Raw genomic sequence first — 46,863 nt, forward strand, 5'->3', positions numbered from 1 at the left:
GCCGCCAGGTCCACCAAGCCCACTCAACCCCCCTCTTCGCATTCCCCTCACAATGCTCCTCCCTCACCCCCGCGGGGTGGAGCAGCCCGGTAGCTCGTCAGGCTCATAACCTGAAGGTCACAGGTTCAAATCCTGTCCCCGCAACCAACTTTGTTATAACTCCCTCGATATCGAGGTCTGATCTCAAGCCCCGCCCCAAAACGGCGGGGTTTTCTGCGTTCTGCGGAACTCACAAATGGAAGGTTAAGCCGGCCTCGAGTACCGAGGCCAGCACAGGAGTAGCGCACGTCGCACCCCCGACCATGCCTTCACTGTCGGATGGGCGGGCCAGGCCGGTTGACGCCTTGACGGTAGGCGCTGCCCACTTCGCCATTCGAGGTCTGCCGCAGGAGACGCGCCATGACCACACGGCTCGGTGCGGACCGTTCCCTGCAATGCCTCTGAAGGCTGCTCGGTCCCCATTGCCGCCGTTCGGAGGCCGCCCGGGCTTCCCCGAAGCGGACGTCCCGGCCGCCGGGGCGAGCTCCCGAAAGGGGACCCTGGGGCAGGGGCCGGTCGGTCCCCTTTGCCGACATGCAGAGGCCGTCTAGGCTGCTCCCAACCGGACACTGCCTGGCGCTGCGGAGGCTCCCGGAAGCGGACTCCATGATGGAGGCCGCTCGGTCCCTTTGCCGACCTTCCTGGGGCTTCTGGGCTCCTCTAGAGCGGACACAAACTACTGCTACGAGCAGCGGTACTTCCGGCATCTGCCGGCGCGCAGATGCGGCCGTGCCGCGCTGTCTAAGTGTGCCGCGCGGTGGCTTGCAGTGAATTGAATCCAAGCTAGGAGATTCCCGCCTCCGGACCTTGCCCGTGCGTCAGGGCGATCCCCTCGAGCTGACGCTCGCGCCGGAGATTGGTCTCGAACTCGGCGAAGACCCCAAGCATGTCGAGGAACGCCTTGCCCGCGGCGTTGTGCGTGTCGATCGGCTGCTCTGTCGCCTTCAGCGTGACTCCGCGTTCCCGCAACTCGTGGACGATGTCCTGCAGGTCCCTGATGCTGCGCGCCAGGCGATCGACCCAGGTGACGACCAGCGTGTCGCCCGGTCGCAGGAAATCCAGCAGAAGCTGCAGCTCTGTCCGGCCGCCGCGGCGTGTGCCGCTGGCCTTCTCGGCGCGGATCACGTCACATCCGGCAGCGCGGAGCGCGTCCTCCTGGATGCCGAGATCCTGGTCGATCGTCGACACGCGCGCGTAGCCATAGATCGCCATCGGCACCGATCCGTCCCGTTGGGGTCTAGACCTTTGCCCAAGACCGCATCAGATGACGAGGACCGATGCTATTGAGGCGCCAGCCGTGTCTCACGGCAGCGCCTCGTTGGGGTGTACCCATCCGGTCATGTCGCTGTAGAAGATCGCGACTTCGGCGTCTCCCATCCGCAGTCGCTTTCGCTCTCTCGGCCTGATGCAGCTGGTGCAAGACCATCCCGACATTTCGGTAATCGTCGTGGGCGACCGCGAATATCCAGCACATATCATCGAGATCCTGTCCAGCGGCGCGCGGCTATATCCCGAGCACCATCGGCCTAGACGTCTTGATTGAAGCGCTGTCCCTCGCAATCGTCGGCGGGACCGACGAGACGTTTCCTTGGCCGCCTCGTTCTCTCTGAGATCCGTGCAAACCGTAGGCCGGCTGATCAAAAATGCCGCAGGCGGTGCTCCGGCCTTTCAAAGCCTCTTGGTTCTAGGTATCAGGAATTACCTCGAAACGCGAGGTAAGAGGATGATCCATGGCACCACGCGGACCCAATCCGAACTTCATGAACGGTGTGCCGGAGCTGCTGATTTTGCAGCTGATCGGCAGCCGGGAGATGTATGGCTATGAGCTGGTACAAGCGATCCGGGAGCAAACCGGGGACGCGATCTCGTTGGGCGAGGGCGTCGTCTACCCGGCGCTCCACGCGCTCGAGCGCGACGGCGCCCTGACCTCGCAGCGTCGCACGGTGAACGGCCGAAGCCGGATCTACTACGCGATCACGCCCAATGGACGGACGCGGCTGGCTGATCTGGCCGCGAGCTGGAGGCGGGTGACGCATGCAATTCAGAGCGCATTCGCAGGAGGAGAACATGCAGAAGCCGTTTGAGGAGCTGCGGGAGCGGCTGCTGTTCGCCGGCGTCGCGCCCCGACATGTCCATCGGTACATTGCCGAGCTTGAGGAGCATCTGGCGGACCTCATTGACAAGCTGATGGACTGGGATGCGGATACCCGGGCCGAAGCGGAGCAACTGGCTCTGGCCCGCATCGGCAGCACCGATGTGCTCGCAGAGGCGATGCTGGCGCGGCCGGAATTCCGCTCTTGGACCGCCCGCTTGCCCTGGCTTGCCTTTGCCCTGGTGCCGCCGCTCGTCCTGGCTGCCTGCCTGACAGTGACCGTGCTGCTGTTGATCCTGGCAACGCGCTCGCTCGGCTTCGCCGGCGATCCAAATGTCCATCCGGTTCCGCCTGCCTGGTTCGGGGTTCTGAGCCAGGCGGCCGCCGGGTTCAACACCTATGTCCTGCCTGTGCTCCTGGGCTGGGCGATCGCCATCGCCGCCGCGCGGCAGCGGGTAGCGCTGCTGTGGCCTATCATCGGCATGATCGCGATTGCCCTTGTCGGCAGCATCACGAGCCTCGAGGTCGTCCTGCCGGCATTGCCGGGCGCCGGTGGTCGGATCGCCGTGGGCGTCGATCCGCAGTCTTTAGTGTCACATGTCACGCCGATGCTCGAGCTGCTGGTAAGCCTCACACTGACACTGGTGCCCTATCTGGTCTGGTCAGCCGGCGCCACGAGAGCCTTGGATTTCTGAGCCGCGCCGCCGCGCTCGGATCGCCTTGGCACCCTCCCAACCGTGCCTCGCGAGGCACGGTTGGGAGCCGGGTGAGGGACGTCGACGTACCGGCCTCCTCACTCGATTGTGAGAGCCATCGCGCAGTGCCGCCCACTTTGGATGGAAATGCAATGCGAACCTCAATCCTCCTCGCCTCAACCCTTCTCGGCGGCCTGGCGGTTCTGTTCGTCGTGATCGGCGCCGCTCTTGCCGGCAGCGGGGCGGGACCGGAAAACTTCCTGTATACACGCGGCGGAGAGCTCGATGGGCTGCAGGGCATCCTCGAACGCCCTTCGAGATCAGGTTGAGAGCTATTCTCGCGAATGCTTCGCAACAAAAATGAAAACTCTCGAACATTGAAATCTCACCTCGCCGCCGAGTAGGCCACTTTCAACGGAATGTTGTTCAGCGCCCCCACTGCGAAGTCCATTGCAGCAAGGCTGACCGCTCTGCGTCCGTCATTCCTGTGGCATTGCCGGGCGGCATGCTGCCGCTGGCGACCATGAGGTTGATGCGATGGGCGTAATCAGCGAGCGTGTCGGAGGTGAAGACGATCCCCTTCGGCGGCGCCGTCATGTCCGGAAAGGAGGGCTGCACCGCATGGCACACGGCGCAGCGCTGGCCGATGATCTGCCCGACCTGGAGGTCGGTCGCTGGCCCGGCGGTGGGCCGCGCGTCCGCCTGCGTTCCCGGCCACCACAGAAGGGGTGAGATGGCACCCAGGGCGAGGAGCGAGCCCGCCCACACCCATCGGCGGGGCGTGACTCCGTGATTCCGATGCGTCTCTTCGAGGATCAACCGCCCCACCACGCTGGCGGCAAGCACCAGAAGGATCGTCAGGAACGGGTGTCCGTTGGCGACGACTCCGCCGAAATGGCTGGACAGCATGAAGAAGATGATCGCCGGCAGCAGCAACGTGTGCTTGTTGCGTCGGTCCCATCGGATCTTCTCCACCGGATCCGGCAACTGCCCGGCCTTGAGAGCCGCCGCGGCCCGCCTGGTCGCCGGCAGCAGATAGCCTAGGATGTTGGTGACCACGGTGACGCCGAGCATGGCGCCGATCTGGATCATCGCCCCGTGGGCGGAGAACAGGCTGGTGTACACCGCCACCCATCCGATCAGGTGAGCGACGCAGAGGCCGTCATAGAGACGCTCGTTCCGCAGATTGAGGCGGTTGACGAGCTCGTTCAGAAGCGGCGCCCCCACCAGCCCGCCGATCGACAGCGCGATGGCCTCGGCCGAGGACATCGGCCAGTCCGGGCCGACCAGATAGAGTTGCGGCTGCCGGTAGTAGATCACGGCGAACAGCAGCACGCCGGTGACGAACAGCCAGCGGATCTGCACGAATGACCATACCAGGCCGTTGATCTGCTCGGGCGTGGGCCGGGTAACCTTCTGGTTGCACCAGAAGCCCAGGCTATGGGTCTCCCACACCTCCAGTTCCGCCGGCTGGCCGATCAGGTGCTCCGAGCGCATCGCCAGACGCCGCAGCCAGAGCCCGAACCCCATCCAGGCGATGGCGGCCAGGACATGCAGCCAGCGGAGAATGGCACTGAGCAGATCGATGATCGTCGGATCGAAGATTCCCACGGGACTGTCCTTTCCGGTGAGGCCGCGATTGCGCTCGTCCTGTCGACCGCCACATCAATAAGCTGCCCACTGTCTCCGCGAGAGGTCGACGACGCGGGGCGGCACCCCGTCAAGGCCGGCCACCGGGCGGATAACGCGGCACGTCCTGGGGGCAGCTTCGAGTCCGCAATCAGCCGTGCAAAACAAGGCCAAATCGGGACGCTCGAGGCGACCAGGTCCCAAGCGTGAACCATCCGTGGGTCAGACGCTCTGATAAGATGAAGAGCGAGCGAGGGGCAAATATGTCCCCTCGCTCGCCAGCCGGCGCAGCTGTATGGGGTCAACCGCAGCGGCCAGACTGGTGCGTCAACGGCACGAACCGCACCAGCCGTCTCTCGGACCCAGAGTGATGGGCTCCAGTGCGGCCTTACAGCACGAAATCCGCCGCGGTCAGGGCGTGGTCGGAATACACGGTGATGATCGAGTCCGGGCTCTTGTCGCCGTCGACGTCGAGATAGACGCCCTGGCGGCCGTCGCCGAAATCAACCACCCGCACCTCTGCGCCAGCCCCGGTGAAGTTGCCGGTGCCGAAGGTGAAGGGGTTGTTGCCGTTGGCGGCATCGCCGTCGGCATCGATCGCGGACAGGTCGATCCGGTCGCCGGCCGCAAAGTCGGCGATCGCATCCTTGCCCGCGGCCGCCACGGTGCTGTCGGCGACGTTGGCGTAGACGAAGAAGTCGTTGCCGGCGCCACCCTTCAGGACATCGGCACCGGCACCGCCGGTGAGGACGTCGCCGCCGCCCGAGCCCCAGAGCGTGTTGTTGCCGGTATCGCCGGTCAGGACATCGGCCGCATTCGACCCGAACACCTGCTCGATCCCGGTCAGCGTGTCGCCCTCCGCGTCGCCGCCGGTGCCGGTGCCGGTCGCCAGGTCCACCGTCACCCCGGCCGGGCTGGCGCTGTAATAAGCCGTGTCGATGCCGGTGCTGCCGATGATGGCGTCGGCCCCAGCTGCGCCCTGGACGACATCGTTACCGTCGCCGCCGTCGATCTGATCGGCGCCGGCGCCGCCGAAAATATAGTCGTTCCCGGCATCTCCGGTGACGGTGTCGTTCTCGCTTCCGGCATCGATCGAATCGTTGCCGATGTTGCCATGGATCGTGTCGATCCCGGCGCCACCGACGAGCCGGTCGTTGCCATCGCCGCCGGTGAGGGTGTCGTCGCCGGCTTCGCCCGAGAGGGAGTCGTCCCCGCCATTTCCGGTGAGCGTGTCGTTGCCCAGCTCCCCGCCGATGATGTTGCGGGCGTTGTCGCCGATCAGGGTGTCGTTGTTGCTCGAACCATACAGATTCTCGATCTCTTGCAGCACGTCGCCCTGGGCGTCGCCGCCTGCGCCGGTGCCAGTCAACAGGCTGACGGTGACCGCTGCGGCGGACCCCTGGTAATTGGCGAAGTCAGAACCGCTGCCTCCGACGATCAAGTCTGCTCCCCCGCCGCCTCGAAGCGTGTCGCCGCCATCGCCGCCGCGCAGCGCGTTGTTGATCGTATCGCCGTAGAGACGGTCGGCCAGAGCCGAGCCGGTCAGGTACTCGACCCCGGTCAGCATGTCGCCCTGTGCGTCGCCGCCGACGCCGGTTCCGGCGGTCAGATCCACCGTGACCCCGGCGCTGGAGTCCGAATAGTCGGCAATATCGGCGATGCCGGCGCCACCAATGATCTGGTCCGACCCTGCGCCGCCGACGAGGAAGTCGTCGCCACCGCCGCCGTCGATCGTGTCTGCGCCGGCCAAACCCTGGAGGTTGTTTCCGACGGCGTTGCCGGTCAGCGTGTCATCATGGGCCGAGCCGATCAGGCCCTCGATGGCGGCAAAGGTGTCTCCCTGAGCATCGCCGCCGGAGGCCGTGCCGGCCAGCAGACTGACAGTCACCGCTGCCGCGGAATCCCGGTAACTGGCCCAGTCGAAGTTTTCGCGGCCGTCCAGGAAATCGGCTCCGCCGCGGCCTTGGAGAACGTCGTCTCCCACTCCGCCAGTCAGCGTGTTGGCTCCGGCATCGCCAGAGAGGATGTCGGCGAACGCAGTGCCGGTCAGCCATTCGAAGCCGGTGATCGTGTCGCCTTCCGCCCATCCGCCGCTACCGGTCCCGGCTGCCAGGTCGGCCGTGACCCCACTTGGCGCCGTGTTGTACCAGAGGTTATCGATGCCAGCCCCGCCGATCAGCGTATCGGCGCCAAGGCTGCCGTAGATGATGTCATTGCCGCCGCCGCCGTTGATGGTATTCGCGTTGGCATCCGAGGCAAGCTCGTCGTTAAAGTTCGTACCCGTGATGTTTTCGATGCTCGCAAACCCGTCGCCGGCCGCCGCGCCGGCGAAGAAGTTGGCCGCAATATTAATCGCAATGGCCGCGGTTTCCCCACTGTAGTCGGCCGTATCGCTGCCGGCGCCGCCAGTCAGCGAGTCGCCGCCCGCACCCCCAGATAGGATGTCGTCTCCGGCGCCGCCGGCCAGGACGTCGTTGCCGCCATTTCCCCGGATGACATTCGCGCCATCATCGCCGGTGAGCACGTCGTTGAAGCTGTTCGTGCCGCTCAGATTCTCGATGCCGGTCAGCGTGTCGCCAGCCGCTGAGCCGATCGAGGCTGTCCCGGCGCCGAGGTCGACTGCGACGCCGGTGCCGAGCGAGTTGTCCTGCGAGTAGTCCGCGGTGTCTATACCGGCGCCACCATTCAAGGCGTCGCCACCCAGGCCGCCTCTCAGGATGTCGTCCCCATCGCCGCCGTTCAGCGTGTCGTTCCCGGCGAGTCCAGCGAGAGTGTCAGAACCTCCGACGCCGTTGATGGTGTCGTCGGCCGCGGTTCCCGACAGATTGTCGTCGCCCGCGGTGCCATCGATAATCGCCATTTCCAATCCTTCAAGAAGCAAACAAGCCAGAAAACATGCCAGTAATTTCAGGTCATTTGCGAGTCAAATCCTGCTCTGACTCTGAAAATAGGAATTATGACAAACTTTTTATATTCCAAGCTTATGTCATGCAGCAGAGGAGATTTGCGCTTTGGTGCAATTTCGCAATAAAGACACCGCACGAGAGTTACATCATACTGCGATCAGTGGTCGTTTGTTATGTCAAGCTTGACACTTTCTGACTCAGGAGGTCGCAGGCTTCGACCCTCGACAGCCTGGATACGGCTCATCTCCGAGGGGCGACCCGGGCCTGCGCCTCCCTGGGGCGTGACATGGGCGGGACAGCTGCGGCCACGCCATCATCGAAGCCGCTGCCGGGGAAGAGGCGATCTCCGTGGCCACATCCGTTAACGGGGCGATGCTTCGGGCCGAAGATAGGCTGTGCAGCGGGCGGCCCAGCGCTGCTGAGACCTGCAGATACCGCCGTGTGAAGGCTGCGGCACGATCTCCGGCTTCAAAGTCGTCGACCAGGGACGTGGCCTCGCACTGATGGCGCATTTCGGCACCATGCCGAACAACCGGAGAATCTGCCAGAACTCCGTGCCAACGGCACCGCTCCGTTCACTTGCAGATATCGTGAGCAGAAATCCGCTTTGTTTGCGAGCATGACCTCTCATGATTGCGAGCGCCTGCACATAGTCTTGCTGGCGGGCCTCGCTTCACATGCTTGCAAAAGAAGGGCTGTATGGGTCGTCGAATGACAAGACACTCTATCTCTGCAAAGATCACGAGTAGGTTTGTGCCGCACCAGCCAAGCTAGTCGCAGGTACAGAGTATTTTTGGTCAATTCCAAAAAAATTTTACTGGATGTTGTTCATTGCTCTCAGAATTTATTTGCCTCTGCGTAGGAATGTCTTGACAGTCCTGTGCTGCAGAGGGCTGGATCAACTGATCCGCACTCGCGGCGAGCGATTCTTCGGCCTTTGCATCTGACGTTACTTCGAGTCCGCTACGGTGACCAGTCATGCTCCGTCGTCTATCCATTCGCTCGAAATTGCTCGCCATGCTGCTTGTGAGCGGCATCGCGTGCATCGCCGTCACTGGTCTTGTCGCCGATCGCAGTGGATCTCAGTCGCTCAGGATGTCGATCTTCGATCATCTGACGACTCTGAGAGAAAGCAAGGGATCCGAAGTTGAACGCTATTTCGCGGAACTCGAGCGCCAATTTGTCGCCCTGGCACGAGTCCCGGCGACAATTGATGCAATGGTCGCCTTCACCGACGGATACGAAGCGCTCGAAGGAGAGCAAAGTCCGCCGCCAGAGCTTCTGTCCTTTTTTGAGAGGGACTTCTTTCCCAACGTCGGCAACCTTGTCGACACCGACTTAACCGCCGCCTCCTATATGCCGAGCGACCCTTTGGCGATCCGTCTCCAGACTGACTACATCGCTCGCAATCCGTATCCTGAGGACGAGAAGCAGAAGCTGCTTTCCGCCGGGACCGGCACATCCTACGACATAGCACACCAGCGCTATCACCCCTTTCTCACGCGAGCGGCAGAGGCCAGCAATCTGAGCGACATCATGCTGGTCGATGCGAAGACGGGTACGGTCATTTACACCATCTACAAGGGCATCGATTTCGGCAGCAACGTGGTCGACGGCCCGCTTGCGCATTCGGGCATCGGCCGCGTCGTCGCATCGGCCCTGCGCCACGGCACCGTCGACGGCTCGGTCGTGCTGGAGGATTTCAGCGCATATCTGCCCAGCCATCTGGCCCCGGCGGCATTCATTGCCGTGCCGGTCATGCGCGAAGGGCAGGTGCTGGGCATCATCGTCGCCGAAGTGTCCAAGGACGACATCGACGCGGTCATGACCTCCGGCCACCAGTGGGAGCAGGTCGGTCTCGGCAAGACGGGTGAGGCCTATCTTGTCGGTCCCGACCACCGGATGCGGAGCGGGTCGCGCTTTCGGTTCGAGGATCCGGACTCCTATTTTTCGGCCCTGCGCGAGGTCGGCGTCTCCGAGGCCGATATTGATCGCATTCGCCGCTTCGACTCCGCGATTCTGAACCAGCCCAACAACAGCCTGGCCGTGGACGAGGCGCTGGCGGGCCACTCCGGGACCGACGTCATTGAGGGCTACAGGGGCGTTGAGGTTCTGGCGTCCTGGGCGCCGATCGACGTCCTCGGAACACGTTGGGCCATTCTCTCCTCGATGGATGTGTCGGAGGCGCTGGCGCCGGTCGGCGAGTTCCGGAGACGGGTGATTCAAGTCGCCGCCGCGGCCGCGGCTGTGCTCACGATCGCCTCGCTTTTTGCGGCGGGAGCTTTCACTCGCCCGATCCGCAAAGTCCTGGCCGGCGTCAACCGATTGGCCGCTGGTGACGAGAAGACTCGAATTCCGGTCAACGGCAGCGACGAGTTCAGTGAGCTCAGTCGCGCTTTCAACTCCATGGCTGACGAGATCGCGGCACGCAGCGACAAGCTCGCCCAGAAGACTGGCGAGTATGAAGCGCTTCTGCTGAACGTTTTTCCGGAAGTCGTCGCCGAGCGGATCAAAATGGGCGATGAGTCGGTCGCCGAGATCGTCAAGAACGTCGCCGTCGCAGTTATCAATGTCGAAGGAATTAATGCTCTCGTGACCGATGCGGCTCGGGATACCTTGAAGGCAGTCAATGAGCTGGTCAGCGATTTCGACGAGGCGGCGATGGCGTCCGGCGTCGAGAAAATCTACACGTTCGGCGAAACATACATCGCCGCCTGTGGCCTCTCGACCCCCAGGCTTGACGGCGCCCGGCGGATCCTCGGATTTGTTGATCTCGCGGCTGATATAGCCGACCGCCACGGGCGCAGCTGGAACACGCCATTGACGGTGAAGGCCGGAGTCGCGGTCGGGGATGTCGAAGTCGGCCTGATTGGCCGGCAACGCACCGTCTACAGCATATGGGGTGTGACAATGCTGACTGCCCGTCGCATCGTCTTCGACGCAGATGCGAATTCCGCGCGCGTGACGAAGGCCGTCCTGGAACAACTTCCGGAGACGGACGCCTTTGTGGAGAAGGAGCCCATTTCGATCAATCCGGCCGAGACGGTCATGACTTGGCAACGATCGATCGGGACGGTGCCTTCCGTCACTGTAGCCACGTGAAGTGATCGCCATGACAAACGACACATGGTCCCGTTTTCTTGCCTGGGCAGTGGTACTCGTCCTCGGCTATCCAATCATCACTCTCGTCTTGTCAGAGATGACACGGCGACTGGAGGGATCAAGCTTCACGCGATCGCTGAAAGTCATCCAGTATGCAGTTCTGCCGGCCGTGGCGCTATGGATTCTGCTTCACCAGCTGTCGTCGTTTCCGGCCGGTGGGGTTGCTTTCAAGATTATCGATACCCTCGTCGGCATACTTGTCCTCTATGCCATCCTTCTCGTAGGGCAAACGGCGATTCTCGCAACGAAGGGCGTGATCGAAGCTCAGGCCCCAAGACTATTTTTTGAACTGCTTGCCATCGCTATAGTCATCGTGGGTGGCGCATTCATCATTTCAATCGTCTGGGATATTGAGCTTGGCTCACTATTCGGGGCGCTCGGCGTCGGTTCAGTGGTGCTCGGCCTGGCACTGCAGAGCGTGATCGGCGGCCTTGCGAGTGGTGTCATCGTGCTGTCCGGCCGGCATTTCGCGATCGGCGACTGGCTGCGTCTCGACCAGGGTTTCGCCAAGGTTGTCCAGGTGGACTGGCGTGCGGTGACGCTGGAATCTGGCGGAGGGCGCATCGTGGTTCCCAGCTCGCAGATCGCCGGAAGTACTCTTCGGATCGTCCGGAACGGACAGCCGTTCAACGTGAGTACATCAATCGAGGTTCCGTCGGCCTATCCACCCGAACGGGTCATCAACGCATTGACTGCTGCAGCACGTGGCGTTCCTGAGAGCATTGGTCCCGAAAGCGCCAGTTGTCGCATAGCGGAATGGACGGCAGCCAGCCTCCGTTACGTCGTTGGTTTGTCGGTGGATAGTCCAGCCAAGATTGACCGGGCCTGCAGTGTGCTTCTCGATCGCATCTGGTATGTGTTGCCGCGGCATGGCATTTCGCTGATGCGCGCAGGAGACGGCAGGCTCATCGGGGTGGTCGATGTCGCACCCGACTGGGCGACAACAGCCGAGGAGCGCGTCCGGCTGCTCGTCGACAGCGGCGCGCTGCGGGCGCCTGTGACCGGGCTCGAGGAGCTGGCTGAGCTATCGCGGATCGAGCGTTACGGCGCTGGCGAATTCCTCCTGAAGCAGGGCGCGCCCGCGAACGCCTTCTTCGTCCTGCTGGACGGTAGCCTGTCAATGCTCGCCGATATGCCAACCGGTCCGCACGCTATTGACCGGTTGTCGCCTGGGCAAATCTTCGCCGTCCGTCAAATCTTTCGTGGATCATCGAGCCCAGTGAGCCTCGTCGCCGACGAGGCAAGCACCGTGATTGCTGTCCCCAGTTCGGCGATGCAGCGCATGCTCGACCGGAACCAGAAGTTGGCCGCCGATATCGACGCCGCGATCGACACCCGTGCCGATACGATCAGGGCCATGACCTCGAGGGATACCGATATCGAGGTGGGCACCGAAACCGTGCGCCTGAAGAATCGCGCCTAGCACTACAGGGGTGACGACATAGAGCGGGCAGAATATCCCGCTAAGCGGACGAACCGGGAACGCCTCTGGGCTTGCATTAGCTGATCTACGGGACATGTCGGCCACCTCGCAGCCAGCCGCTCGGTAAGGTGAGCAGCTCGTGCTCCCTGCCGGTCGCAGGACCGTTCCGCCGTCGAGACCCGGCAGCAGGTCGCGGCCCGCAGACCCAGTTGAACCCACCCCATACGATCGCAGTCAAACCCGCGGATCGGCTAGGGTCGTCCGTATACCGGACTGACGGTACTCCAACTGGGACACCTCGCCATGCCGCGCCGCCGCGCCTTAACCGGTGTCCAGATCGAGACGTTGCTCGCGCTGTCCACGACCGAGCCCGACCTGATCCGGCACTACACTCTCAGCCCGGCCGACCTTGCCGTCATCGCACGGTGCCGACGGCCACACAACCGGCTGGGCTTCGCCATACGGTCCTGCGCCTTGCGCTTTCCCGGCCGGCTGCTGCGCCCCCGCGCGGCGGCCTGGCTGCATCATGATGCCGCCAGCTCGGCCCATGCAGTCGTCGGCCTCCGGGCACCGGCGCCGGTGGTCTGGCCGTGTGGTATGAGCCGGGCGCCTCTCCGCTCTCTGCTGTCTTCGTCACCACTGGCACCGGACGATCACCCCTGCGGACACTCTGTCAGGACCCGTGGTTGCGCCCAATCCGATCGTGACTCAGCACTGGCGCCCGTGACCAAGCCGAGATCGCCCCGGTTGGCGAGAGGCATGTCACGGTATTCGCGGTGGTTGGCTCGCCGCATCCACCGTGCCGCCGACCAGCATCCCGCATCCACCGGTCACCCCCGCAAGACTTCACCGGGCGGTTACCTCGAATACTACGCCCACACCCATGCCTCGTCGCCTGCGACCGTGGTCGGCGCCATCTTCCACCCGGACAAGTACGGTTCCGGCTTCCGGCACGGCGACGCGCTGAGCCACGCGGTCACGCTCGAGATTCTCGCGCTGCAGGAAGCCGGCGAGCTCGGGCCCTACGCCAGCGATACTTCGGCGACCAACGATAGAGGGGGAGACTGCCGTTTCGATGCCCTGCCAGCGGCCGCCCTCGGGCACGCCGGGAGATCGGCGGCCAAAGGAGATGGATTGCCGCTTCGCCCCTATATCCATGCCTCGGCAGAACATCAAAACTTCACACGCACCTTGGCGTTGAAGCCATGCTCCTGCGCCTCGGAGGCGACCTCGCCGGAATAGGCGAACCCGACCGCCACAGCATCGGTGAGGCCGGCATCGATGCCGACCTCGATCACGGCGGCGTCCCGGGCGATCGGCGCGCCGGCGATGCTGAAGGCGTCGCCGCCCCGGAAGGCGAGCGGGGCGTCGGGCGTCACGTCGCCGTAGGCGTGCCGCCAACCGGCCATGCCGCGCGCGGTCAGGTCCATCGCCCCGAGTGCGAAGCTCCTCGAGACCCGCAGGCCGAGCGCGGTGAAGGTCGCGTCCGTCGTGTCGCTCCGGGCATGAAGCGCTGCCGCGCCGCCCTCCTCTTCGAAGCCGTCTGTCTCCACCCTGGCGTAGGCGAGGTTGGCGAATGGCTCAAGCGAGACGATCTCGGTGTCGAAGCGGTAGCCGAGCTCGCCGAAGACCTGCAGCGTGCCGGCGCCATAGTCGGCCAGGAGCCTGTCGGAGAAGTCTCCGAACCGCGCGGAACGGCGCGTGTCGAGATCATGCCAGCTGTACGCCACCCCAGTGCGGAAGCCGAGCGGCCCCCACTGGGTGCCGCCGTAGAGACCGAGATGGTAGTTGTCGCTCGACCCCGAGGACGCGCGGCCGTCCACATCAAAAGAGGAATGGCTGTAACCGGCGAGGAAGCCGAGCCGCCAGGTGTCGGCAAGCAACGTGTCGGCGCCGACCAGGAAGCCGGCGGTGCTGCGGTCGAGCCGGGCCGCATTGCTGTTGCCGTCGAGATGGCCCCAGCCGCCGAAGGCGCGGGTCCAAGACGTGACGCGGCCAGTTGGAGCCGCCGCCGCCTCCGGTGCGCCCGCACCCAACGCGTCGGCCAGTTGCATGCCGGCCGATGCCCCCGCGCGGCCGAAAGCCGTGCGGAGCCGCTCATTGGCGGCGTCGCGCACGAAATGGCTGTCCTCGATCAGCGCGCCGGTGGCCGAGGCGTGAATCTCGCCGGACAGGCTGTCGAAGGCGGTCCGCGCTTCCGCCCGGGTCAGGTACAGGAGGGCGTCGTGGACGTCGTCGCCCGCGCCCGTGCTCTCCGCCCCGGCCGCCGCCGCCCTCTGGTTGGTCGTCGAGGCAACATCGGCGAAGGCGACGTCGGACCGGTCGACATCGAGGAACACGGTGTTCGGGTCATAGGCCAGGGCGAAGTCGATGAAGGGCGAATCCGCCACCAGCGGGCCGGTCAGGCCAGCATAGGTGCCGGTCACCCCGTCCGCAGCCGTCAGGATCGCATGACGCACGCCGATGGCGTAGCGGGCGGCCTCGCGCGCAACCTCCACAAACGTCCCGCCATACAGCGTGGCCCTGCCGCCGATCGCGACCCGGTCGGCCGCCGTTCCCGACCCGACCCCGGCCTGGTAGGTGGAGCCGCCGCGCTGCGCGAAATCGCCATCGACCGTCAGTGTCCCGGCCGCGCCGGGACGTCCGGGCGCGACCCAGGCGCCGCCCTCCGCAACCACGGGGCCGACCGTGCCGTTGCCCGCCAGCGTGCCGTTTCCCTTCACGGTGACGCTGCCGTCCGTTCGGCCGTCCGCGATGTACAGGCCGGCGGTCGTCACGTTGCTGGCCAGGGACCCGGTCAGCCACAGCGCGGCACCGGCTGACACCGTGGTCGGGCCAGTGAATGCGCTTTCTCCGCTCAGCACCTGCCGTCCGCCGGCAATGGTCAAGCCGCCGCCCAGGGGCTTCGGATTGTCCTCGCTCGTGTCGGTGATCGTGCCGGCGAAGTAGCCGTTCGCCTGGCGCAGCACCAGGGTCCGGCTGCCGAGATAGACGAACCCGTCCTTGCCACCATCCAGGCTGCGGATGACCGGGTTGTTCAGGTTGTCGGGAACGCCCCAGATCGGATTGTAGTTGCCGTGCTGGGAGATATCGAGAAGGCCGTTCACCTCGACAGTGGCCGACTGTTCGATGCTGCCGGGCCCAGCCAGATGAAGCACTGCCTTGGGTCCGATCCGGGTGGCGCCGGTATAGGTGTTCACGCCGGAAAGGCGCACCTCCGCTTCTGGCGCAAGCGTGAAGTCGCCCTTGCCGGAGATCACCCCCGCCAGCCCCAGCGAGCCCATGTCCGAGGTCACCCGGCTGAGCGCCAGTTGGCCCAGCCTTGGCGCATCGGTGGTGAAATTGTTGGCGCTGACGAAGAATGGGGTGAAGCCGGTGGCCTTGTCCTCGAGGTCGTACATGACCGAGTTCTGCAGGAAGAACGGCAGCCCGATCACCAGGCCATCGCCCGCACTCTCGTCCTGTTGCCGGCTCACCACGGCACCGTCCAAAGTGACCACATCGCCGGTCCCGTCGGCGGATGCGATCTTCAATGATTTGAGTTCGATATTGCCGTTCTCCGGCACGTTGAGGCCCTGTGCGGCCAAATCCTCGACGGCCTTCTTGTTCGTCAAAAAGGCGGCGTCGCCCGTCCCCGTGTCCAGCATGACCGGGCCGGTAAAGGTGGCAGTCTTCTCCGCGCCATTCACCACGAAGGTGAGGGTATAGCGTCCCTCGTACTGCACGGAGGCATTGCCGCCCGAGCCGGGAAATGTGGGCTTATAGCCTGTGTGATCCTCGATGTTCCAAGGGATGATGGTGGTGAACTGAGATTTGAGGCTTTGGTTCACATTCAAGATGGTGCAAGGGGCGCAGCCCGGGGTCGTCTCAGTATCGTTGGCAGCAATGATGTAGCCGCTTTTGGTCTGGGCGCCGAATGCGTTGCTCTTGACGTCGTCACCGATGAAATTGCCCGCGCCGAAGGTGCCATAGAATGGCGGCTCATCTCCCGGCTGGTCCCGCTCTATTCTCTCTTGGATATCCAGATCGGCATAGAGCGGGATTTTTCCGCCGTTCCCGTCGTCCTTGTACCCGATCGGGTCGAGGGACAGTCGCTTGCCTTCAGCCGCAGCACTGCCCTTGACATAGGCCCATCCCAGGACTCTCCCAAGGAAGTAACCACCTTTCCCAGCCGGTGTCACGCCCTGAGCCGAGGGATTCGCCGGGTCGAAATAGGTCAGTTGTCCAACATGAATTTGTTGCATCCAGTAGCCATAGGTACCGTCTGTGCCATACCCGTAGAACCCTTCGGGTCCGTCGGGCTTGGCGCCGGGGACCTGTCGGTCGGTCGGGCCTAACTGCGCATTGAACTGATCCGAGCCGGTGTCGAACATATAGAGGCGCGGCTGCCCGCCATTAATGCCGACGCTGATGCCCAGCCGACGCGAAACGCTCCCATCGTCGTACCTTGTGTCTACGTGGCTGAGCGGGATCAGCAGTGGGTCGGCGGCTGCCGTCGTGCCCGGCATGAGCGCCAATGCTGCGCAGACGACGAGCGGGACTTGTCGGGAGCGCGTCCTCGGCTCCGCCTGGTCGGATGTTGCGGCGGGGCAGCCCGAACCGTTGACTTGGGATTCTCCGACAAAGACGACGTGCTGAGCGGGCTGGGTCGCTGGCTTGGAAGCTTGCGGATCTGATGCCGGATTTGAATCTCGTGCAGACATTCCCATCCCCCCAAGGCTGCCAGGACGATCTTCGATCCGAAAACGCCGGCACAGCGCGCCGCAAATCTCGCGAGCGTCCGCGCCGAGCGCCTCGGCCGCCGACCGCCCGTTTAACAATTGAGAAGGAGAGCATAAGCATCGTTGATTTTCACCTACTAGTGAGTCTCGGCGGACCAAAGTAGCGAATTTTCTGAATATGATCGCCTTCGGGCAGCTCGCCGACAGAGACTTCCAGGAATATATAAAATTATATTATATTCATTCCATATAATTCTGTCGCCCCACATCCCCATGCACCCGGATTACCGGCCGCCGGGATAGCAAAGTCAGCCGTCCGCTTGAATTTTGCCGGTCAACGCTAGACCTTCTCATAGGTCGTTCTGATGCCTGAGGGAGCTCACTATTGGCTGTGATGCGTGAACTGCTCCCGGCGCGGACGACCGAAGTTGCCTGACTCGGTTCGGAAGCTGCTGAACAGCATTCCCGACGCGTGCGGTCCCAATCAAGGCCGCAGGCGTGGAAGTGACGAGGACGCTTGAGGACCAAAGCCGAAATAGCAGAGATCGTCGTGTGCAGGCAGAGCGGTCCTTGTGAGCACCTTTACGGCCACATCTTCGTGTCCGGATTCTCTTCGATCAGGGAGCAGTGGAGTGTGATCGGCGCCTTCCGGACATCGGCGAGCGCGCCATCGATGAAATCGCAGGCGAGGAGATTGTCCGGACCGCTCTTGCGCGCCGACGCGACGTTGAGGTTGACCTTGACCGGACCGGCGAGCCAGTCGAGCCGCCTCAGGTCGACGTTGGCGCCGCTGATATGGGCGTTTCCGCCTGAGCCGGGGATCTCCACCTCTTCGTCCTGGGGCGTGAGATCGATTTGACCGATCTCGTTGACGTGCTTCTCCGCGCTCCGCTTGGGATCGCCGTAGTACGACGCGAAGGCGACGATTCCCTCCTTCTGCGAAGCGAGCTTGGCGGCGGCCTTCTCGGACAGCGTGACATTGATGTCGAAGCTCAGTGTCTCCTCGGCCACGGCAGCTGATGCCGCCAGTGCCAATGCGCTGGCAACAAGCGTGAACCGAGCGCGATATTTATAGGCGGACTGCATGCGGAGACCTCCTGACTAGGACCACGAACTATTGATCAGACGCAAGCATGATCGAAAGCGCCCGATGCGGCCAGGGCGACGCACACTGCGACCGTTCCGATCCGAGCATCATTTGCACTCAAAGTTCCCCTTTGAGTGCTTCACGATCGCGAAACCGCTGGTTGTCTTCGTTGTCCAGCCTCTGCTGCTGCAGCATGCACTGATCGTAGGTTGGCGTCCCGAGCTGGATCCCAAGATTATCGCACGCGCGCTGGTACGCCTCACGGTCCAGATCGTCGAGCGACTGGTAGCCGCCGAGAGCCGTCAGGACGGCGGTGAACGCGACTGATCTTTGCAGATTTGCTGGCGCCACTTACCTTCTCCGTATTTTGGATTGCGGTCCTGGGCGGAAATGCAGGTCCACTTGAAGATCTGCTCGATTTCTAGTCGTTGATGGCGGTGATCCGGATCGTTGATTTATTGCACGCCGCGTCGTTGCATATGCCGCTGAACCAAACCTCTCCATCGCCAATCATCACGCCCTGCCAGTTCGCAACCAACGTCTCATAGGTTTGCTTGGCGACAGCGTTCTTCACCTTGGACGTGATGATCTGGTCGTAGTCGGCCACGAAATGTCCTTGGTCTCTTATCTTCACCGCCTTCCCACTGATGCGGGCCTGAAAGGGATAATCGATCATCGAGGCGACCGTTTCCTTGTCGCCATCGGCGACGGCCGTCTTCAGCTTTGCGAAGAATTGCTCATAAGGTTTGTGATCGCCGAACAGAGTGTCGAGATTGCTGTTCACTTCGGCCGCACTCTGCGCGCCTGCCGGACCAGCGCTGCCGGCTGACAGGCAAACGGCTGAAACGAGAGCGATGAGCATTTGTCGCATGCGAAGCCTGCGATGAATGGACATTTCTTCCATCCTCCCCCTCTGGAAAGCCCTGGGACGCCTCAATTGGCTGCGTTGATCAGCGCGGCGCCGTCCTCATCGAAATAGGCGAGTCCGTCGCCCAGCACGGCCATGTCGTTCTCGATCGCCATGTCGTGCGGCATCGCCACGGCCGCCCGCTGCAACCAGGCCGGCGTAAAGATCTCCTCCCACCGTGCGTCGAGTTCATCGGAGGTCTCGATGAACGCGCTCTCCGCCGGATTCACCACGATTTCGAGGGGGAAGCCCACATAACGGGCGGCACCGGCGCGGTCACCTGCCATGACCGCCCGGTAAAAGCCCTGGACCTTGGCTTCGAACGCCTCGTCGCTGAGATCGGTGATGCTTCGATACCAATGCGTGCCCGGCGGCTCGGCCGGAACGGGAGCGCCGCCCTGGAGGGTGACAGGGTGGCTCTGGCCGTCGGGGCCGGTCCAGGTTCCTTGGAGGTCGACGCTGTCGTCGAGCAAGGTGGGACCGCGGCCGTCGTCGCCATTGTCCTTGAACCGGAGGGAAAACGTGCCTCCGCCGGGCTCGCGCATCACGAGCTCGGAGCCGACCTCGCCAGCGAGGGGAATGTCGGCCAGATCCGTCTGACGGAAATAGTGGCTGTCGGGGACGAGCTTTCCGTCCCGGACGAAGAGAGTCATGCCGATGCGGCTCGCCCCCAGATTACCCTGGTAGCCCGCTGTGACCATGTTCGCGGAAGGCTCCTGGGCTGCCGCAGGTCCGGTCATCGCACTGGCCATGGCGACGAAGGCTAGCCGCGGCAGGGACATGGCCATGAAGCGCCTCCGCCGGGGGGCACCGGCCGCCGCTCCCCCGGTGGATTCGAACTTCGGCCCCCCCGGGCTGGGAATACTGTTCGGCGACTCACGCATGGGACCAGATGATGTCGATCATCCTGAGCGCGAACGGATTGCATGTCGCAGGCATGTATGCCCCCCGGATCGTCTGGTCCCGTCTTGTCCAGATAGTTCAACAATCACCATCAGGATTCAAGCAGACATCCCTACTTCTCAACCATTGTCTTCTGCGGGCCGGGTTATCGATGCCGTTACGCAGAAGATCTTGGTTCAATTTTTGCAAAATGCTCTGCAAAATCAGAAACTAGAGACCTTGTCTTTGCCACTGTCAAAAACGAATGATTTCTATTGATGTTGCCTTCTTGGCTTTGATTCATTTTGCTTGGCAAAAAAATGGCGGACTCTGCGCTCCTTTCCTGGAAACAGTCAGGCCGACCGCGACAGGGATGGTCACCTGCGGCAACGGGCCGGGAGGAGGTCTCCCAGATAGACGTGCCGGGCGCGAGAGCGCCCTGGGACATCCGTCCTCCGCGAAGCGGAATTGATCGGAAAGGGGTAAGCATGCGCTCGAAGTCGAAGGCAGTCCGCTTCCTGGCGGCGACGGCGACCCTGGTCACAAAATCCAGCCCCTACTCGCATTCAAGGTGGTCAATGCGAAAGAGATCGTGGCAAAGCTTTTGGGATGCCGCTTCCAACCAACGCAAGGGAGAGATTCCATCAGCAATCGGCCCGATCCTGTAAGATTTCAATGCACCGGCTCGTGCGTCCACACCCTCGCCGAGATACGCATTTGATCCATGACCGGTCGCTGACCGGATGGCGGCGGCGTCGCGGCGGCGGGCCGATTTCCTGTTGGCGCGGCAGTCGGAGGGTGGTCCTCGCCCGGATTTTGGGGGATCAACGATAATTGCGGCACCTTCTTCGCGCTTTGCGGGCTGCGCGCCGTCGGCTGCGACGGCGCCTGGCGAGAGCATTTCTCGGGCTGCCTGTCGCAAGCTATGTCCCGAGCGTGAACGGGCGAGTGTCTAGCACGGCATGGGCGACGTTGGCGTTGCTGGCGGCCACGGACGGTCCGGTCGAGGTGAGCCCGCTGCGCGCCACCACATGGTTGGTCGGTCGGCAGGAACCTAACGGAGGCTGGCCGGACGACGGCGCGAACAGCGTCCTCGTCGGCAGGGCGATGCTCGACCACAGGCTCTACAACAGCGTCTCTCAGCTTTGGGCCCCGAGCGAATTCGAACGACACCATGGGGCGTCCGATGGCTGACTTCGACGTCATCGTCGCCGGTGCTGGCATCTCCGGAGTGGCGGCCGCAGCCGCCATGCGCGATTTCGGGTGGCGGGTCCTGATGGTCGAACCGGGCCAGCATCTGGAACGGCGGCTCGCCGGTGAGTTGCTCCATCCGCGGTGCGTGGCGGGTCTGGCGCAGTTGGGATTGGCGTCGGAAGAGATCCTTGCGGATTCGGTCGCCATCGGGGGCTTCGCCGTATTCCCGGACATGGGCGGCGACGAACAGGCGATCCGCCTCCCCTATGGTCGGCATCCAAGCTTCCCGGCGACTGCCGCGGCTTTGGACCAGACACGTCTCCGGGCCAGGCTCGTCGAGGCTGCTCGCGGTTTCGCCCATGTCGAAATGATGGAAGGGGCGCGCGTCGTCGCGGTCGACCTCGCGGATCCCGGATGTGCGCGTGTTGTTGTCCGGCACAAGGCGGGAAGCTCGACGCTGAGTTGCCGCCTCCTCATCGCTGCCGACGGCTCCGCTTCCCCTCTGCGCCGGCTCGTCGGCATCGCCCATCGGCGCCGCCCAATCTCGACGCTGACCGGATTTGAGCTGGGTTCGGCCAATCTTCCCATGCCAGGGTTCGGACACATGTTCCTTGGCGGTCCATCCCCCGTCTTTGCCTACGAGATCGGCGATGGCCGCAGTCGGGTGCTGCTCGACCATCCGATCGAGCAGCGCTCGGTTCCCGCCGACGCCTATCGGACGGCGCTCATCGCTGCCCTGCCGGCACCGTTGGGCCATGAGCTGACCAAGGCTGCCCGCACGCAGAAGTCTCTGTCCTCCGTGAGCTGCGAGGTCCTGGTCAGCGGGACGGTGCGCCATCGGGTGGCGCTCGTCGGCGACGCGGGTGGAACATGCCATCCGCTCACGGCAACCGGCATGACGGTCGGCGTCAATGATGCGCTCGCTCTGCGCGAAGTCTTCTGCCAGGCCGGCGGCGATGTGGCTGCCGGCCTGCATCTCTATGCACGTCGGCGACGTGGACCGCAGCGGGCCCGCGCGTTGCTGGCACGGGCGCTGCACGACGCCACGAGCGGGACCGAGCTGGCTGCGCGCACGGTCCGCGATGGCCTCGTCCGCTACTGGACGGAAGATCAGCGGGGTCGCGAAGCCTCCATGCGGATCCTCGCGATGACGGATACCCGAATGCTCTCGATCGTCCGCGAAATGCTGCAGGTCATTCTCTACGGGCTAGTCCAGCCGGATCCCATCCCCGCCTCCCCATTGTCGCGCCGCCTGATCAGGAACGCGCAGCTCGGCTGGTCGATTCTGGCCATGATGACCCGGCACATGGCTGCATCAATGAGGGCTCAATGATGGAGGCCGCATACCCCATCACCGGCGCCAGTAGTCATCTCGGAGGCAACGTCTTGCGATGTCCTTTTACAAGACGCTCACCCCGTCCGGCAGCGCTCACACAGACCGCGAATCGCGATCCGTCGAGGGACTGTCCGCCGAAACGATGATCGGCATCGCTCGTCATCTCACTGTCGAGGTACGCGCGTGAGCGCCTCTGCCGAAGGCATCGGGCGGCGATCGTCAGAATGCCAGCGCTCCGCGGCGGGCCCGATACTCGGGCATGCCTTTGCCTTTTGCCGCAATCCTGTCGACCTGCTCGTGCGCGGGCGGGCAGAGCTGAGGGATGTGTTTCGCTTCCGCCTCTTCGGAAAGCACGTCTACGCGCTGCTGTCGCCGGCCGGGATCGGTGGGAGCACTCCATAAGCAGGGGTCGTGGTCGAGTAGCTCGGCCATTCGGCTTTGCCCTCACAGATCCGGGCGTGCGGCTTTCCCGCACCCGGCTCTTCCCGAGGATAACCCGCGTCAAGCTGCACGTGGCGCCCAGGGGCGCGTGATCCGGGGTGTGGGCAGAGGGAAGCGAGCCGTCAGGGCCTCGAACGCCTCCCAGCCCATGCGCCGGTTCTTCTGGCTGCGCCGCTTGAGGCAGGCGAACCAGATCCGCCGCACTTCCTGCCGGAAGGCGCTGAGGGCCGGGTAGTTGTGCGGTCGACCATAGTAGCCGTAGTGGCCGCGGAGCACGCTGGCGTACCAGCGATGCTGCTCGGCCAGCGGCTTGTGCATCAACCGCCACGCCTCCTGGCGCACCGCCTTCAGCTTGCGCGTCAGGCGCTTGCCCTGCGTCTTGTGCTTCACGATGAGCCGGCCGTCCCGGGTCCATCCGCAGTAGTGGATGAAGCCGAGGAAGGCGAAGGTCTCGGGCCGCCGCGCGCCGCGCCGTCGCCGAGCCAGGGCCGGAACCCGGCCGAACTCGATCAGGCGCGTCTTGTCCTCGTGCAACGACAAGCCGAAGCGGGCCAGCCGTTCCTTGAGGCCTACCAGCATCCGCCGCGCATCCGCCTCGCTCTCGAAGCCCATCACGAAGTCGTCGGCGTAGCGCACGATCGAGACCCGACCGCGCGCCTCGCGCCGACGCCACCGATGGCCCCAGAGGTCGAGGACGTAATGGAGGAAGATGTTGGCCAGGAGCGGGCTGATGCCCGCTCCCTGAGGCGTCCCTCTGTCCGTCTCGAACCACGTGTCGCTCTCCAGGATGCCGGCTTCGAGCCTTTGCCGGACGAGCCGGAGGACTCTCGGATCGGCCACCCTGTGCGCCAGCATCCGCAGCAGCCACTCGTGGTCCACCGAGTCGAAGAAGCTGCGGATGTCGGCATCGAGCACCCAGCTCACGCGCTGGCTCATGAGCGCCGTATGGAGCGCGTCAAGAGCCCGCTGCGGGTCCCGCCCCGGCCGGAAGCCGTAGGAGAACCCGAGGAAGTCGACCTCGTAGATCGCGCTCAGCACCTCGGCGACCGCGCCCTGGACGATCTTGTCCTCCAGGGTCGGCACGCCGAGCGGCCGCTCGCCGCCATCGGGCTTGGGGATATAGACGCGCCGGACCGGTTGCGGCCGGTAGCGCCCGGTGTGGACGCGCCGGCAGAGATCCTGGAGGTTCTCCTCCAGGTTCTGCTCGTACGCCATCACCGTAATCCCGTCGACTCCCGCGCTCGCCCGCCGCTTCTGTCGCCGGAACGCCCGTTCGAGCGCCCCTTTGTCGACGTGGTGCAGCAAGGCGGTGAACCGGGTCTGGGCGGCCTTGCGAGCCGCCGCGTTCACCCGTGCCAGGTTGGGCGGCAAGGCAACCCGGCTCTGTGTCCGGACCCCAGCCTCCTGGCGCGGGATCTCCTCGGGCCGGCCCCTTCCCTCGGCGCGTCTCGTCTCCTTCGACGGCGTCATAGGTACTATGAACCGGTCCGACTCCCGACCTCGGCTCGAATGTCGGCTCCGGCATTGCCTTGCCGCCATCCCCCGCCGGAGACCAATCCGGCGGACCCGGTCGGGCCTCTCATGTTCCGACGAATGCCTTCCATGCGTGATCCGGCCTTCGACCCCGGCGAAGCGACATCGTCTCGCATCACGACGATGCACGTGCTGCCTTCGAGACTGGGAACCCTCTCGGCCTTCGCGACCTTCCACCTTTCGAGGCTCAATCCCGCACCCCACATGGCCCCTGTCTACACTTCGGACCTCGCGTCACCACGACGCCCGCAAGACTCGGTCCCGGCCTGCCCGCTGCGGCGTTGGCCGGATGGGACTCGCACCCACAAGCGCTCGTCAGCTTCGCATGACGTACTCCCAGGGAGTGGTGTAGGAGGCGGCTGCGGCGGCTGGGATGGGGTCTTCGATCACGGCAGAGCGTCAGCGCCTCGCATCACAGCGCCGCACATCTTGCCTTCGGCTACAGTGACAGCCGCGGCCTCTGCGAGTTTCGGTCTTGCGCGGCTCAATCGCCAACCCTGCACAATCGCTGTGTACGCTTCGCGGCGGTTATCGCCTCCCGCCACGCAACACTCGCTAACAGGCGCCCGCTACGGCTTACCCGGACCGGTCTTCAACCGGCTGGATCGCACCAGCTTCCCTGGCGCTCCGCTGTCATAGAATCCCGCGAATTCCGGGCACGGCCGGCCTGCGGCGGGTGGCGCTCTGCCGTCAGTTCATCGCCCGCCGCTTCGAGGAGGAGCGCCGGCGCTTCCTGCCGTCCTGACCGAAACCGGTGCGGGCCGGCGCCTTCCATGCAGCCTGTTCGTAAATCCACGGTGGCCGCGCCTGAAACGCTTCATGGCCGCGGCATATCGGTGCCGCGACATCAGTCGTCTTGGAGATCGGCCTCCAGATCGGAGAGAAACGTCTCGACCAGGGGCAGCCTTCCTTCCAACATTATCTGCCCCTCCGGGGTCTGAACATTCCGGCTGGCGACGGCGATCTTCTCTCGGTACCAGCGAACGGATGCCGCAAGCGGCCGTCCCATCTGCTGCGACAATGCGAACACCCGCAGAATGCCGAGCGGTCCGATCCCGTCCAACTTGTCGGCGTCGAACAGGATTCGAGCTTCGATCGTGGACGGCCGGTGCGTGTCGATGGTCTCGGTCGAATGCTCCCGGATCAGATCGAGCACGTGCGCGATCCGAGCCGGAGGATACCCGATTTCCTTCAGAATCTGCTCGGCCAGCGCGGCGCTCCGCGCCACATGATTCGGTTTGTCGTCGAATGGCTGATCGACATCGTGCAGCAACACGGCGAGATACAGTATTTCGGCGTCCGCCTCGGGATAGGACTTTAAGATTACCCTGGCATTGCGGGCCACGCGCTCCAGGTGATCCATGCGGTGGGCGACCGACTGGCGCTCGGTCTCGACCAAGGCGCGGACGCGCTGTTCCACGAGGCGGCAGACCGGGAAATCCAGCATTCTCGGAGACATTTCGGCTCGGCGCTCCTGCGCGGCGGTTCCTCTCGCGATCGAGGACACGGTCATTGCCCGAAGCGTCGCACTCGGGCGGCGTAGCTGCGCAGGATCTCCGCGAAGTCCGCCTTGGTGAGGCCGGGCCAGTACGTGTCGCAAAAGTAGAATTCGCTATAGGCCGCCTGCCAGGGCATGAAGCCCGACAGCCGCTGCTCGCCCGAGGTCCGGATCACCAGATCCGGGTCGGGCTGGCCGGCGGTGTAGAGGCGGTCGGCGATGTCGTCGCTGCCGAGCGTAGCGGCGAGGCTGTGGAGCGTGCCGGCGGCGGCATGCTCGGCCAGCATCCGCCGCAGAGCGTGCACGATCTCGGACCGGCCGCCATAGGCGACCGCGATGTTGAGCGCCACGCCCTCCACGTGGCGGGTCCGGTCCGCCGCCGCCTGCATCGCCGAGGCCGCGAGCCGCGGCAGGGCATCGAGGTCGCCCAGCAGGCGCAGCCGCCACCGCCCGTCCGCCGCCCACAGGTCCACCGCGTCGACGATCACCGGCAGGAGGCCGCGCAGTTCCTTCCGGTCGCGGTGCAGATTCTCGGTCGAGAGCAGCCACAGCGTCACCATCGGGATCCCGGCCTCGGCGCACCAGCCGAGAAATTCGTGCGCCTTGGCGCTGCCGCGGCGGTAGCCCTCGACCGTCGGCAAGCCGTGCCGGGCGGCCCAGCGCCGGTTCCCGTCTGGAATGACCGCGATATGGCGCAGCGGCGCCGGGTTGTCGGGGGCGGTCGTGAAGCCTCCCGGGTCTGCGACGACATCCATTCGCCATTCCCCCCTGCAGCAGCTCGACCCATAGATCCATTCGAGTTTGGCACCGCGGCTATGGGACTGCGCCCGGCGGGCCGAGATAACGGCGGCTCATAGTGTGAATCCTCACGAATTCTGACATTGCCGCCATGTGCGGCATTGCCGGTGAGACGGCGCCACGTCTCTGGATCGAGGCATCCGGTCGCTCCCTGCACGGAACAATCCTGCCAAGACGGGCGACACTCACTTCGCGTTCTCCAGTCCCGGCGAACAACAACACGCTGGCGACAATTTGTGAGAGTGCCGCAATTTCTCCCGGAGAGTCAATCTCCGCCAATCGAATTATCAATTATACTTAATATTTTCAATAAATGGATTTTTAATTTTTGACTGGTCATGATCAAGCGCCGCGACGCGCCGTATCCACGACGGACATGTCTGACGATAGACATCGCCCCGGCTGCAATCCGCTAGCTGGATTCCACAGCCGGGACGATGCTGGGCGCCGGTTGTCGGCGACGTGCGCCCAATGACTGAAACCCTAACAGGGTATGTGTGTTCCATCTTCTCGGGATTTCCTCCTGCCGGCGCGGGCGGCGAAACCCAGTCTTTCAGGCCTGCCCCTCCGCGATATGTAAATCGGCATGAGATCTCGGCGCCGATCGGCACGCCGGGAGCTAGATTTCACGCAAGGTCGACGGGGTCCCAGCGCCCATTCACGTCAGAGCCATGCTGGCGTGGATGGTCGTGTCCCGGTGGATTGGCGTAGTAGGCGGCTCCGGCGGCTGGGATGGGGTGGTCATCGGCGATTTCCCGGTAGGGTCGGGTTTGCGAGAGCCAGCCTGATCAAAGACCACCGATGACCGGCGAGATGATGAGCCTGCAAGCGCTTGTGGAGAAGACTCCGGACGCGGATCTGCTGCGGGAGATGATCAGCTTCGCCGCCGAACGGCTGATGGAGCTGGAAGTGAGCGGGCTATCCAATGCCCGCTATGGCGAGAAGAGCACCGAGCGGCTGGTTCAGCGCAACGGCTATCGCGAGCGGGATTGGCAGACGCGGGTCGGCACCGTCGAGCTGCGCATCCCGAAGCTGCACCGCAGCAGTTACTTTCCAGGGTTCCTGGAGCCGAGGCGGAAAGCCCGCTTCAAGTTCGAGAGACAACTGCAGCGAGGCTCGCCAAAAGGCGGCAGCTATTTCGGTCTCTGCAAGTGCAGATGACAAGTTCAGCGGGCAGAAGTTAATTGTAGCAGGTTGCAACGGACAGAAGTTAAGCGCAGTAACTTCAGGCTTCCGCAATCCGTCAGGAATCAACTCTTTGTGGAGTTCACTGCCGCAAACGAACCGGTAGTCATGACCCGAAGGCGACGCCAGGGACTGTTACATCAACGACCGCTTCGTGCCACTTTGCCGACCTCGCGGGAGTCATACTCGATCCTCGGCCACATTCGTCGAGAGTGCCGTTCGTGGCCTGAAGCGAGGCGGTCGAGCTTGGCGACCAGGACTGCGGCACACATAGGCAGTCAGTTTGGCCGGCCGTCAATGGTCCAGCTTCGCCCGGGCGTCATCTCTTCCTGCTCCACCTTCGTTGCTTCCGGTGGACCGCGTATCCCGGATATCTCGAGGGCAAGATCCGGGTAGCTCCAGGTCTCGCCCTCGTCGCTCACTCGGCCGATGACGGCTGCGTCGCCACCGCTCACTGCGGCAGCGGCTTGCCGGCCTGCTCGTTGACCATGTACTCGGCATACCAGTCTGGCCAGTTCGCATCACGCTGGCCGCCTGTCCGCTTCTCGTGCTCGCCGTGTGCCGCCTCGGCACGTCGCAGCGCGCTTGCGAGCTCGGACGGCGAGGTGAAAGTCGTCAAATCCGTGTCAACACGTCCGGGCAATCGCACTGTGACCTCCTGGACCAGCCAGCCGTTGCCGTCCGGATCGCTGAACGAGACGTACGAGCGGTAGCTGTTACGCTCGGGTTCGAGACCGCTAAGCCGGCGCCGCCCCAACAGGTAGGGCTCGTCCGTACCCACAAACACGTCGCCGGCGTTGTGAAAGACCTGGCTGACCTCAACGCTGCGGCCCAGCAGGTCGTTGCGGGCGGCTTCGATGTCAGAGACCACGAGGTATAATCCCTGGGCGGAGCCGGGCGCCGCAGCGGTGACATTCTTGCCGAAAAGCACCGAGCTGCCAGAGCCGGGCGGCGTGAACTGGACAACCCGCCAGTCGTCACCGGAGGCGAAGTCGGCGTCGAGCCTCCATCCCAAGCCGCCGTAGAAGCGCTTGGCACGATCGACGTCCGAGACAGGGATGACGACGAACTCGAACTTCATGTCCACCGCCCCAGCCTTCGGGGCGTCGCTCGCAGCCTCGCTGCGTGCCAACTCAGTAGTACTGCCCATTTTGATCTCCTTGACGTTGAAATGGTTTCAGAAGCGGGTTCATTTCGCGACATGTTCATGTTGCGTTGGCGCGGAGGCAGGCACGGTGAACCGCACGGTCACCACCTGTCCGGGAATGACGTTGTGGTTGGCGTCGACCAAGGCGATGGTCACCTTGTGGTCGCCCGGCGGCAGCCCTGCGATGTCGACCGTATTGTTGTCACTTGCATCCGCCCACCACCAGGGAAGGTCATCGACAGTGACGTGCAGGTGCCCGATACGCGGGGACACCGCCAGCGCGCCCGCACCGAACACCGGTGCGATGCGCAGGTTCTCGACCCGGTACTGGGCCCAGAAGACGCCCTGGGCCAGTCCTTCGGCAAGCGGAGGGTCCACGATCAGCTTGGGTGCGGGCTCGTTCTCGATGGCGACATACGGCGTGGCACCGCGGATCTCTCTCGCGGTTGGGGCAGCGTCCTGGGCGAAGCCGCTCGTTGCGAGCACGGTGCCAGCCGCGGCGGCGGCAAGCGTCCTTATGAGAATGGTCATAGCAGTCTTCCTTGCGAGTAGAGTTGGGATTTGCCGACGAATTTCAGCGCCGACGCGCACAATATGGACGCTCCCAAATCCGGCGATCAGACGGTAAATTCGGGAGGCATCCTTCCAATGGTGAAAGGCTATGGACCGCCTCGAAGGCATGACCATTCTCCTTGCCGCCGTAGACACGGGGAGCCTCTCCGCCGCCAGCCGCCAGCTCCGCCTTCCCTTGGCGACGGTCAGCAGACGGGTTTCGGAGCTGGAGGAGCACCTGAAAATCCGCTTGCTGCTGCGGGGCCGCCGCACAGTGACGCTCACCGACGCTGGGCGCGCCTACGCAGCTTCGTGCCGGCGGATCATGGAAGACATTGCGGAAGCCGAGCGCGCTGCCGCCGGCGAATATCTGACACCCCGGGGGGAACTGACTATCAGCGTGCCCCAAGTCTTGGGGAGACTCCATGTCATGCCGGTCGTCGCGGAATTTTTGCGTGCGTATCCCGATATCCGCATGCACGTGCAGCTGGATGATCGGAACGTGAACCTGCTGGAAGACGACGTCGATCTCGCCTTGCGCATCGGCGAGCTGCCCGACAGCAGTCTGATCGCCACGCGTGTCGCGTCGATTCGCCAAGTGCTGTGCGCCAGCCCGGACTATCTAAAAGTACGGGGTGTACCAAAGACGCCAGCCGATCTGTCAGCGCACGACTGTATAGCCTACGGAGAGCTGGTGCTCGGGAGCAATTGGGATTTCCTCTTGACAGGCACCCGGCAGATCATACCGATCCCGTCCCGGCTCGTCGTGAACTCGGTCGAAGCAGCGGTCAGCGCCGCAACCGCCGGGGCCGGAATTGCCAGGGTGTTGTCATACCCGATTGACGACTTGGTGGGATCGGGCGCACTCGTGATATTGGTGGAAGAGTATGAACCCTCGCCTATACCGGTGAGCTTCATCTACCCCAGCCAACGCCAGGTGCCACTGAAGCTACGCGCCTTCCTCGACTTTTCGATCCCGCGTCTGAGGGATCGGCTCGGCGCGCAACCCCGCTGATACTTGTCGCGAAGACGAGGTTCGGTTTCCAAGAGCCGTCCGTCGCAAATCACGTTGGCATGCTTCGGCTTGTCCCTGTCGGCACCACGGCTCTCGGCATCGCAGCCACCCGACCACCAACGTCGCCCCGCAGTGCTGCCTTCGCGATGTAGGAGCCTTAGCGGCATCTACGGACATCCGCATCAGGCAATTACAAGACCTTCGCGCTTGGAGGTGCGAAGGTCTGTTCGTGGCGCCACTTGCCCCGGTCGCGGGAACGTATGGCGGAGCCACTCTGCTGCGACCTTCCCCCACCGGTCACTGCACTTTCTTTTGCCGGTTGCACTTCACTCTCGAACTTGACACCCGCATCGGCAGGAGGTGGGCAAGCTTCATCCGCCATCCCTGACGAGACGGAGGCGGGCCAGCCTGCTTCTGCTGTTGTCGCTGGCGCGCTGTAGCAGCGCGCGGACCTGAACATGCTGGGCGATGACGTCCTCGGGGTCGCGACAAGAACTGTCCGTAGGCCTCCGACAACTCAGCTCAAAACAGGAACGTCGAAGTCGGGGCATCAGGTCTGCTGTTCGCGTGGCTGTGAGACCCGATGGTGTTGAGCTCTCGTCGGCGACCGCCGATCGGACCCGGCGGCGGTCCGCCGCAAGCGTTTCGAAAGCCTCTACCGGAATTGATCTGGACGGTCGGCGCCTATTCAAAGTGATTCAGTGCCCTAGCCCGAATCTCGGCTACGGTCGCGCGTCCATCGCTGAACAGAGATCGATCGTGTCGCGTCGTCCCTTGCTGAAGGCTGATCGCTGGAATGCGCTGATCGCAGCACTAAAGGACGAGAGGGAGTTGATCCAGCACTGCACATTGGATCCGGCCGATCTCGACCTCGTGATGGTGAAGCGGGCGCCGCACAACCGCCTTGGTCTCGCTCTCCAGCTCTGCTTGATGCGACATCCCGGTCGAGCTTGGCTTCACGACGAGGTGCTGCCGGAAGCGATGGTTGCCTTCGTTGCCGAGCAGATCGGCGTTTGTCCCGAAGACCTGGCCGAGTATCGCCACCGGGAGCAGAATCGCTGGGAGCATGCCGCTGAAGCGCAACGCTATCTTGGGCTGCGTGTCGCCGGCCGCGACGATCACCGCGCGGCGCTGGCGGCGGCTCTCGATGCCGCCGACACCACCGATCAGGGGCAGCCGATCGCCGAGGCCATGATCGCGGCCTTGCGGGACCGGCACGCCGTGCTGCCGGCGGCCGACACGCTCGACCGCATCGGCCGCGCCGCCCGGGTCCTGGCCCGTCGGCGCATGGAGGCGGCGCTGCTTGACGGCCTGCCGGCGGAGCGGCTGGACGATCTCGATCGGCTGCTCGCAGTAGATCCCGCGATCCGGATCACCCGCTTCGCCTGGCTCAAAGCCCCGCCGGAGGCCCCGGGCAAGAAGAACCTGCTGGCGCTGCTGGAGCGGCTGCGCGTCATTCGCGACTTCGGCCTCGATCCTCGGCGCCGCGAGCGCATCCATCCCGACCGCTGGCGCCAGCTGGTGCGCGAGGGCGAGGTGACGCCCGCCCATCTCGCGGCCGATCTGAACGCCGGTCGCCGCCGCGCCACGGTCGCGGCCCAGATGATCGCGCTCGGCTTCCGCCTGACCGACGCGGCAGTGGCGATGTTCTGCCGGCTCGTCGGCCGGCAATTCGAAGGCCCGATCGCGCCGCAATCAGCGCCATCTCGAGACCGGCCGGGCCGCTGGGGAGCTGCTGCGGCTGTTCCGCGACACCCTGCGCGCGCTCAGCGAGGCCAACGAGAGCGACGGCGACGCCATCGAGCTGTTGCACGAGCGGATCGGATGGCACCGCCTGATGCAGGCCCAGGCGGAGCTGGAAAGTTTCGAGGCCGCGGCCGAGCCGGATCCGCTCCTTGAGGTCGCCGGGCGGTCGGATATGGTCCGGCGCTGCGCCAAGGCGGTGATCGAGGCCTTCGTCTTCCGATCGGCCCGGCGGCGTGATCCCCTGCTGGCGGCCCTGGAGCTGTTGCGGCAGCTGTACCGCGAGGGCCGCCGGGGAGTGCCCGCCAAACCGCCGGTCGGGCATCTGGCAGACCAAGTCCGCAAGGCGATGCTCGCCGCCGGCAAGCCCCGCAAGCTGTACGAGGTCGCGACCCTGGCGGTGCTGCGGGACCGGCTGCGCTCCGGCGACGTCTGGGTCGAAGGCGGCCGGACCTTCCGGCCGCTCACCGCCGACCTGGTGCCGGCGTCGACCGTTGCGGCCCGCAAGCAGGCGGACGATCTGCGCCTCGGCGTGCCGCCCGATCCTGTCGCCTGGCTCGCCGAGAAGCGGCACGAGCTGGCCCTCAAGCTGCAGCAGCTGGCGAATCGTGCCCGCGCCGGCAAGCTCACGGGTGTCCGCCTGGCCGACGGCAAGCTGGTGGTCTCACCGGAGCGCTCGACCGTGCCCAAGGCGGCCGAGGCCGCCAAATGGCTGATCCTCGACCGGATGCCGCCGGTGCGGATCACCGAGCTGATCGCCGAAGTCGACGGCTGGACCGGCTTCTCCGAGGCGTTCACCCATCTGCGCACCGGCGACCTGCCGCGCAACATCCAGGCGCTGCATGCCGGCATCCTCGCCGACGCCACCAATCTCGGGCTCAAGGGCATGGCGGACGCGTCTGCTGGCGTCACCGCCCGCCAGATCGGCTGGTGCCGCCAGTTCCATGCCCATGACGCGGCGTTCAAGACCGGCCTCGCCCGGATCATCGCAACCCGGCGCCCGGCTCCCTTGCCCGCCTGCTGCCGATCGACCCGGCGACGATCGCCGGGCTGGACAAGCAGGTGAACCGGGCCTCCGGGCCAGGGCCGGTTCGTCCCCATTGCGGTCACTCGGGGGCCAGCCAGCCCGCTCCGAACCGGCCATTCCGGATCGCCGTAGCGGCGCTCCAAACCGGACACCAGCGCTTAGGCCGAATCGCCCCCAATTGACGACGTTCGGAGCCTTTGGGGATATGGCACGCGCGACGAGCTGGAGGCCGCAGGCGCGGATGATCTCGTAGCGGAACCGGCGGGCCTGCCAGCGGCTGCCCTGGCGGGAACAGGCGTCGAGGTCGATTGGGTGTAAAGCACCCGCTCTACGCGTATTGTGATGCCCGATCTTAAAGTGGCGCGATGGCTGCTCATGATGCACAACGCGCGTGCGCTCTATCCGCTCATAAAGATATGAGATCTTCTTGCGCTCATTGGTATTAACATTGTCAATGCGAGCATAAATAAGAAATAATATTGCAATGGATATTTGCAGCGACCATGATGCAGTTGATCTATGTTTTGTCGCCGCAGGAAATTTCCCGCATTCTAGTCCGATCTGGCTGCGTCGTCACAAGTCGCACGGTCGCAGCCTGCGCCGCGGCGACCGTCCGCTACTCGTCAGAAGTCTTGATCCGGCTTGGCGCGTCCATGATTTTCTCGAATCGAAACATCTCGCCTCCACTGCGCAGTTCGTCCCCACCGATCTTATGCGAGTCCGGATGGTACCTGCAGAAAAACTCCACAATCTGGAAGCCACACTTGTTGATGTAGAAGTGTATATTTCGCTTCTCGAAGTATGGTGTGTGCGTCTGCCAAATCAGTGTTTCAGGATATCGCTTCTCGATCGCGCGCCATGCCTTCGAACCTAAACCACGGCCATGCCGCGCCAATGATATGAAGAAGAGATCAAGCGAGTTGTGGTTTGTAGCCCTGTCGATCGTCACGACCGCGCCACCGACATTCTCCCCGCCGGAAAGGACGTGCAAAACCTCCGCATTGGGGGCGGCGATCGACTGGTCGAGATCGTCATCAGACGGAATAGGGCCGTCGAGCAGGGAGCCGAACTCGTCAATGACGGCCGCCGCGAAGGCTGCCTGTAATTCTCTCTTGAAAACAGGCAGGTCGACGGTGAGAACGGATTCGAGGGTGATGACGTCGTCATTCATGTCGTTGTTTCCAAACCAATGTGCCGAGGGCGGTAGCCGTGGTCAGTCAGAGACGCCCCTCAGGAATCTTGAGTCACCGAGCGCCCGTGTGGGAAACGCGAATTGACCCGTAGGAGGGCCAAGCGGAGCCGCGGGCGTACTCGTGACTCAATGTGGCCGCGATCAGGCGGGATGCAGGGTGGTCGGCGGAGATCGTGATGCGCGTGCTTCTCGTCGAGGATGAGCCGGAGATGGCCGCGGTCCTGGCCGCGGCCCTCGCGGTGCGGGATTTCGTGGTCGATCGCGCCGCCTCGCTGGCCGAAGCCGAGGCCGCGGCGCGGTGCGCGGAGTATCGCGTCATCATCGTCGACCGGCATCTGCCGGACGGCGACGGGCTGAGCCTGGTGCGATCCCTCCGCCGGTCGGGCGTCGGCGTGCCCGTGATCGTGCTGACGGCCCGCGGCGATGTCGGCGACCGGGTCACCGGCCTCGAAGCCGGCGCCGATGACTATCTCGCCAAGCCCTTCGCCTTCGAGGAGCTCCTGGCCCGACTCCGCGCCGTGCTGCGGCGGCCGCCGGAGGCGCGGCCGGATTTCGCCCGGCTGGGCCGGCTGGAATTCGACCTGGGCCATCGCGAGGCGCTGGTCGACGGCCGTCCGCTGCCGCTGCGGCGGCGGGAGCTGGCGATCCTGGAAGCCCTGATCCAGCGCCGGGAGCGCGCGGTGCTGCGCGAGACGCTCGAATCCGCCGTCTACGGCCTCGACGACGAGATCCAGTCGAACTCGCTCGACGCCCATATGTCCAGGCTCCGGCGCAAGCTCGCCGAGGCGGATGCCGGCGTCGAGATCCGCAGCATCCGCGGCGTCGGGTATCTGCTGCGGGCCGCACCGTGACAGGAGGCCGGCGACAGGCGGCCGGTCATCCATCGACCGAGGTTCCCCACCAGCGGGACCGGGTCTTGCGGTAATCCGGCTCCGGATCATAGACCTCGACCGGCAGCGCCAGGTCGCGCGCGGTGAGGATGCCGATGGCGGCGCGGAGCCGATAGCCGGCGACCACCTCGTTGCGCCGCGCCTCCACCAGGTTGAGTTGGGCGTTGAGCAGGTTCTGCTGCTCGGTCAGGACGTCGAGCACCGTGCGCGAGCCGACCTGGGCCTCCTGCCGCAGCCCGTCCACCGCCATCGTCTCGGCCCTGACCGCCACCTGGAACGACGTGATCGCGGCCCGCGCGGTGACCAGGGACTGCCAGGCCTCGACGGCGCTCTGGATCGCCTGGCGCCGCTGGGCCTCGATCTGGATCCGCTTCTGGCCATGGGCATAGCGCGCCTGACGCACCATCGACTCCTGATTGCCCTGGGCATAGAGCGCGATGGTCAGCTGGGCGACGATCGCCGCGGAATCGATGCGGCTCTGCACCCCGCCGCCCGACCGCGGATGGGACACCGTCGAATACTGCCGCTGGATCCGCGCCTGCAGGTCGATCGACGGCAGCAGGGCGCCGAACTGCAGGTCGATGGCGTCGGCCGCCGCGCGCTCGCTGAACAGCGCCGCGACGATGCCCGGATTGTTCTCCTGGGCCTGCCGGATCGCATCCTGCATCGAGGCCGGCAGGCCGGCCGGCGCGGCCGGTGTCTCCAGCATTTCCGGCGGCCGGCCGATGACGCGCTCGAAGACGGCGCGGCTGGTGCGCAGCGTGCCCTCCGCCTCGACCCGGCCGGCGACGGCGCTGGCCAGGCCCGCCTCGGCCTGGCTGACATCGGTCGGGGTCACCTCGCCGACATTGAACCGGTCGCGGGTCGCCTGCAGCTGCTGGCCCAGCACCGCCTCGTTGTTGCGCCGGACATCGAGCGCCGCCTGGGCCCGGACCACGTCGGCATAGGCGGTCGCGGCGTCGAGCAGCACCGTCTGCTCGGTGGTCCGAACGACGGCGCGGGTGGCCATGACCGTGTTCTCGGCTTGGCTGACCGCGGCCTGGGTGCGGCCGCCATTGTAGATGTTCTGGTTGACGGTGATGCCGAGCGTGGCCGGGTTGACCTCGTGCCACCGGCCGTCCCGGCCGCCCGAGGACAGGGCAGCGCCGCCGCGCTGCCCGTCGGTCTGGGTGTTGGTGAACTGGCTCTCGATGCTGGCGCTCGCGCTGACCGACGGCCGATAGCCGGACAGGGCCTGGGCGACCCCTTCATTGACCGCTTTCAGGTTGGCGATGTCGGCGGCGAGGTCCGGATTGGTGGCATAGGCCGACGCCAGCGCCTCGGTGATCGACTGCGCCGAGGCCGTTCCCGCGGCGGGCGACAGCACGATAACGAGCATGGCCGCCCGGAAGCGGCTCCACCCAACTGCCATGATCGGTTTCATCTCCGTTGTCTCACATCGTCCGGGTTCAGCCGCCCGTCGATGATCAGCTCGGTGCCGGTGACGTAGCGCGCGTCGTCGGAGGCCAGGAACAGCACGCCCTCGGCGATGTCCTGCGGCGTGCCGGAATGGCCCATCCGGACCGAGGTACGGGTTATCGCCGCCGGCGGGCTCCCGGCGGCGCCGATGACCGGAGCATCGATCGCGGTGGGGCGGACGGAATTGACTCGGACCCCGTTGCGCGCGCCGACGCAGGCGAGCGCCCTCGCCTTGGTCAGCAGCGTGATCTCGCCCTTGCCGGGAGGGCGGTAGGGGAAGCGCGGATTGCCCGCATGCGTGTCGGTCAGGGCGACGTTGACGACGGCGCCGCCGCCGGACCGCGCGATCGCCGGAATCGCATGCTCCAGCCCCAGCGAAAGCGCCAGGAGGCCGGAGGCGCGCTCCCGCCCCAGATCCGTCCACGCCGCGCCGGCGTGATGGCCGAAGACCGGGACGCCGACGGTGTTGACCAGCACGTGCAGCGCCCCGAAGCCGGACCAGGCCGCCTCCACGAGGTTCCGCCACGAGGCCTCGTCGCCGATGTCGTGGCACTGGAAGCCGACGCGGCCGCCGGCATCGCGGATCATCACCGCCGTCTCGACCCCGCCTTTCGGGTCCCTATCGGCGGCCAGCACGGTCGCGCCCTGCAGCGCCAGGGCCAGCGCGCTGGCCCGGCCGATCGGGGACGCCGCCTCCGTCACCAGGACGACCTTTCCAACCATCCGCCCCCGGACGGCTCTCCCCGCCGGCGGCGGCCGGCGGAGCGCCCGGGTGTCCCTGCGCCTAGCCCGCGGCCGCTCGTCGGGCGGGGGGAAATAACGCTCATGCATGTCGGGCCTCCTGTCGGGCGGCGGCAGCCTCTTCTGCCGCGCGGTCGGCCTCGGTGACCGAGGTCAGCCGGCCGAGGCGGGGCGCCAGCCAGGCGCGCAGGTCGTCCATCAGCGTGAACACCGCCGGCACCAGCACCAGGCTGAGCGCGGTCGAGGTGACGAGGCCGCCGATCACCGCCGCCGCCATCGGGCCGCGGAAGCCGGCATCGGCGCCGAAGCCCAGCGCCGCCGGCATCATGCCGGCGATCATCGCAAGGGTGGTCATGACGATCGGCCGGGCCCGCACCAGGCAGGCCTGGATCAGGGCGGTGCGCCGGTCGAGCCCCGCCCGCCGTCCCTCGATCGCGAAGTCGACCAGCAGGATGGAGTTCTTGGTGACGATGCCCATCAGCATCAGCAGGCCGATCACCGTCGACAGGTCGAGCGCCGCGCCGATGCCGAGCAGCGCCAGCACGGCCCCGATCGCCGACAGCGGCAGCGCCACCAGGATGGTCACCGGCTGCAGGAAATCTCGGAACAGCAGCACCAGGACCGCCAGCACCACCAGCAGGCCGGCCAGCATCGCCCCGCCGAAGCTGGCGAACATCTCGTCCATGGATTCGGCGTCGCCATAGGCCGGCCGCTCCACCCCCTCCGGCAGCTGCGCCAGCGCGGGCAGCGCCTCGATCGCGGCCAGGGCGGTGCCGAGCGGCACGCCGTTCAGGTCGGCGTCGACCGAGACCCGGCGGCGCCGATCGAAGCGCTCGACCTCGGCATCGCCGGCGCCGAAGCCGATCTCGGCCACCGAGGTCAGCGGCACGGCCCCGCGGTCGCCGGCCACGCGCAGCTGGCGCAGCGCCTCAATGTCGGCGCGGGCCGCGCGATCCAGGGCCACGCGGATCGGGACCTGGCGGTCGCCGAGGTTGAACTTGGCCGAGTTGGCGTCGGTGTCGCCGATCGTGGCGATGCGGGCGACGGTGCCGATCGCCTGGGCCGAGACGCCGAGCCGCGCCGCCTCGTCCGGCCGCGGGCGGATGCGGATCTCCGGTCGCGGCAGCGGCTCGGCCGAGCGGACATTGGCCAGGACCGGCAGGCCGCGCATCTCGCGCTCCAGCGCCCAGGCGGCGGTGCGCAGCTTCTCCGGGTCGTCGCCGGTCAGCACGATCGACACGTCCTTGCTGCCGCTCTCGCCCAGGAAGGTGAAGCGGATGTCCGGGATCTGCGACAGCTCGTCCCGGGCCGAACGTTCGAACGCCTTGCGGGTCAGCTGGCGCTCGCCGCGTGGCTTCAGGATGATGACGAAGCCGACCTTGGCGACATCCCCGCCCGAAGCGATGGCGTCGGCCGCCGCGGCGCCGCCGGCCTCGCCGATGGTGGCGAAGACGTGGTCGACCTCTGGCCGCTGCCGCAGCTCGGCCGTGATGCGCCGTGCCACGGCGTCGGTGTCGGCCAGGGTGGCGCCGGGCGGCAGCTCGACCTGCAGGTTCGAGATCCGGCTGTCGCTGTCCGGCAGGAAGCCGGAGGGCAGCAGCGGCACCAGCAGCAGCGACCCTGCGAGGAGGGCGCCGGCCGCGGCCAGGGTGGCGCCGCGGTGGTCGAGCGTCCAGTTCAGCAGCCGGACATAGCGGCCGTCCGGCCGCGACGGTGCGGCCCCGGCATCGCCGCCCGCCGCCGCCCGCTTCGGCTGCAGCAGATAGGCCGCCATCAGCGGCGTCAGCAGCCGCGCCACCAGCAGCGAGGCGAGCACGGCGACCGCCACGGTCAGGCCGAACTGCTCGAAATACTGGCCCGTGACGCCGCCGATGAAGCTGACGGGCGCAAACACCGCGACGATGGTGAGGGTGGTGGCGACGACGGCGAGGCCGATCGCGTCGGCCGCGTCGATCGCGGCGCGGTAGGGCCGCTTGCCGAGATGCAGATGCCGGTCGATGTTCTCGATCTCGACGATCGCGTCGTCGACCAGGATGCCGATCACCAGGGTCAGCGCCAGCAGCGAGATGCTGTTCAGGGTGAAGCCCAGCAGGTCCATCGCCCAGAAGGCCGGCAGGATCGACAGGGGCATGGCCACGGCCGCGATCAGCGTCGCCCGCCAGTCGCGCAGGAACAGGAACACCACCAGCACGGTCAGCAGCGCGCCTTCGATCAGCGCCGTCATCCCCGCATCGTAGCTGTCGCGGGTGTATTCGACGGTCGAGGCGATCTCGCTGATGGTGACGCCCGGCGTCCGGGTCTGGAGTTCGGCCAGGCGCGCGGCGACGCCATCGCCCACCACGGTGTCGCTGGCACCCTTGGCGCGGTAGACGGCGAAGGCGACCACCGGCTCGCCGTCGAGCCGGGTCAGCGAGCGCTGCTCCCCAGCGCCGTCGGTGACGGTGCCGAGCGTGGCGAGCCTGGCCCAGCGGCCGTTCGGCAGCGCGATCGGCGTCTCGGCCAGGGCCGTCACGGTGCGGGCGCCGCCGAGGGTGCGGATCGCCTGCTCGCGGGCGCCGATCTCGCCCCGGCCGCCGGGCACGTCGGCGTTGGTGCTGCGCAGCTGGGCGTTGACCTGGTCGGCGGTGATGCCGAGCGCCACCAGCCGGTCGGGGTCGAGCTCGACCCGGATCTCACGGTCGACGCCGCCCAGGCGCTGCACCTTCTGCACTCCGGCCACGGCCAGGAGGTCGCGGGCGATGCGGTCGTCGACGAACCAGGACAGGTCGACCGCCGACATTTCCGGCGCGCGCACGCCGTAATAGAGGATGGCGCCGCCTTCGACGTCGAGGCGGGCGATGATCGGCTCCTCGATGCCCTGCGGCAGGTCGCTGCGGATGTTGGTCACCGCGTCGCGCACATCGGTGGTGGCGCGGTCCGGGTCGATGCCGATGCGGAACTCGACCGTGGTCGAGGAGGTGCCGTCGGCGATGGTCGAGGTGATGTGGCGCGCCCCGGCCAGGCCGGCGACCGCACCCTCGACCCGGCGGGTGACCTGGCTCTCCAGCTCCGACGGCGCGGCGCCGGCCTGGGTGACCGTGACCGTGACGATCGGGAATTCGACCTTGGGGTTGGCGTTGACCGGCAAGCGCAGGAAGGACCACCAGCCCGCCAGGGTCAGGACCGCGAACAGGACGAGGACCGGGATCGGCCGGCGGATCGACCAGGAGGAGAGGCCGGAGGTCATGGCTGGCCGTCCACCGGCCGGAACAGGGCGGGCATCCCGTCCGCCATGGTCACTCGGTCGCCCTCGCGCAGGAACGCCCCGGCGCTGAGCACCACGCGCTGGCCGGCGGCGAGCCCCTCGCGGATCTCCGCCCAGCCGTCCTGGCGCAGTCCGACTGTCACCTCCTGGCGGGCGACGGTGCCGTCGGCGGCGACCGTGAGCACCGCGCTGTCGCCGAGGTCGTCGCGCTGGATCAGTGCCGAATCCGGGATGACGACGGCGCCGTCGCGGCGGTCCGCCACGATGGCGGCTCGGCCGAACACCCCCGGCCGCAGCCGCGGGTCGACCGGCAGCGCGATGCGCGCCCGGCCGAGCCGGCTGTCCCGGTCGGCCTTCGGGGCCACCAGCCGCACCTGGCCGTCGAAAGCCTCCTCGATGCCGGCGACCCTGATCCGGGCCGGCTGGCCCGCCGCCAATGCCGGCAGGTCGACCTCGGGCACCTCGGCCTCGAGCTCGACCTCCCCCTCGCGGATCAGCTTGACCAGCGGCCCGGAGCCCGCCAGCGCCCCGACCCGGGCGGCGCGCTCGGAGACGATGCCCGCGGTCGGCGCCCGGATCTCGGCCCGGCCGAGCCGGGTGCGGGCGTCGTCGACCTTGGCCTGCGCCTGCGCCACCTCTGCCCGCGACACCTCCAGCATCTTGTCCGCCGACACCGCGGCGGCGCGCCGCTTGTCGTATTCCTGCGGGTTGAAAGCGGTGGAGCCGCGCAGCTGCTCGATGCGCCGGAAGTTGGCCGTGGCCTCGGCCTGCGTCGCCTGATCGCGCGCCAGCCCGGCCTCCGCCCGCAGCACCGCCGCCTCAGCATCGTGCAGCGCGGCGGTCAGAAGGTCGGTCTCCAGCCGCAGGATCACCTGGCCGGCCGCGACCCGGTCGCCTTCCTCGACCAGCACCTGGGCGATGCGCTGGCCCTCGATCGCGGTGCCGATCGCGATCTCCTCGCGCGGCATCACCGTGCCGGTCAGCGACAGCGTCCGTTCGATCGGGCGCTGCCGGGCGACGGCGACCGAGACCACCGGCCGGGCCTGACCGGCCGGCGCCATGGCCGATCCGATGCCGTCGGCGCCGGTCATCACGACGGCCGTGGCCGCCAGGGCGGCCGCTCCCAGGCCGAATATAACTGTCAGCCAGGGCCGCGGGCGGCGCCGCACGGCTTCCGTCACGGGTCGTTCCGCCGGGCTCGACGGTCGGCTATCGGGCATGTCCATTCCGCTCTGGTTGTTCGAGCTGGCGGAACTCGTCAGGGGAGCTCCGGCCTGCCGACGGGGATGCGCAGATCGCGCGGGGTATGGGTGGTCCTGGAAGGGTTGCGAGGGCCGTCGCGGCGCTACGGCCTGCTGACGGAAGCGCCGCAGACCGCCAGGGTATCCCTGGGCTTCAGCGCCGCGGCCAATCGCTGGGATCCCCATGCCATGATCAGCGCAGCCCCGACCACGGCCAAGATCGCCAGCGACATCACCGTGCGCCCCATCGGGTCCGCCGCGGTGACGGGCTCGCCCGATGCCGCGGGTATTGCGCGCCTCGACGACCGTCCATCGACCATGTCTCTCGACCTTCTGCCGCCGGATCGTGGTTCGCCCTGGCGACGCCATGGCGTGACATTCCCCTTCGGGCTATGTCTCGATCCCCCACGGCAAATGCGCCCCCAGCATTGCCCGAACATTGCACGCGATGTTCTGCCAGCCTTGCCGGCCAGGCGGCTGTGAAGAATGAGCCGGGCATGCATCATTGTGCTGGCGACGAGGTTCGATCCCCGCTTCAGTGGGTAACGGCCGGACGGGCTTGGGCCTGGGCCGGCGCGGCCGTCGAAGGAGAACCGAATCGTGCGGAGGCTGGCATGGCTCGCCGTCCATCCCTGACGCGGCGGCTGATGCTGCGCCTTTCCGCGCTGCAGATCGTGTCCGTCGTCCTCGCGGTGATCGCGACGCTCCTGCTGCTGGCGGAGGCGCAGGACCGCGAATATTCCGGCGCCCTCTACGCCGCCAACGTCCTGGCGAAGAACGTGACGCAGGCGGGGGATGGAGCGTTGATGCTGTCGGACACCCCGGCCGTGCAGCAGATGAGGCGGCGGACCGCCTCCGGCTTCTGGTTCCGCATCACCGACGGTACCCGGACGATCGCCGAGGGGGATGGGCCCGCGGGCATCCTCTCGGTCACCGAGGCCATGCAGGGCGGCGTCAACTATTCCGAGCTGAACACGCCGGACGGAAAGTTCATCGGCGCCCTGCAGGCGACGAGCACGCCGGAAGGCCACAGGGTGCTCATCGCCACCGGCCCGATCGACATGGGCCTCTGGCCGTTGATCGACTTCTCCGTCGACCCGGACAATATCTATTTCGTGTACCTGGCCCTGGCGCTGGTCATCGGGACAATCATCGCGGTGCCGCTGACCGTGCGCTCCGCGCTGAAGAATCTCGGTCTGGTGGCCAACGCCGCCGCGCGCATCGATCCGGACCGGCGCGGCAACCGGCTGCCGATCGAGCAGGTGCCGCGCGAGATCACGCCGCTGGTGGCGGCCGTGAACGAGGCGCTGACCCGCCTGGATGCGGGCTATGAGCGGCAGCGCCGCTTCCTGGCCAGCGCCGCGCACGAGCTGCGGACGCCGATCGCGATCCTGAAGCTCAGGCTCGAGGCCTTCGGGGAAGAGCCGATGAAGGCCAGCCTCGGCCGCGACCTGCTGCGGCTCGAGCTCATGGCCGACCAGCTGCTCGACCTGGAGCGGTTGCGCAGCCGCACCAGCCTGTTCTCCGCCGTGGATCTGGTGGCCCTGGCCCGCAAGGTGGCAGCGGATCTGGCGCCGCTGGCGATCGCCACCGGCTACGACCTGGTCGTCGATGCGGAGGAGGAGCGGGTCGAGGTCGACGGCGACAACGCGGCGCTGGAGCGTGCGACCGCCAATCTGATCCACAACGCCATCCAGCATGGCGGCCAGGCCGGCACGATCGTCGTGCGGGTCGAACGCGGCGGCAGCATCGTCGTCCAGGATGAGGGGCCGGGTATTCCTCGCGAGGAGCGTGAGCGCATTTTCGAGCCGTTCCATCGCCTGGCCGGCGGCGCCGGCTCCGGGCTAGGGCTCAACCTGGTGTCGGAAATCGCCCAGGCCCATGGTGGTCGAGCGATCGTCCGCGACGGTCCCCGCGGCGGAGCGTCGTTCCATCTGGATCTGAGGCGCCGCACCGGGACCGGAGCTGGCTAGACAAATTTCCGCAGCCGCACAGATGTACCGATAACGTCGCGAGCAGGTCTCTGCCGTGTGCTGTCCTCAGGTCGTCTCCGGTTCTCCGCTGACCTGAATGTCATCCTGCGCGGCATCAAGATCCCGGCCAAATTCGACATGTCCGCTATCTGAGCCCATTTTGTTGTCCGGTTTGGGTGTGCCTCGTCAGGCTGATCTAGCCAGCGACGGCGGGATTCATTGGCTCGACGTCGTGTCCGGTTTGGGGCCACTACACGGGTGACCGCTTATGGCGCACCCGGGCCGCGCCAGGCCGGCAGGGAAGGGTGAACAGCGGTCCCACGCCCGGCTCCGGAGAGCAGACATGGCCGGCTTCGACCCTACGCGGAGGTTCAAGAGCGGGTTCGAGATGCGCATCGGAGTCGCTTCTGACACTGCCCAGAATCGTCGACACGCCATCCAGCAACGCGTGATACGCTCCTAAGCCTCGATGTCAGGGGAAATCAGGCGATGCCAGCGTATCTAATTGCCGATACCCATGTGACGAACTCGGACCAATACGAAGAATACAAACGCCACGCAGCGCCACTCATTGAGCGGTTCGGAGGGCGCTATCTTGCTCGTGGTGGAAAGCATGAAGTGCTTGAAGGGGATTGGGAGCCACATCGTCTCGTTGTGCTGGAGTTTCCCGACGTAGCGTCACTCAAAGCTTGGTATGACTCGGCCGAATACGCACCCATCAAAGCCATCCGACAGGGCGCATCCCAGTGTCGCTTGATCATGCTTAAAGGCATTTAGCTTCACCTAGGTGCGGGTTAGAAGGGAATTTCCCTCTGCGTCCTTGGCACGCTTCATTTGCGTCGGTTTCTGGTAACGAGTGACGCGATCGATCGATGCCGACGGCGACGCCGGCAACGGCAATATCGCCTTCACCTCCATTGGCGGCAACGCCTCCTCCGGTCAGGCCGGCGATTTGTGCTTCGTCAACAACGGGGTGAGGCTCACCGAGCCCAACACCGACGTCGACGACGACGGCTGTGCTGACCTGTTGATCCCTGACCGGTAGCCAGCCCGAAGAGTGGATTTAGCCATAGGTCGCAAATGGCCTATCGATGATTGCTGCCGAAGGTCTGCTCGGTACCCTTCCCGGGTCGCGTCCGGTCATGTCCGCTTTGTCGAGCCGGCTGGGACGGCTGCTTTCGGGCGCACTCCGAGGTCCGGGCTGACTGAAAAGGGCAGGATTCTACGGGATCGAGCGACGTCCGGTCTCGACAGGCCTCAGCACTGGCCGGAAATGGCGCTCCTGAGCCACCTAGCGTCAGCTGGAAACGCGGGCCTGCCAATTTGACGGCACCTCGTCGGCGGCACGCGCAGCGACTGCCTGCAAGGAGAGCGCCACCATCAGCTCCAGCATGGGTGTCGGAACGCCGGCCATTCGTGCCAGTCTCAACGGCAGGGTGAATAGCGCCTCTGTTTCCAGGCGGCGGCCGAGCTCCAGATCTACCAGGATCGAAGGCTTGTGATCGGTGTCCAAGAGACGGCCGACACGCTCCTCCGCACGCCCCTCGAGCGGATGGCCAAGAATCGCCCCGGCCACTGCTATTCCTTCTTCGACGATCCTGACCGAGGCGGCTCGCACCGTCGGGTCGGCGAAGGTTCGCTTCATGCTTTGGCGGCTGAGCAGACACAGCGGCCCCGAGGCGATGTTCGTCATGAGCTTGGCCCATACCGCCGCGCGGATCTGGTTCGTTGGTTGGCACGGCAGGCCGCCGCATTCGAAGAGACCGGCCATGGCGTAGAGGCGATCGCTCATCCGACCATCCGGCTCGCCGAGAATCAGCTTCACGGAAGCATGCTTCGATTCGATGACCCCAGGCTCCACCACGGTACTTCCGGTGTAGATGACGCTGCCGATAGTGCGGCTCACGCCGACCGTCTCATGCAGCAATCGATCGGGGTCCAGGATCCCCGCGAGCGGCCGCGCGAAGGGGCCGGCATCGCCATCCGCGTACCACCATGGAATGCCGTTGGTCACGAAGACGATGGGCACGTCGGGCGGTAGCGTCGCCGCCAGGGCGCGGGCGACATCGAGGATCGCATGCGCCTTTACGGAGACTATGATGGCGTCTTGCCCGTGGAGATCCGCAGGATCGTCCAGGACGTCGGGCCGGACTTGAGTGACGCTTCCATCAGAGTGCCGGACGGTGAGGCCACGCGATGCGATGGCCGAGCGTTGCTCACCACGTGCGACCACCGACACGTCGGCGCCACTCTTCGCCAGATGAGCCGCGAGCAATCCGCCCACCGCGCCAACACCGTAAACACAGATGCGGTTGAACACGTCATCTCCATGGGCACCGGCCGCCGGGGTCCGTTTTGTGCCGGCAGGTTCCGATAGACGGCCAAAAAGAGGCCTGCAGGTTCATTCGTAACAGCATGAGTCCTGCATGCCATCTATACGAAGGTATTGGACGTTCAGCCAGAACGGCTGGCCAGGACAGACCTATGTTGGGTAGAGGAAGCGACGTTACTGATGGCAGATTGTCTTGCACATCGTCTGGGAACATTAGAAATCGTGAGAAATGCCCATGAGATATACAATATAGATTCCGCCCAGAGATCTTTCCCGGCCGATAGGATGTCATCAAATCTCGACCGGCCTCCGACGTGCCGTCGGGACGTGGAGTCGCGCGATCCGATCCCGACCACGCTGCCAGAGCCGAAGGAAACCCCCATGCCCGAAGATATCGATCTCCCGCGCCGCCGCCTGTTCGGCACCGCGCTGATGACCCTGGCCGCCGCCCCCTTGGTCTCGGTCGGCCCGGCCGCCGGGCAGACCACCGCCCCCGCAGGCAAGGCCGCCATCCCGTCCGGCGCCACCTTCGGCCCGCTGAAGCAGATCGACGCCGGCGACCTGAACGTCGGATACGTCGAGGCCGGCCCGGCCGACGGACCCGTGGTCCTGCTGCTGCACGGCTGGCCCCACGACATCTACAGCTTCGTCGACGTCGTCCCGGTCCTGACGGCGGCCGGCTACCGGGTGATCGTGCCCTATCTGCGCGGCTACGGCAGCACCCGGTTCCGGTCGGAGGCCACGATCCGCAACGGCGAGCCGGCAGCCCTGGCCGCCGAC

General features: G+C 65.7%; 37 protein-coding genes, 1 tRNA gene and 2 pseudogenes. 21 read left to right on the plus strand and 19 right to left on the minus strand.

The window, feature by feature from the left end:
* The first annotated feature begins 70 nt into the window (after positions 1–70).
* Positions 71–147 (plus strand) — tRNA-Met (locus KXR53_RS32820).
* Positions 148–822: 675 nt separating this feature from the next.
* Here KXR53_RS32820 and KXR53_RS32825 read toward each other — a convergent pair.
* Positions 823–1,251 (minus strand): recombinase family protein, encoded by a 429-nt coding sequence (locus KXR53_RS32825; RefSeq protein ID WP_437379839.1) that lies wholly within the window; start codon positions 1,249–1,251, stop codon positions 823–825.
* Positions 1,252–1,769: 518 nt separating this feature from the next.
* On the opposite strand from KXR53_RS32825, the gene KXR53_RS32830 reads away from it, so the two are divergent.
* The 3 genes from KXR53_RS32830 to KXR53_RS32840 all read left to right on the plus strand — a co-directional run bounded on the left by KXR53_RS32830 (position 1,770) and on the right by KXR53_RS32840 (position 3,155).
* The gene (locus KXR53_RS32830) at positions 1,770–2,123 is read left to right on the plus strand and encodes a PadR family transcriptional regulator (RefSeq protein ID WP_437379840.1); all 354 of its coding nucleotides are present in this window, start codon (positions 1,770–1,772) and stop codon (positions 2,121–2,123) included.
* On the plus strand, positions 2,107–2,826 hold the full coding sequence (locus KXR53_RS32835; RefSeq protein WP_437379841.1) for a hypothetical protein: 720 nt from the start codon (positions 2,107–2,109) through the stop codon (positions 2,824–2,826). The genes KXR53_RS32830 and KXR53_RS32835 overlap by 17 nt, the downstream gene beginning before the upstream one ends.
* Before the next feature lie 152 nt (positions 2,827–2,978).
* Complete coding sequence (locus tag KXR53_RS32840) at positions 2,979–3,155, plus strand: hypothetical protein (protein ID WP_437379842.1); 177 nt, start codon at positions 2,979–2,981, stop codon at positions 3,153–3,155.
* Positions 3,156–3,252: 97 nt separating this feature from the next.
* Here the strand turns inward: KXR53_RS32840 and KXR53_RS32845 are convergent, their stop codons facing one another.
* Positions 3,253–4,437 (minus strand): urate hydroxylase PuuD, encoded by a 1,185-nt coding sequence (locus KXR53_RS32845; protein ID WP_437379843.1) that lies wholly within the window; start codon positions 4,435–4,437, stop codon positions 3,253–3,255.
* Positions 4,438–4,843: 406 nt separating this feature from the next.
* A complete protein-coding gene (locus KXR53_RS32850; RefSeq protein WP_437379844.1) occupies positions 4,844–7,315 on the minus strand; it encodes a beta strand repeat-containing protein in 2,472 nt (823 codons plus the stop codon).
* A 1,024-nt stretch (positions 7,316–8,339) separates the two neighbouring features.
* On the opposite strand from KXR53_RS32850, the gene KXR53_RS32855 reads away from it, so the two are divergent.
* From KXR53_RS32855 to KXR53_RS32870, 4 genes and pseudogenes are all read left to right on the plus strand, one after another.
* The gene (locus tag KXR53_RS32855; protein ID WP_437379845.1) at positions 8,340–10,463 is read left to right on the plus strand and encodes an adenylate/guanylate cyclase domain-containing protein; all 2,124 of its coding nucleotides are present in this window, start codon (positions 8,340–8,342) and stop codon (positions 10,461–10,463) included.
* Positions 10,464–10,473: 10 nt separating this feature from the next.
* Entirely contained in the window at positions 10,474–11,946 is a 1,473-nt protein-coding gene (locus tag KXR53_RS32860; protein ID WP_437379846.1) for a cyclic nucleotide-binding domain-containing protein, read from the plus strand.
* A gap of 303 nt (positions 11,947–12,249) precedes the next feature.
* Positions 12,250–12,450 (plus strand): annotated as a pseudogene (locus tag KXR53_RS32865) (DUF4158 domain-containing protein); the annotation flags it as partial.
* Between the two features lie 255 nt (positions 12,451–12,705).
* Complete coding sequence (locus KXR53_RS32870; protein WP_437379875.1) at positions 12,706–13,188, plus strand: hypothetical protein; 483 nt, start codon at positions 12,706–12,708, stop codon at positions 13,186–13,188.
* Here KXR53_RS32870 and KXR53_RS32875 read toward each other — a convergent pair.
* The 5 genes from KXR53_RS32875 to KXR53_RS32895 form a co-directional block, all read right to left on the minus strand.
* Positions 13,119–16,454, minus strand: coding sequence for an autotransporter outer membrane beta-barrel domain-containing protein (locus KXR53_RS32875; RefSeq protein ID WP_437379847.1), 3,336 nt, complete (start codon positions 16,452–16,454; stop codon positions 13,119–13,121). The genes KXR53_RS32870 and KXR53_RS32875 overlap by 70 nt on opposite strands.
* Positions 16,455–17,249: 795 nt before the next feature.
* Positions 17,250–17,753, minus strand: a complete 504-nt coding sequence (locus KXR53_RS32880) for a hypothetical protein (RefSeq protein WP_437379848.1) — start codon at positions 17,751–17,753, stop codon at positions 17,250–17,252.
* A gap of 118 nt (positions 17,754–17,871) precedes the next feature.
* Positions 17,872–18,105 (minus strand): hypothetical protein, encoded by a 234-nt coding sequence (locus KXR53_RS32885; protein WP_437379849.1) that lies wholly within the window; start codon positions 18,103–18,105, stop codon positions 17,872–17,874.
* A gap of 70 nt (positions 18,106–18,175) precedes the next feature.
* Positions 18,176–18,649, minus strand: a complete 474-nt coding sequence (locus tag KXR53_RS32890; RefSeq protein WP_437379850.1) for a hypothetical protein — start codon at positions 18,647–18,649, stop codon at positions 18,176–18,178.
* A 38-nt stretch (positions 18,650–18,687) separates the two neighbouring features.
* The gene (locus KXR53_RS32895; protein ID WP_437379851.1) at positions 18,688–19,449 is read right to left on the minus strand and encodes a hypothetical protein; all 762 of its coding nucleotides are present in this window, start codon (positions 19,447–19,449) and stop codon (positions 18,688–18,690) included.
* Between KXR53_RS32895 and KXR53_RS32900 the strand changes: the two genes are divergently transcribed.
* The 3 genes from KXR53_RS32900 to KXR53_RS32910 all read left to right on the plus strand — a co-directional run bounded on the left by KXR53_RS32900 (position 19,448) and on the right by KXR53_RS32910 (position 22,070).
* Positions 19,448–19,822, plus strand: coding sequence for a hypothetical protein (locus KXR53_RS32900; protein WP_437379852.1), 375 nt, complete (start codon positions 19,448–19,450; stop codon positions 19,820–19,822). The two genes, KXR53_RS32895 and KXR53_RS32900, sit on opposite strands and share 2 nt — an antisense overlap.
* Before the next feature lie 669 nt (positions 19,823–20,491).
* A complete protein-coding gene (locus KXR53_RS32905; protein WP_437379853.1) occupies positions 20,492–20,737 on the plus strand; it encodes a hypothetical protein in 246 nt (81 codons plus the stop codon).
* On the plus strand, positions 20,730–22,070 hold the full coding sequence (locus KXR53_RS32910) for an FAD-dependent oxidoreductase (RefSeq protein WP_437379854.1): 1,341 nt from the start codon (positions 20,730–20,732) through the stop codon (positions 22,068–22,070). Before KXR53_RS32905 ends, KXR53_RS32910 begins: the two co-directional genes overlap by 8 nt.
* Positions 22,071–22,574: 504 nt before the next feature.
* On the opposite strand, the gene ltrA is transcribed toward KXR53_RS32910, so the two are convergent.
* From ltrA to uppS, 3 genes are all read right to left on the minus strand, one after another.
* Positions 22,575–23,984 carry a group II intron reverse transcriptase/maturase gene (ltrA, locus tag KXR53_RS32915; RefSeq protein WP_437379855.1) on the minus strand — a complete coding sequence of 470 codons (1,410 nt, stop codon included), beginning with the start codon at positions 23,982–23,984 and terminating at the stop codon, positions 22,575–22,577.
* 910 nt (positions 23,985–24,894) lie between these two features.
* On the minus strand, positions 24,895–25,560 hold the full coding sequence (locus KXR53_RS32920) for an HD domain-containing protein (RefSeq protein ID WP_437379856.1): 666 nt from the start codon (positions 25,558–25,560) through the stop codon (positions 24,895–24,897).
* On the minus strand, positions 25,557–26,300 hold the full coding sequence (gene uppS / locus KXR53_RS32925; protein ID WP_437379857.1) for a polyprenyl diphosphate synthase: 744 nt from the start codon (positions 26,298–26,300) through the stop codon (positions 25,557–25,559). Before uppS ends, KXR53_RS32920 begins: the two co-directional genes overlap by 4 nt.
* 844 nt (positions 26,301–27,144) lie before the next feature.
* Between uppS and KXR53_RS32930 the strand changes: the two are divergent.
* Positions 27,145–27,471, plus strand: a pseudogene (locus tag KXR53_RS32930) (transposase); the annotation flags it as partial.
* 508 nt (positions 27,472–27,979) lie between these two features.
* Here the strand turns inward: KXR53_RS32930 and KXR53_RS32935 are convergent.
* Positions 27,980–28,609 (minus strand): VOC family protein, encoded by a 630-nt coding sequence (locus tag KXR53_RS32935; RefSeq protein ID WP_437379858.1) that lies wholly within the window; start codon positions 28,607–28,609, stop codon positions 27,980–27,982.
* A gap of 108 nt (positions 28,610–28,717) precedes the next feature.
* The gene (locus tag KXR53_RS32940) at positions 28,718–29,206 is read right to left on the minus strand and encodes a DUF6130 family protein (protein WP_437379859.1); all 489 of its coding nucleotides are present in this window, start codon (positions 29,204–29,206) and stop codon (positions 28,718–28,720) included.
* A 130-nt stretch (positions 29,207–29,336) separates the two neighbouring features.
* On the opposite strand from KXR53_RS32940, the gene KXR53_RS32945 reads away from it, so the two are divergent.
* The 3 genes from KXR53_RS32945 to KXR53_RS32955 all read left to right on the plus strand — a co-directional run bounded on the left by KXR53_RS32945 (position 29,337) and on the right by KXR53_RS32955 (position 33,051).
* The gene (locus tag KXR53_RS32945) at positions 29,337–30,242 is read left to right on the plus strand and encodes a LysR family transcriptional regulator (protein ID WP_437379860.1); all 906 of its coding nucleotides are present in this window, start codon (positions 29,337–29,339) and stop codon (positions 30,240–30,242) included.
* Positions 30,243–31,001: 759 nt separating this feature from the next.
* Positions 31,002–32,141 (plus strand): DUF4158 domain-containing protein, encoded by a 1,140-nt coding sequence (locus KXR53_RS32950; protein ID WP_437379861.1) that lies wholly within the window; start codon positions 31,002–31,004, stop codon positions 32,139–32,141.
* Positions 32,080–33,051, plus strand: coding sequence for a Tn3 family transposase (locus KXR53_RS32955; RefSeq protein WP_437379862.1), 972 nt, complete (start codon positions 32,080–32,082; stop codon positions 33,049–33,051). Before KXR53_RS32950 ends, KXR53_RS32955 begins: the two co-directional genes overlap by 62 nt.
* 577 nt (positions 33,052–33,628) lie before the next feature.
* Here KXR53_RS32955 and KXR53_RS32960 read toward each other — a convergent pair.
* The gene (locus tag KXR53_RS32960) at positions 33,629–34,183 is read right to left on the minus strand and encodes a GNAT family N-acetyltransferase (RefSeq protein ID WP_437379863.1); all 555 of its coding nucleotides are present in this window, start codon (positions 34,181–34,183) and stop codon (positions 33,629–33,631) included.
* A 197-nt stretch (positions 34,184–34,380) separates the two neighbouring features.
* Here KXR53_RS32960 and KXR53_RS32965 point away from each other — a divergent pair, with 197 nt between their 5' ends.
* A complete protein-coding gene (locus tag KXR53_RS32965) occupies positions 34,381–35,055 on the plus strand; it encodes a response regulator (protein ID WP_437379864.1) in 675 nt (224 codons plus the stop codon).
* Between the two features lie 25 nt (positions 35,056–35,080).
* Here KXR53_RS32965 and KXR53_RS32970 read toward each other — a convergent pair whose 3' ends face one another.
* The 4 genes from KXR53_RS32970 to KXR53_RS32985 form a co-directional block, all read right to left on the minus strand.
* Positions 35,081–36,505, minus strand: a complete 1,425-nt coding sequence (locus tag KXR53_RS32970; protein ID WP_437379865.1) for a TolC family outer membrane protein — start codon at positions 36,503–36,505, stop codon at positions 35,081–35,083.
* Positions 36,506–36,513: 8 nt separating this feature from the next.
* Complete coding sequence (locus KXR53_RS32975; protein ID WP_437379866.1) at positions 36,514–37,275, minus strand: SDR family NAD(P)-dependent oxidoreductase; 762 nt, start codon at positions 37,273–37,275, stop codon at positions 36,514–36,516.
* 100 nt (positions 37,276–37,375) lie between these two features.
* Entirely contained in the window at positions 37,376–40,519 is a 3,144-nt protein-coding gene (locus tag KXR53_RS32980) for an efflux RND transporter permease subunit (RefSeq protein ID WP_437379867.1), read from the minus strand.
* The gene (locus KXR53_RS32985; RefSeq protein WP_437379868.1) at positions 40,516–41,718 is read right to left on the minus strand and encodes an efflux RND transporter periplasmic adaptor subunit; all 1,203 of its coding nucleotides are present in this window, start codon (positions 41,716–41,718) and stop codon (positions 40,516–40,518) included. Before KXR53_RS32985 ends, KXR53_RS32980 begins: the two co-directional genes overlap by 4 nt.
* A 105-nt stretch (positions 41,719–41,823) precedes the next feature.
* Between KXR53_RS32985 and KXR53_RS32990 the strand changes: the two genes are divergently transcribed.
* The 4 genes from KXR53_RS32990 (at position 41,824) to KXR53_RS33005 (ending at position 44,796) form a co-directional block, all read left to right on the plus strand.
* The gene (locus KXR53_RS32990) at positions 41,824–42,261 is read left to right on the plus strand and encodes a hypothetical protein (protein ID WP_437379869.1); all 438 of its coding nucleotides are present in this window, start codon (positions 41,824–41,826) and stop codon (positions 42,259–42,261) included.
* 131 nt (positions 42,262–42,392) lie between these two features.
* Positions 42,393–43,751 (plus strand): sensor histidine kinase, encoded by a 1,359-nt coding sequence (locus tag KXR53_RS32995; RefSeq protein ID WP_437379870.1) that lies wholly within the window; start codon positions 42,393–42,395, stop codon positions 43,749–43,751.
* Between the two features lie 489 nt (positions 43,752–44,240).
* Positions 44,241–44,528, plus strand: a complete 288-nt coding sequence (locus tag KXR53_RS33000) for a DUF1330 domain-containing protein (RefSeq protein ID WP_437379871.1) — start codon at positions 44,241–44,243, stop codon at positions 44,526–44,528.
* Between the two features lie 79 nt (positions 44,529–44,607).
* Positions 44,608–44,796, plus strand: a complete 189-nt coding sequence (locus KXR53_RS33005; RefSeq protein WP_437379872.1) for a hypothetical protein — start codon at positions 44,608–44,610, stop codon at positions 44,794–44,796.
* A gap of 252 nt (positions 44,797–45,048) precedes the next feature.
* On the opposite strand, the gene KXR53_RS33010 is transcribed toward KXR53_RS33005, so the two are convergent.
* Complete coding sequence (locus tag KXR53_RS33010; RefSeq protein WP_437379873.1) at positions 45,049–46,071, minus strand: ketopantoate reductase family protein; 1,023 nt, start codon at positions 46,069–46,071, stop codon at positions 45,049–45,051.
* 393 nt (positions 46,072–46,464) lie between these two features.
* Between KXR53_RS33010 and KXR53_RS33015 the strand changes: the two genes are divergently transcribed.
* A partial coding sequence (locus tag KXR53_RS33015) for an alpha/beta fold hydrolase (RefSeq protein ID WP_437379874.1) occupies positions 46,465–46,863 on the plus strand: 399 nt, incomplete at its 3' end.

The organism is Inquilinus limosus, from assembly GCF_051487185.1.
Taxonomy (GTDB): Bacteria; Pseudomonadota; Alphaproteobacteria; order DSM-16000; family Inquilinaceae; genus Inquilinus; species Inquilinus limosus_F.

Bases quoted from the DNA above. Each gene is read 5' to 3' on its own strand.
- KXR53_RS32920 (WP_437379856.1), bottom strand. From the start codon at position 25,560: ATGACCGTGTCCTCGATCGCGAGAGGAACCGCCGCGCAGGAGCGCCGA.
- KXR53_RS32895 (WP_437379851.1), bottom strand. From the start codon at position 19,449: ATGGCCATGTCCCTGCCGCGGCTAGCCTTCGTCGCCATGGCCAGTGCG.
- KXR53_RS32830 (WP_437379840.1), top strand. From the start codon at position 1,770: ATGGCACCACGCGGACCCAATCCGAACTTCATGAACGGTGTGCCGGAG.
- uppS (WP_437379857.1), bottom strand. From the start codon at position 26,300: ATGGATGTCGTCGCAGACCCGGGAGGCTTCACGACCGCCCCCGACAAC.
- KXR53_RS32960 (WP_437379863.1), bottom strand. From the start codon at position 34,183: ATGAATGACGACGTCATCACCCTCGAATCCGTTCTCACCGTCGACCTG.
- KXR53_RS32870 (WP_437379875.1), top strand. From the start codon at position 12,706: ATGTCACGGTATTCGCGGTGGTTGGCTCGCCGCATCCACCGTGCCGCC.
- KXR53_RS32995 (WP_437379870.1), top strand. From the start codon at position 42,393: ATGGCTCGCCGTCCATCCCTGACGCGGCGGCTGATGCTGCGCCTTTCC.
- KXR53_RS32825 (WP_437379839.1), bottom strand. From the start codon at position 1,251: ATGGCGATCTATGGCTACGCGCGCGTGTCGACGATCGACCAGGATCTC.
- KXR53_RS32980 (WP_437379867.1), bottom strand. From the start codon at position 40,519: ATGACCTCCGGCCTCTCCTCCTGGTCGATCCGCCGGCCGATCCCGGTC.
- KXR53_RS32970 (WP_437379865.1), bottom strand. From the start codon at position 36,505: ATGGCAGTTGGGTGGAGCCGCTTCCGGGCGGCCATGCTCGTTATCGTG.
- KXR53_RS32955 (WP_437379862.1), top strand. From the start codon at position 32,080: ATGCAGGCCCAGGCGGAGCTGGAAAGTTTCGAGGCCGCGGCCGAGCCG.
- KXR53_RS32890 (WP_437379850.1), bottom strand. From the start codon at position 18,649: ATGTCCATTCATCGCAGGCTTCGCATGCGACAAATGCTCATCGCTCTC.
- KXR53_RS32875 (WP_437379847.1), bottom strand. From the start codon at position 16,454: ATGCCGGGCACGACGGCAGCCGCCGACCCACTGCTGATCCCGCTCAGC.
- KXR53_RS32910 (WP_437379854.1), top strand. From the start codon at position 20,730: ATGGCTGACTTCGACGTCATCGTCGCCGGTGCTGGCATCTCCGGAGTG.
- KXR53_RS32835 (WP_437379841.1), top strand. From the start codon at position 2,107: ATGCAGAAGCCGTTTGAGGAGCTGCGGGAGCGGCTGCTGTTCGCCGGC.
- KXR53_RS32940 (WP_437379859.1), bottom strand. From the start codon at position 29,206: ATGACCATTCTCATAAGGACGCTTGCCGCCGCCGCGGCTGGCACCGTG.
- KXR53_RS32975 (WP_437379866.1), bottom strand. From the start codon at position 37,275: ATGGTTGGAAAGGTCGTCCTGGTGACGGAGGCGGCGTCCCCGATCGGC.
- KXR53_RS32840 (WP_437379842.1), top strand. From the start codon at position 2,979: ATGCGAACCTCAATCCTCCTCGCCTCAACCCTTCTCGGCGGCCTGGCG.
- ltrA (WP_437379855.1), bottom strand. From the start codon at position 23,984: ATGACGCCGTCGAAGGAGACGAGACGCGCCGAGGGAAGGGGCCGGCCC.
- KXR53_RS32990 (WP_437379869.1), top strand. From the start codon at position 41,824: ATGCGCAGATCGCGCGGGGTATGGGTGGTCCTGGAAGGGTTGCGAGGG.
- KXR53_RS33000 (WP_437379871.1), top strand. From the start codon at position 44,241: ATGCCAGCGTATCTAATTGCCGATACCCATGTGACGAACTCGGACCAA.
- KXR53_RS32850 (WP_437379844.1), bottom strand. From the start codon at position 7,315: ATGGCGATTATCGATGGCACCGCGGGCGACGACAATCTGTCGGGAACC.
- KXR53_RS32900 (WP_437379852.1), top strand. From the start codon at position 19,448: ATGAAGCGCCTCCGCCGGGGGGCACCGGCCGCCGCTCCCCCGGTGGAT.
- KXR53_RS32945 (WP_437379860.1), top strand. From the start codon at position 29,337: ATGGACCGCCTCGAAGGCATGACCATTCTCCTTGCCGCCGTAGACACG.
- KXR53_RS32935 (WP_437379858.1), bottom strand. From the start codon at position 28,609: ATGAAGTTCGAGTTCGTCGTCATCCCTGTCTCGGACGTCGATCGTGCC.
- KXR53_RS32965 (WP_437379864.1), top strand. From the start codon at position 34,381: ATGCGCGTGCTTCTCGTCGAGGATGAGCCGGAGATGGCCGCGGTCCTG.
- KXR53_RS32880 (WP_437379848.1), bottom strand. From the start codon at position 17,753: ATGCAGTCCGCCTATAAATATCGCGCTCGGTTCACGCTTGTTGCCAGC.
- KXR53_RS32860 (WP_437379846.1), top strand. From the start codon at position 10,474: ATGACAAACGACACATGGTCCCGTTTTCTTGCCTGGGCAGTGGTACTC.
- KXR53_RS32855 (WP_437379845.1), top strand. From the start codon at position 8,340: ATGCTCCGTCGTCTATCCATTCGCTCGAAATTGCTCGCCATGCTGCTT.